Origin of the sequence: Consotaella aegiceratis, assembly GCF_036541425.1 — a bacterium.
Lineage (GTDB): Bacteria > Pseudomonadota > Alphaproteobacteria > Rhizobiales > Rhizobiaceae > Consotaella > Consotaella aegiceratis.
Map to the genome: position 1 here is coordinate 1 of NZ_JAZHFT010000022.1, position 55,646 is coordinate 55,646.

Annotated in this window: 60 protein-coding genes (1 of these 60 running past the window's edge); 29 read left to right on the forward strand and 31 right to left on the reverse strand. The window is 65.7% G+C overall.

Annotation, left to right across the window (positions count from 1 at the left end):
* Positions 1–408 precede the first annotated feature (408 nt).
* Entirely contained in the window at positions 409–936 is a 528-nt protein-coding gene (gene rcdA / locus SMD10_RS14995) for a protease adaptor protein RcdA (protein WP_331686523.1), read from the reverse strand.
* 361 nt (positions 937–1,297) lie between these two features.
* Here rcdA and SMD10_RS15000 point away from each other — a divergent pair, with 361 nt between their 5' ends.
* Both SMD10_RS15000 and SMD10_RS15005 read left to right on the forward strand, forming a co-directional pair.
* A complete protein-coding gene (locus tag SMD10_RS15000) occupies positions 1,298–2,302 on the forward strand; it encodes an NAD(P)H-quinone oxidoreductase (protein WP_331686524.1) in 1,005 nt (334 codons plus the stop codon).
* Between the two features lie 161 nt (positions 2,303–2,463).
* Positions 2,464–3,147: a DUF1013 domain-containing protein gene (locus SMD10_RS15005; protein ID WP_331686525.1), complete on the forward strand. Its 684-nt coding sequence runs from the start codon at positions 2,464–2,466 to the stop codon at positions 3,145–3,147.
* A gap of 86 nt (positions 3,148–3,233) precedes the next feature.
* Here the strand turns inward: SMD10_RS15005 and SMD10_RS15010 are convergent, their stop codons facing one another.
* From SMD10_RS15010 to SMD10_RS15055, 10 genes are all read right to left on the reverse strand, one after another.
* Positions 3,234–4,388, reverse strand: coding sequence for a DegT/DnrJ/EryC1/StrS family aminotransferase (locus SMD10_RS15010; RefSeq protein ID WP_331686526.1), 1,155 nt, complete (start codon positions 4,386–4,388; stop codon positions 3,234–3,236).
* A 193-nt stretch (positions 4,389–4,581) separates the two neighbouring features.
* Positions 4,582–4,836, reverse strand: a complete 255-nt coding sequence (locus SMD10_RS15015; RefSeq protein ID WP_331686527.1) for a hypothetical protein — start codon at positions 4,834–4,836, stop codon at positions 4,582–4,584.
* 170 nt (positions 4,837–5,006) lie between these two features.
* Positions 5,007–6,035: a peptidoglycan -binding protein gene (locus SMD10_RS15020; RefSeq protein WP_331686528.1), complete on the reverse strand. Its 1,029-nt coding sequence runs from the start codon at positions 6,033–6,035 to the stop codon at positions 5,007–5,009.
* 3 nt (positions 6,036–6,038) lie between these two features.
* Entirely contained in the window at positions 6,039–7,076 is a 1,038-nt protein-coding gene (locus SMD10_RS15025) for a flagellar motor protein MotA (protein WP_331686529.1), read from the reverse strand.
* 167 nt (positions 7,077–7,243) lie between these two features.
* Positions 7,244–8,059 (reverse strand): inositol monophosphatase family protein, encoded by an 816-nt coding sequence (locus SMD10_RS15030; RefSeq protein ID WP_331686530.1) that lies wholly within the window; start codon positions 8,057–8,059, stop codon positions 7,244–7,246.
* A gap of 113 nt (positions 8,060–8,172) precedes the next feature.
* Positions 8,173–8,736, reverse strand: a complete 564-nt coding sequence (gene efp / locus SMD10_RS15035) for an elongation factor P (protein ID WP_331686531.1) — start codon at positions 8,734–8,736, stop codon at positions 8,173–8,175.
* Between the two features lie 172 nt (positions 8,737–8,908).
* On the reverse strand, positions 8,909–10,756 hold the full coding sequence (locus SMD10_RS15040) for a response regulator (protein ID WP_331686532.1): 1,848 nt from the start codon (positions 10,754–10,756) through the stop codon (positions 8,909–8,911).
* 6 nt (positions 10,757–10,762) lie between these two features.
* Positions 10,763–12,346, reverse strand: coding sequence for a circadian clock protein KaiC (gene kaiC, locus SMD10_RS15045; RefSeq protein ID WP_331686533.1), 1,584 nt, complete (start codon positions 12,344–12,346; stop codon positions 10,763–10,765).
* A 13-nt stretch (positions 12,347–12,359) separates the two neighbouring features.
* Entirely contained in the window at positions 12,360–12,641 is a 282-nt protein-coding gene (gene kaiB, locus SMD10_RS15050) for a circadian clock protein KaiB (RefSeq protein WP_331686534.1), read from the reverse strand.
* An 11-nt stretch (positions 12,642–12,652) separates the two neighbouring features.
* A complete protein-coding gene (locus SMD10_RS15055) occupies positions 12,653–13,513 on the reverse strand; it encodes a response regulator (RefSeq protein WP_331686535.1) in 861 nt (286 codons plus the stop codon).
* A 335-nt stretch (positions 13,514–13,848) separates the two neighbouring features.
* Between SMD10_RS15055 and SMD10_RS15060 the strand changes: the two genes are divergently transcribed.
* Positions 13,849–14,301, forward strand: a complete 453-nt coding sequence (locus SMD10_RS15060; protein ID WP_331686536.1) for a response regulator — start codon at positions 13,849–13,851, stop codon at positions 14,299–14,301.
* A gap of 81 nt (positions 14,302–14,382) precedes the next feature.
* Here SMD10_RS15060 and SMD10_RS15065 read toward each other — a convergent pair whose 3' ends face one another.
* From SMD10_RS15065 to SMD10_RS15095, 7 genes are all read right to left on the reverse strand, one after another.
* Complete coding sequence (locus tag SMD10_RS15065; protein ID WP_331686537.1) at positions 14,383–14,817, reverse strand: response regulator; 435 nt, start codon at positions 14,815–14,817, stop codon at positions 14,383–14,385.
* Positions 14,814–17,150: a sensor histidine kinase gene (locus SMD10_RS15070; RefSeq protein ID WP_331686538.1), complete on the reverse strand. Its 2,337-nt coding sequence runs from the start codon at positions 17,148–17,150 to the stop codon at positions 14,814–14,816. Before SMD10_RS15070 ends, SMD10_RS15065 begins: the two co-directional genes overlap by 4 nt.
* Before the next feature lie 102 nt (positions 17,151–17,252).
* On the reverse strand, positions 17,253–17,660 hold the full coding sequence (locus tag SMD10_RS15075; RefSeq protein ID WP_331686539.1) for a response regulator: 408 nt from the start codon (positions 17,658–17,660) through the stop codon (positions 17,253–17,255).
* Between the two features lie 323 nt (positions 17,661–17,983).
* Positions 17,984–19,057 carry a tetratricopeptide repeat protein gene (locus SMD10_RS15080; protein WP_331686540.1) on the reverse strand — a complete coding sequence of 358 codons (1,074 nt, stop codon included), beginning with the start codon at positions 19,055–19,057 and terminating at the stop codon, positions 17,984–17,986.
* A complete protein-coding gene (locus SMD10_RS15085; RefSeq protein WP_331686541.1) occupies positions 19,054–19,707 on the reverse strand; it encodes a thiamine phosphate synthase in 654 nt (217 codons plus the stop codon). Before SMD10_RS15085 ends, SMD10_RS15080 begins: the two co-directional genes overlap by 4 nt.
* 128 nt (positions 19,708–19,835) lie before the next feature.
* Entirely contained in the window at positions 19,836–20,366 is a 531-nt protein-coding gene (locus SMD10_RS15090) for a GNAT family N-acetyltransferase (protein ID WP_331686542.1), read from the reverse strand.
* Between the two features lie 354 nt (positions 20,367–20,720).
* Positions 20,721–22,400, reverse strand: coding sequence for a CHASE domain-containing protein (locus SMD10_RS15095; protein ID WP_331686543.1), 1,680 nt, complete (start codon positions 22,398–22,400; stop codon positions 20,721–20,723).
* 224 nt (positions 22,401–22,624) lie between these two features.
* On the opposite strand from SMD10_RS15095, the gene SMD10_RS15100 reads away from it, so the two are divergent.
* Entirely contained in the window at positions 22,625–23,389 is a 765-nt protein-coding gene (locus SMD10_RS15100; protein WP_331686545.1) for a sulfite exporter TauE/SafE family protein, read from the forward strand.
* 64 nt (positions 23,390–23,453) lie between these two features.
* On the opposite strand, the gene SMD10_RS15105 is transcribed toward SMD10_RS15100, so the two are convergent.
* Positions 23,454–23,627: a YdcH family protein gene (locus SMD10_RS15105; protein WP_331686546.1), complete on the reverse strand. Its 174-nt coding sequence runs from the start codon at positions 23,625–23,627 to the stop codon at positions 23,454–23,456.
* A gap of 204 nt (positions 23,628–23,831) precedes the next feature.
* On the opposite strand from SMD10_RS15105, the gene SMD10_RS15110 reads away from it, so the two are divergent.
* The 3 genes from SMD10_RS15110 to SMD10_RS15120 are packed head-to-tail and all read left to right on the forward strand — an operon-like array spanning position 23,832 to position 25,617.
* Positions 23,832–24,035 carry a YdcH family protein gene (locus SMD10_RS15110; RefSeq protein WP_331686547.1) on the forward strand — a complete coding sequence of 68 codons (204 nt, stop codon included), beginning with the start codon at positions 23,832–23,834 and terminating at the stop codon, positions 24,033–24,035.
* Positions 24,032–24,535, forward strand: a complete 504-nt coding sequence (gene purE, locus SMD10_RS15115) for a 5-(carboxyamino)imidazole ribonucleotide mutase (protein ID WP_331686548.1) — start codon at positions 24,032–24,034, stop codon at positions 24,533–24,535. Before SMD10_RS15110 ends, purE begins: the two co-directional genes overlap by 4 nt.
* On the forward strand, positions 24,532–25,617 hold the full coding sequence (locus SMD10_RS15120) for a 5-(carboxyamino)imidazole ribonucleotide synthase (RefSeq protein ID WP_331686549.1): 1,086 nt from the start codon (positions 24,532–24,534) through the stop codon (positions 25,615–25,617). The genes purE and SMD10_RS15120 overlap by 4 nt, the downstream gene beginning before the upstream one ends.
* Before the next feature lie 36 nt (positions 25,618–25,653).
* On the opposite strand, the gene SMD10_RS15125 is transcribed toward SMD10_RS15120, so the two are convergent.
* Positions 25,654–25,887 carry a GNAT family N-acetyltransferase gene (locus tag SMD10_RS15125; protein WP_331686550.1) on the reverse strand — a complete coding sequence of 78 codons (234 nt, stop codon included), beginning with the start codon at positions 25,885–25,887 and terminating at the stop codon, positions 25,654–25,656.
* Between the two features lie 141 nt (positions 25,888–26,028).
* Between SMD10_RS15125 and ykgO the strand changes: the two genes are divergently transcribed.
* From ykgO to SMD10_RS15150, 5 genes are all read left to right on the forward strand, one after another.
* Complete coding sequence (gene ykgO, locus SMD10_RS15130; protein ID WP_331686551.1) at positions 26,029–26,154, forward strand: type B 50S ribosomal protein L36; 126 nt, start codon at positions 26,029–26,031, stop codon at positions 26,152–26,154.
* A 162-nt stretch (positions 26,155–26,316) separates the two neighbouring features.
* Positions 26,317–26,967 (forward strand): tetratricopeptide repeat protein, encoded by a 651-nt coding sequence (locus SMD10_RS15135; protein WP_331686552.1) that lies wholly within the window; start codon positions 26,317–26,319, stop codon positions 26,965–26,967.
* A gap of 216 nt (positions 26,968–27,183) precedes the next feature.
* A complete protein-coding gene (locus SMD10_RS15140; RefSeq protein WP_331686553.1) occupies positions 27,184–27,720 on the forward strand; it encodes a MarR family winged helix-turn-helix transcriptional regulator in 537 nt (178 codons plus the stop codon).
* 448 nt (positions 27,721–28,168) lie between these two features.
* Entirely contained in the window at positions 28,169–28,846 is a 678-nt protein-coding gene (locus SMD10_RS15145) for a response regulator transcription factor (RefSeq protein ID WP_331686554.1), read from the forward strand.
* A complete protein-coding gene (locus SMD10_RS15150; protein WP_331686555.1) occupies positions 28,843–30,216 on the forward strand; it encodes a sensor histidine kinase in 1,374 nt (457 codons plus the stop codon). The genes SMD10_RS15145 and SMD10_RS15150 overlap by 4 nt, the downstream gene beginning before the upstream one ends.
* Here SMD10_RS15150 and SMD10_RS15155 read toward each other — a convergent pair.
* Both SMD10_RS15155 and SMD10_RS15160 read right to left on the reverse strand, forming a co-directional pair.
* Entirely contained in the window at positions 30,204–31,076 is an 873-nt protein-coding gene (locus tag SMD10_RS15155; protein ID WP_331686556.1) for a LysR family transcriptional regulator, read from the reverse strand. The genes SMD10_RS15150 and SMD10_RS15155 overlap by 13 nt on opposite strands.
* A 298-nt stretch (positions 31,077–31,374) precedes the next feature.
* The gene (locus SMD10_RS15160) at positions 31,375–31,818 is read right to left on the reverse strand and encodes a methyltransferase family protein (RefSeq protein ID WP_331686557.1); all 444 of its coding nucleotides are present in this window, start codon (positions 31,816–31,818) and stop codon (positions 31,375–31,377) included.
* Positions 31,819–31,993: 175 nt separating this feature from the next.
* On the opposite strand from SMD10_RS15160, the gene SMD10_RS15165 reads away from it, so the two are divergent.
* The 3 genes from SMD10_RS15165 (at position 31,994) to pdeM (ending at position 33,672) form a co-directional block, all read left to right on the forward strand.
* Complete coding sequence (locus SMD10_RS15165) at positions 31,994–32,206, forward strand: TOBE domain-containing protein (protein ID WP_331686558.1); 213 nt, start codon at positions 31,994–31,996, stop codon at positions 32,204–32,206.
* Positions 32,206–32,700 carry a tRNA (N6-threonylcarbamoyladenosine(37)-N6)-methyltransferase TrmO gene (gene tsaA, locus SMD10_RS15170; protein WP_331686559.1) on the forward strand — a complete coding sequence of 165 codons (495 nt, stop codon included), beginning with the start codon at positions 32,206–32,208 and terminating at the stop codon, positions 32,698–32,700. The genes SMD10_RS15165 and tsaA overlap by 1 nt, the downstream gene beginning before the upstream one ends.
* Positions 32,701–32,958: 258 nt before the next feature.
* The gene (gene pdeM, locus SMD10_RS15175; protein ID WP_432757253.1) at positions 32,959–33,672 is read left to right on the forward strand and encodes a ligase-associated DNA damage response endonuclease PdeM; all 714 of its coding nucleotides are present in this window, start codon (positions 32,959–32,961) and stop codon (positions 33,670–33,672) included.
* Positions 33,673–33,788: 116 nt separating this feature from the next.
* Here the strand turns inward: pdeM and SMD10_RS15180 are convergent, their stop codons facing one another.
* The 4 genes from SMD10_RS15180 to SMD10_RS15195 all read right to left on the reverse strand — a co-directional run bounded on the left by SMD10_RS15180 (position 33,789) and on the right by SMD10_RS15195 (position 37,473).
* Complete coding sequence (locus tag SMD10_RS15180; protein ID WP_331686561.1) at positions 33,789–34,433, reverse strand: glutathione S-transferase family protein; 645 nt, start codon at positions 34,431–34,433, stop codon at positions 33,789–33,791.
* Positions 34,434–34,496: 63 nt separating this feature from the next.
* Positions 34,497–34,835, reverse strand: a complete 339-nt coding sequence (locus SMD10_RS15185; RefSeq protein WP_331686562.1) for a DUF1491 family protein — start codon at positions 34,833–34,835, stop codon at positions 34,497–34,499.
* Between the two features lie 12 nt (positions 34,836–34,847).
* Complete coding sequence (locus tag SMD10_RS15190; RefSeq protein ID WP_331686563.1) at positions 34,848–35,612, reverse strand: peptidoglycan-binding domain-containing protein; 765 nt, start codon at positions 35,610–35,612, stop codon at positions 34,848–34,850.
* Between the two features lie 13 nt (positions 35,613–35,625).
* Complete coding sequence (locus SMD10_RS15195) at positions 35,626–37,473, reverse strand: sensor histidine kinase (RefSeq protein WP_331686564.1); 1,848 nt, start codon at positions 37,471–37,473, stop codon at positions 35,626–35,628.
* A 401-nt stretch (positions 37,474–37,874) separates the two neighbouring features.
* Here SMD10_RS15195 and SMD10_RS15200 point away from each other — a divergent pair, with 401 nt between their 5' ends.
* Both SMD10_RS15200 and SMD10_RS15205 read left to right on the forward strand, forming a co-directional pair.
* Positions 37,875–38,390, forward strand: a complete 516-nt coding sequence (locus SMD10_RS15200) for a DUF5330 domain-containing protein (protein WP_331686565.1) — start codon at positions 37,875–37,877, stop codon at positions 38,388–38,390.
* A 61-nt stretch (positions 38,391–38,451) separates the two neighbouring features.
* Positions 38,452–38,880 (forward strand): SufE family protein, encoded by a 429-nt coding sequence (locus SMD10_RS15205; RefSeq protein WP_331686566.1) that lies wholly within the window; start codon positions 38,452–38,454, stop codon positions 38,878–38,880.
* Positions 38,881–38,892: 12 nt separating this feature from the next.
* On the opposite strand, the gene SMD10_RS15210 is transcribed toward SMD10_RS15205, so the two are convergent.
* Complete coding sequence (locus SMD10_RS15210) at positions 38,893–39,345, reverse strand: MarR family winged helix-turn-helix transcriptional regulator (RefSeq protein ID WP_331686567.1); 453 nt, start codon at positions 39,343–39,345, stop codon at positions 38,893–38,895.
* A 74-nt stretch (positions 39,346–39,419) separates the two neighbouring features.
* On the opposite strand from SMD10_RS15210, the gene SMD10_RS15215 reads away from it, so the two are divergent.
* The 4 genes from SMD10_RS15215 to SMD10_RS15230 are packed head-to-tail and all read left to right on the forward strand — an operon-like array spanning position 39,420 to position 41,822.
* Positions 39,420–40,091, forward strand: coding sequence for a glutathione S-transferase family protein (locus SMD10_RS15215; protein WP_331686568.1), 672 nt, complete (start codon positions 39,420–39,422; stop codon positions 40,089–40,091).
* 33 nt (positions 40,092–40,124) lie between these two features.
* Positions 40,125–40,898, forward strand: coding sequence for a VOC family protein (locus SMD10_RS15220; RefSeq protein ID WP_331686569.1), 774 nt, complete (start codon positions 40,125–40,127; stop codon positions 40,896–40,898).
* Between the two features lie 13 nt (positions 40,899–40,911).
* Entirely contained in the window at positions 40,912–41,385 is a 474-nt protein-coding gene (locus tag SMD10_RS15225) for a VOC family protein (protein ID WP_331686570.1), read from the forward strand.
* A gap of 26 nt (positions 41,386–41,411) precedes the next feature.
* A complete protein-coding gene (locus SMD10_RS15230) occupies positions 41,412–41,822 on the forward strand; it encodes a GFA family protein (RefSeq protein ID WP_432757254.1) in 411 nt (136 codons plus the stop codon).
* Here SMD10_RS15230 and rbsK read toward each other — a convergent pair.
* From rbsK to SMD10_RS15245, 3 genes are all read right to left on the reverse strand, one after another.
* Complete coding sequence (gene rbsK, locus SMD10_RS15235) at positions 41,819–42,748, reverse strand: ribokinase (protein WP_331686572.1); 930 nt, start codon at positions 42,746–42,748, stop codon at positions 41,819–41,821. The genes SMD10_RS15230 and rbsK overlap by 4 nt on opposite strands.
* A 139-nt stretch (positions 42,749–42,887) precedes the next feature.
* Entirely contained in the window at positions 42,888–43,523 is a 636-nt protein-coding gene (locus tag SMD10_RS15240) for a nucleoside triphosphate hydrolase (protein ID WP_331686573.1), read from the reverse strand.
* Between the two features lie 31 nt (positions 43,524–43,554).
* Entirely contained in the window at positions 43,555–44,256 is a 702-nt protein-coding gene (locus tag SMD10_RS15245) for a Crp/Fnr family transcriptional regulator (protein WP_331686575.1), read from the reverse strand.
* 144 nt (positions 44,257–44,400) lie between these two features.
* Here SMD10_RS15245 and SMD10_RS15250 point away from each other — a divergent pair, with 144 nt between their 5' ends.
* From SMD10_RS15250 to SMD10_RS15280, 7 genes are all read left to right on the forward strand, one after another.
* On the forward strand, positions 44,401–45,588 hold the full coding sequence (locus SMD10_RS15250) for an NnrS family protein (RefSeq protein ID WP_331686576.1): 1,188 nt from the start codon (positions 44,401–44,403) through the stop codon (positions 45,586–45,588).
* A gap of 253 nt (positions 45,589–45,841) precedes the next feature.
* Positions 45,842–47,533 (forward strand): methyl-accepting chemotaxis protein, encoded by a 1,692-nt coding sequence (locus SMD10_RS15255; RefSeq protein WP_331686577.1) that lies wholly within the window; start codon positions 45,842–45,844, stop codon positions 47,531–47,533.
* Between the two features lie 461 nt (positions 47,534–47,994).
* On the forward strand, positions 47,995–49,026 hold the full coding sequence (locus SMD10_RS15260; protein WP_331686578.1) for a BMP family protein: 1,032 nt from the start codon (positions 47,995–47,997) through the stop codon (positions 49,024–49,026).
* A 117-nt stretch (positions 49,027–49,143) separates the two neighbouring features.
* The gene (locus SMD10_RS15265; RefSeq protein WP_331686579.1) at positions 49,144–50,679 is read left to right on the forward strand and encodes an ABC transporter ATP-binding protein; all 1,536 of its coding nucleotides are present in this window, start codon (positions 49,144–49,146) and stop codon (positions 50,677–50,679) included.
* Positions 50,676–51,755, forward strand: a complete 1,080-nt coding sequence (locus tag SMD10_RS15270) for an ABC transporter permease (protein WP_331686580.1) — start codon at positions 50,676–50,678, stop codon at positions 51,753–51,755. Before SMD10_RS15265 ends, SMD10_RS15270 begins: the two co-directional genes overlap by 4 nt.
* A complete protein-coding gene (locus tag SMD10_RS15275) occupies positions 51,752–52,696 on the forward strand; it encodes an ABC transporter permease (RefSeq protein WP_432757255.1) in 945 nt (314 codons plus the stop codon). The genes SMD10_RS15270 and SMD10_RS15275 overlap by 4 nt, the downstream gene beginning before the upstream one ends.
* The gene (locus tag SMD10_RS15280; protein ID WP_331686582.1) at positions 52,696–54,012 is read left to right on the forward strand and encodes an amidohydrolase family protein; all 1,317 of its coding nucleotides are present in this window, start codon (positions 52,696–52,698) and stop codon (positions 54,010–54,012) included. Before SMD10_RS15275 ends, SMD10_RS15280 begins: the two co-directional genes overlap by 1 nt.
* Before the next feature lie 3 nt (positions 54,013–54,015).
* Here SMD10_RS15280 and SMD10_RS15285 read toward each other — a convergent pair whose 3' ends face one another.
* A complete protein-coding gene (locus tag SMD10_RS15285) occupies positions 54,016–55,131 on the reverse strand; it encodes an aldo/keto reductase (RefSeq protein WP_331686583.1) in 1,116 nt (371 codons plus the stop codon).
* Positions 55,132–55,247: 116 nt separating this feature from the next.
* Between SMD10_RS15285 and SMD10_RS15290 the strand changes: the two genes are divergently transcribed.
* Positions 55,248–55,646, forward strand: partial view of a LysR family transcriptional regulator gene (locus tag SMD10_RS15290; protein ID WP_331686584.1) — the 5' end (the start) only. It continues 492 nt past the right edge of the window; the window shows 399 of its 891 coding nt (coding positions 1–399); its start codon is at positions 55,248–55,250; the stop codon falls past the right edge of the window.

Here is a 55,646-nt window from a genome sequence, read left to right on the forward strand (position 1 = left end):
CTTCGATCCGTGACGGCAGAAGCGATACCTGCTCCCGATCCTCGCCGACGATATATCCCATGAAAATGGCCGCCCTGTTCCCAAGGCGGCCATCCTATCTGATTTGCCCGGCTTTCCACACAGCCTGGTTTCGGCGGGGCTTGTTTTTGCGCGTCCGCCACGGGCCGCCGGTGGAGACGCATGAAGGCCGTCCGGCGATTCAATCATCCCGCCGAACGGTGCGACCATCGATTTCGCTTGTGAGGGACCGACACGGGGGGATGCATGATGCGCATCGCCCGCGAAGCACCGACTTATAGGTTTATCTGTCTGTAGGGTTGAAGCCTGTCGCGCTTCAGGAATACCAAAACAGAAACCGCCAATGGCGGTCCCGGGTCATCCATCCGCGGATCGTCCCGGATCGCGCGTCTAGAGATTGAAAGCGGTCTTGAGCAGGTCGATCTGCTCGCCCACCGGGTTGCGGGTGACTTCGGGGTCCTGAAAGCCGCTGCCGTAGATCTCGCGGTCCAGCATGACGATCCGTCGCTCGAGCTTGAGCACACGCTCGACGAGGGACCGGAAGATCTCCGGAAGCTCGGCGAACTGGGGCGAATCCTTGCCAGTGCCCACCCCTTCCAGCCGGATCTTGACCTTTTCCGCCTCGACCTGCGCCCGCGACATGTCGCCCTGATTGGCCGCACGCTGGAGCAGAAGCCAGGAGGCGATCTGCATCAGCCGGGTGGTAAGCCGCATCGATTCGGCCGCATAGAGCGTGGCGGCCGGCTTCGACAGCCGTTTGGCCTCGACCCGTCCGTCGCCGTCCAGATAGGCCGCCGTCTCGTCCACCAGGGTCATGCCCTCGTTGAACAACGCCTGGAACGACCGGGAAAAGGCAAGATGTTCGGCAAGCCGGACGGTTCTGTCGTCGTCCAGTTGATCGTGGCTCGGGGTCGTCATTGCGTCAGCGGCCTTCATGTGGTGAGCAGCGAACGCTTCCGGCGCGCCGACTGCCCGTCAAAACTGTCTCCACCTCGGTCTCAAGGCAAGGGCAGCCGTTAAATTTGGTTAATGTCAACAGCCAAATTATAACACGAAGAAGGCGAGGAGGTTCGCAGGCCCCCTAAAAAAAAGAGCCGCAGGGCGGCTCTCAGAAGTTTCAACAGGGAGGCGTCAACGGCACCCACCGCTGGGTCGGCGCCGCTCATCCGGAAAAATCCGGAGAACTGATTTATGCTCCATAAAGCTTGATTAAGTCTTACTGCGGCGCCGAATCGGCTTTCGATCGGTGCCCAACATCGCTTTTCGTTAAGGAGACAAGATGGCACCGACATCCACAATGACGGTCATCGCGATCACCGAACCGGGTGGTCCGGAGGTCCTTGCAGAGGCCACGCGACCGATCCCTACGCCGGGACCGAGGGACCTGCTCATCGAAGTGCATGCGGCCGGGGTCAATCGGCCGGATGCGTTGCAGCGCCTGGGCGCCTACCCTCCCCCGCCCGGGGCTCCCGACTGGCCGGGGCTCGAGGTGGCCGGGATCGTCACCGCCTGCGGCGCCGAGACCTCGCGCTTCACGCCGGGCGATCGGGTGATGGCGCTGCTGCCCGGCGGGGGCTATGGCGAGGCCTGCGTCGTGGCCGAAGGCAATGCCCTGCCGATCCCGCAAGGCCTGTCGATGGTGGAAGCCGCCGCGGTCCCGGAGACGTTCTTCACCGTGTGGCATAATGTCTTCGAGCGCGGCCGGCTGGAACGCGGGGAGACCTTTCTGGTGCATGGCGGCGCGTCCGGCATCGGCACGACCGCCATCCAGCTCGGCCGGGTATTCGGCGCCACGGTCCTGGCCACCGTCGGCAGCGAGGAGAAATGCGAGGCGGTGCGCGCGCTCGGCGCGACGACGGCGATCAACTATCGCGACAGCGACTTCGTCGAAGCGGCACTCGCCGCCACCAAGGGACGCGGCGTCGACCTGATCCTCGACATGGTGGGCGGCGACTATCTCAACCGCAATCTGCAGGTCGCCGCCGAGGACGGCCGCATCGTGCAGATCGCCTTCCTCAAGGGTGCGCATTGCGAGATCGACGCCTCACTGCTGATGCGCAAGCGGCTGACGCTGACGGGATCGACCCTGCGTAACCGACCGGTCGAGGTCAAGGCGGCCCTGGCACGGGGGTTGGAGACCAATGTCTGGCCATTTCTGGCGAGCGGAGCTGCCCGGCCGGTCATCGAGGCGGTCTATCCGCTGGCGCAAGCGGCGGAGGCGCATCGCCATCTCGACCGCGATCACGTCGGCAAGATCGTCCTGACGATGCCCTGCGCCGAATGACATCGGGCCGGCGCAGGACCGGGTTCCCCAGCGCCGCGACGGCGCTCGGCGGGCTTCCTTGCGGAACGATGCGCGACTCCCTATAAAGGGGTCATTCCAGAACATGTGGTTTCGTCCACAGCCCGCCCCTACCCGGGCGAGCGAAGAGGAGGTCTTTATCTGTGGCCCAGCAACTCTTGATGCCAAAGGCGACGGCCGTCTGGCTCGTCGACAACACGTCGCTCTCGTTCGACCAGATCGCGGATTTCTGCACGCTCCATCCGCTGGAGGTGAAGGCGATCGCCGACGGCGAATCAGCGCAAGGCATCAAAGGGCTCGATCCGATCCTGACCGGCCAACTCAGTCGCGACGAGATCGAGAAGGGCGAGAAGGACACCAACCACCGCCTCAAGCTGGCGCCGCCGAAGGTCCGTGTCCCGGAGGCCAAGCGCAAGGGGCCGCGCTACACGCCGGTCTCCAAGCGTCAGGATCGCCCCAACGCGATCCTGTGGCTGGTGCGCAATCATCCGGAGCTCAAGGACGCGCAGATCTCGCGACTGGTCGGCACCACCAAGAACACGATCGAGCAGATTCGCGAGCGCACCCACTGGAACTCGGCCAATCTGCAGCCGATGGATCCGGTGACGCTCGGGCTCTGCTCGCAGATCGACCTGGACCTGGAAGTCGAGAAGGCCGCGCGCGACCTGCCGCAGCAGCCCAACGCCGAAGAGGAACGCCTTCTTTCGGCGGCGCAGACGCAATCCTATGGCCAGGACCGGTCCGAGGACGAAGAGCTGGATGCGGCCGCGGTGTTCGCCAAGCTCACCGCGATGCGCCGCGAAGAGAGTGAGGACGAAGAGGAATAGTCTGCTCCTCCCTCAGCTCCGATCTTTCCCGGCGAGGCAGCGATGGCTGCCTCGCCTTTTTTATGCGGTTCGCAGCCCGGCTCGGTTCAGGCCCTTTCGGCCGCGATTGCAGCCAGCGAGTCCTGCGCGGCGGCAATGATGCGATCCTGAGTCTCGGCATCGAGATAGGCGTGCATGGGCAGGCTGACGACGACCTCGGAAAGCCGATCGGTGACGGCCAGGCCATTGCCGGTGCAGGGGAAATCGCGATAGGCGGTCTGCCGATGCAGCGGCTTGCCGTAGTAGATCACCGTCGGCACGCCCCGCTCCTTCATCTCGGCCACGAAGCGGTCCCGGCCATGCTCGACCTTGATCGTGTACTGCGCCCAGGTCGACACAGCGCCTTCCATCACGTGCTGCGGCGTCGCAAGACCCGCAAACGCCGCGTCGTAGCGCTTGGCCGTGGCGGTGCGACGCTCGATCTCTTCGGGAAAAATCGCGAGCTTTTCCAAAAGGATGGCGGCCTGGATCGTATCCAGCCGACCATTGATGCCGATTCGCACATTGTCGTAGCGATCTTTGGCCGAGGCGCCATGCACGCGCAGCGACCTCATGATTTCGGCGAGTTCCGTGTCGTCGGTCTGCACTGCACCACCGTCGCCGTAACAGCCGAGCGGCTTGGCCGGATAGAAGCTCGTGGACACGACGTCAGCCCAGGCGCCAGCCATCTGCGCGTCCAGCGTCGAGCCGTAGCCTTGAGCGGCATCGGAAATCAGTTTCAGCCCATGCTTGTCGCAGATCGGCTTCAGCGTCGGGTAGTCGGCAATCAGACCGAACAGATCGACCGCAATGACCGCGCGCGGCGTCAGGACCCCGGCCCGCTTCACCTCGCCGATCGCCGCCTCCAGATTGGCCGGATCCATGTTGAACGTGTCCGGCAAGACATCGACGAAGACGGGCGTGGCACCGAGCAGCGCCACGACCTCGGCCGTCGCCGCAAACGTGAAGCTCGGCACGAACACCGCATCACCCGCCTTGATGTCCCAGGCCATGAGCGGCAGGATCAAGGCGTCCGTACCCGACGCGCAGCTCAGCGTCGCCGCCATGCCGCCGAACTCCGAGAGCCGTTCTTCCAATTCCCGGACCTCGGGTCCGAGGATGTAGGCGCCGCTGTCGAGAACCGATGCCAGCCGGGCATCGATGCGATCGCGGATCCGATCCCGTTGCGTGGCAAGATCGATGAATGGGATCGGCTTCTGCATGGTGGTCTTCCTCAGTATCCCCTGTTCGCCCTCCGGGGCCGCGAACGACACCCGACGGCACGCCGTCGATCGGCGCTCAGGCGACGGCTACTCCATTTGACCCGAGGGTCAAGGCGAGCCGCGCTCAATTTCCGAGGCGAACCGTGGAATTCCGTGAGCACCACGGACAATCGGAAGAGGCCTTGGGCCGCGCTCAATAAGCCGGCGGATCGCTGGCCGGAAACGACTCGTCTCCTGCCTCGTCCACCCGGTCAACGGGCTGCGCGGCGCGGCCCGCTTGTTTTGCCCGGTGTTCGGCGGCCAGCCGCTCCAGCCGATCGTTGGCCGTGTGCGGCGAAGGCCGCGAATGCACGCCGGCAAACGTCATCTCGTCGTCGCGCTGCTTCTTGAGCAGATACCAGGCGCCGCCAACGACGGCGGCCAGCAGAATGCGATTTCGGAACCTCATGACAGGGCGATCTCCTGTGACTCACAGTCCCAGAACGCGCAGGTGGCGAGCCGGTTTCTCCAATCGTTCGACGAAGCACGCGCCGCATCGGACGATCGGTCGCAGGACCGCGGACAGCGGGAGCCGGCGAGACAGACGCCAGCTGCCTCCGCCCCGCCGACAAACAAGCCTCAGCGTTCGGTCAGCTTCAATTCGATGCGGCGATTGCGGGCGCGCGCTTCCGGCGTGTCCTCGGGATCGAGCGGCTGATACTCGCCGAAGCCGGTCGCCGCGAGGCGCTCGGCCGGCACGCCCTGCTCGATCAGGAAGCGCACGACGGCCGCCGCGCGGTTGGTCGACAGGTCCCAATTGTCGCGGAATCGTCCGCCGCTGATCGGTACGTTGTCGGTGTGGCCGTCGACGCGAATGATCCAGTTGATATCGGAGGGGATCTCGTGCGCCAGTTCCTTGATCGCGTCGGCGAGCTTGACCATCTCGTCCTGACCGGCCGGCTGCAGCAGGTCGCTGCCGGAGGGGAACAGGACCTCCGACTGGAAGACGAAGCGGTCGCCGACGATGCGGATGTTCTCGCGGTCGGCGAGAATCTCACGCAGCCGACCGAAGAAGTCCGAGCGATAGCGTGCCAGCTCCTGAACACGCTGCGCCAAAGCGAGATTCAGCCGGCGACCGAGATCGGCGATCTTGGTCTGGCTTTCCTGGTCGCGGTTTTCGGAGATCTGCAGAGCATCCTCCAGCGCACCGATCTGCTGGCGCAGCGCGGCGAGCTGCTGGTTCAAGAGTTCGACCTGCGCCTGGGCGCGCTGCGACAATTGCCGCTGCTCGGACAGCTGGCCTTCGAGGGTGCCGATCTGTGTTTCCGCCTGGGCGGCCGTGCCGCTGCCGGAATCGAGCGCCAGCTGCAAGCGCGAGCGCTCCTGCTCGCTCGCCGACAGGGAGGCCTGCAGGCTGGAGATCTGCGTCTCGAAATCGTCGTTGGAGCTGCGCTCCAGCGCCAGGAGTTGCGTCAGCTCGTTGATCTGCTCGTTGAGGCGGTTCAGCGCCTCGTCCTGGCCGCTGATCTCTCGGCTCAGGAGAAACTGCGCGAGCACGAACACCGAGAGCAGAAACATGATCGCCAGGAGCAGCGTCGACAGCGCGTCGACGAAGCCGGGCCAGTAGTCGATCCCGCGCTCCGACCGGCGATTGCGTGCCAGCGCCACGGATCAGTCCTGCCGATTCTCGATCGAGCGCGACAGCCGGTCGAGCACGCCGCGCAGTTCGCGCTGCTCGCCCGCTTGCGCCTCGACGAAGTCGCGCAGCATCTGCTGCTCGGAGCGCATATGCTGGACCAGCCCCTGGATGCTTTCGGCGAGACTGGCCATGGCAGCGCTCTGGCGCGGCGAGACCGCCTGCTCCTGGACGATCCGGTTGATCTTGTCGGTCAGCGCCCGCAGTTCGTCATCCTCGCCCCGGTGGTGGCCGACGGGGCCCGGACCGAGCAACAGATCCTGCCCCACGTCGGTGATCGACGACAGCCAGTTCTCCAGCTCCGTATAGAAGCGGTTCTGGGCGCGGCCGAGCTGGAGATCCAGAAACCCCAGGATCAGCGAGCCCGACAGACCGAACAGCGAGGAGGAAAAGGCCGTGCCCATGCCCGACAGCGGCGCGACGAGGCCGGCCTTCAGCGCGTCGAGAATGCTTGCCGTGTCGCCGCCGGCCGGATCGAGTGCCTGGATGGTCGAGCCGATCGAGCCGATGGTCCGAAGAAGGCCCCAGAAGGTGCCGAGCAGACCGAGGAACACCAGGAGCCCGATCAGATAGCGTGAGATGTCGCGCGTCTCGTCCAGCCGTGTGGCGACGGAATCGAGGATCGAGCGCAGCGACATCGTCGACAGCGACAACTGGCGGCGCCGGCCGATCAGCCCGCGCATGGGCGCCAGCAGGACGGGCCCGCGCATCTCCTCGAATTCGGTGTCGCCGTCGCGGAAGGCATTGACCCAGCGCACCTCGCGCGAAAGCCGCACGACCTGGACCAGGGCGAGAAGGATGCCAACGCCGAGCACGCCGACGATCAGCCCGTTCAGGCCAGGATTGGTGACGAAGGCCGAGGACACCTGGCGCCACAGGATCGCGGCGACGAAGCCGGCGAGCGCCAGGAACACCAGCATCGACCACAGAAAGACGAGGGGACTCGACAGCCTGTGCGGATCGAAACCGCCGGATCGCGTGGTCTTGTCGTGCGGCGAACTGAAGACTTGCATCGCGCTTCTGAAATAGCCCTGTCTGCCCGATGGCAGCCAAACTAGCGGAGAATAAGGCGCATTGGAACGCCGCGGCGGCCTTTCCATAACGCGGATGGCCATCCACTCCAAGCTTCAGTCATGCGAAAGAGCCAATGAATGCCGGCGCAGCCCCGGCACGTGCGTTTTCAGGCGGTCGCGCTGCGCCGTGCCGCCGCGGCCATGGCCAGGCGTTCCAGCAGGGCCTTGTGCAGGGTCTCGTTACCGCAGGCTACGTCGCCGGCCATGTGGTCGAACGCCGAGCCGTCGGTGCGGCTGATGAACCCGCCCGCCTCGCGCAGGATGATCGCGCCGGCCGCCACGTCCCAGGGCAGAAGCCCCCGCTCCCAGAAGCCGTCTAGCCGCCCGGCGGCGACGGCGGCAAGGTCGAGCGCGGCCGCTCCCATGCGCCGGATGCCCGCGGTCTCGGACATGATCTGGCGCGCCTCGAACAGGAAGAGCGAATGATCGCCACGCCCCATGAAGGGAATTCCGGTGCCGAACAGGGCCTCGTTCATCTTCATGCGCGCCGAAACGCGGATGCGGCGGTCGTTGAGAAACGCCCCACCTCCCCGCTCGGCGGTATAGAGCTCGTCGGTCGCCGGATTGAAGATCACACCCGCGACGATCTGCCCCTCGCGCTCCAGCGCGATCGACACGGCGAACACCGGGATGCCGTGCAGAAAGTTGGTGGTGCCGTCGAGAGGGTCGACGATCCAGCGATGGGTCGCGTCGTTGCCCTCGATCGCGCCGCGCTCCTCCATCAGGAAGCCCCAGTCGGGCCGGGCGCGCTCCAGCTCGCGGAAGACGATCTCCTCGGCCTTGCGATCGGCATTGGAGACGAAATCCGCCGGTCCCTTCATCGAGACCTGAAGATTCTGGACCTCGCCGAAGTCGCGCGTCAGCGAGCGGCCGGCCTTGAGCGCGGCCTGCGTCATTACGGTCAGAAGAGCGGAGCGAGCCATGACACGTCTCTCATTGTCAGCGACGGTCCGAAAGCGCTGGCCGGCAGCGGCTCCATCGCTTCAAAGGTGGGCTGTCGGGGGCGCCGTCGGCGCGGCCGGTTGGAAATGGGCCGCTAGTCGGCCCGCCGCACATAGGTAATTTCGTTCGTGTCGACAACGATGCGCTCGCCGGCTTCGATGAAGGGCGGCACCATGACGCGGACGCCGTTTTCCATGATCGCCGGCTTGTAGGAGGAAGCCGCGGTCTGACCCTTGACCACCGGATCCGCCTCGGTGATCGTCAACGTCACCTGATCGGGCAGCGAGATGCCGATCGGCTTTTCCTCGTAGAGTTCGACCGTCACCGTCATGCCGTCCTGCAGGAAGGCCGAGCGGTCGCCGACGAAATCCTGCTGCAGTTCCAGCTGCTCGAAGGTCTCGGAGTCCATGAACACCAGCATCTCGCCTTCGGCATAGAGGAACTGAAAGTCCTTCTGCTCCAGCCGGACACGCTCGACCGTCTCGGACGCGCGGAAGCGCTCGTTGAGCTTGGTGCCGTCGATCAGGTTCTTCAGTTCGACCTGGTTGAAGGCACCGCCCTTGCCGGGCTTGACGTGGGCGGTCTTGACCGCGGCCCACAGGCCGCCATTGTGCTCGATGACGTTGCCGGGGCGGATTTCGTTGCCGTTGATCTTCATGCGCGCGCTCGATTGACTGGGAGGGGCCGTGCGGCCTTTGGCGGCTCCAAGATCATAAATCCCCTGCCGGTTCAAGTCTGGCGATCGAGCAGGTCGAGTCGCGGCGGCTTGCGGGCGGCAAGACCGGGATCTCGACGCCGGCGGCGACCAGCACCGTACGTCGGGTCGCCGATCACCCTGCGCCATCGCGGGCGCCATCGATCGAGCTTCGGACCAATTTCAGGAGCTCATGTGGCTTGAACGGCTTGAGGAGCGCCGGAAAGCCGTTGATCGTGCTTTCGCCGCTGGAATGGGCGATCGGATGGTCGCTGTATCCGGTCATGAAGACCACCGGCAGGCCATTGAAGCGACGGCGCAGATGCTCCGAGAGCGCCGGCCCCCCCTCCTTCGGCATGACGACGTCGCTCAGGACCAGGTCGACCGGCTCGGCGCGCTCCGCCAGGATATGGCGTGCCTCGATGCCGTTGCCGGCCAGAAGGACGGTATAGCCTTTGCTCTCCAGGATGCGGCAGGCCGCCCGGGCCACCGCCTGGTCGTCGTCGACGACGAGCACCGTTTCGCTGCCGCCCAGGCCCTCCAGCTCGGAAATCTCGCTGACGGCCTTCTCCGCGGGCTTCTCGGCACGCGGCAAAAGGATGGTGAACTGTGCCCCGTCTCCGGGCGCGCTCTGGCATGTGATCTCGCCATTCATCCGGGTGACGATGGCATAGCTCGTCGCCAGACCGAGCCCGGTGCCTTCGCCGCGCGCCTTGGTGGTGAAGAAGGGATCGAAGATGTGCGCGCGCACCTCGTCCGACATGCCCGTGCCGGTGTCGCTGATGGTCAGACACAGATAGTCGCCGGGCGGCACCGAGCGCTCGTGTCGGCGGATCGACACGTTCCGGAGCTCCAGAGAGAACCGACCGCCTTCGGACATCGCGTCGCGGGCGTTGACGGCGAGATTGATCAGCACCTGCTCGATCTGGCCGCGATCGCCGAGCACCGGCCACAGGCCTTCGGCAAAATCGCTGGTGATTTCGATATTGGACGGCAGCAGGCGCCGCAGCATGGAATGGAGACCGGTGACGAGGCCGTCGATGTTGATGATCGTCGTCTCGATCGGCTGGCGCCGCGAGAAGGTCATCAACTGCCGGGTGAGCGCCTGGGCGCGCATGACGGCCTGCAGGATCTCGCCCGCCTCCTCGCGCACGGCCGCGCCGGCCGGATCCTTGGCGATGATGTCGGCATAGAGCAGCATCACCAGAAGCAGATTGTTGAAGTCATGCGCGACGCCGCCCGCGAGCAGCCCCAGCGCCTCCATCTTCTGGGTCTGGCGCAACTGGTCGGCCAACCGCTTTTCCTCGGTGACGTCCCGCATCATCGCCACATAGGCCGGCCTGCGATTCCAGACGCATTCGCCGATGCGCAGCTCTGCGGCACGCCGCTTCCCATCAGCGAAGATCTCGAGGTCGGAGGATTCCCCCTCCTTCACCGAAAAGCCGATCTGCTCGCCGGCGAAATCCTCGACGGCGCGGCCGAAAAGCTCCTGCGCCGCGGGATTGAGAAACTGCACCACGCCGCTGCGGTCGGTGACGATGACGGCATCCGGCATGACGCTGACCAGGCTTTCGAACTGGTCGTGCTGGCGCTCCGCCTTGGCGCGACGCAGCATCGAGCGGACGCTGTGGGCCAACAGATTGAGGTGGGAGTCCTCCTTGACGATCACGTCCGAGACGCCGATGGCGTTGGCCGCCGCCTCAACGTCGCGATTTCCGACGCCGCCGGCATAGATGATGATCGGAATGTCGGAGGTGAAGGCCAGCAGGCGTTGCAATGTATCGATGCCGCGGGAGTCCGGCAGGTTGAGATCGAGAATGATGCCGTCGAAGGTCGACCGGCGCAGCGCCTCGAGGGCTCCCTTCAGGGAGGAGACGGCCTCGATCTCCAACACCAGGTCCACCAGGGCGGCGAGCCATTCGCGGGCCAGTTCGGCGTCGCCCGGATTGTCTTCGACGAGAAGAAGGCGGTGAGCCGTCGACATCGGCCGCTACCCCTCGCGGTCGGACGAGCCATCCTCAGATCCGCCCTCGGCCTTATTGCGCGATTTCGACGGATCGAGACTGAACATGTCGGACAGGTTTTCCCGCTCCCGCGCGAACATGTAGGTCGGCGTGCCGGTCAAAATGCCGTGGATGCCGCGGAACGGCGCTTGGACGTGCATGCCTTTGCTGTCGATCACGTATTCCCGAATGTTCTTTTCGTGCTGGGTGCCGCGCATTTTCAGGATTGTCAGGCCACGTCGCATTTCCCCGTAAAGCTCGACATAGCGCAGCAGGATGATGGTGTCGGTGATGGTGGAAATATGGGTTTCCGTGATGGTCGCCCCTCCCATCAACATCGGCGTGGTGTTGGTGATCATGCCGGTGATCTCGAGCTTTTTGATATAGCTGGTCAGCCCGAGAACGAACTCGCGAAACGCCCGGCGCGAGCCGGAGAGCTCGAAGGCGGACAGACTGTCGATGGCGATGCGCGACGGCCGGAACTCGTCGATCTCGCGGCGCATCAGCAGAAGATGGTCCTCGAGCCCCATGGTCTCCGGATAGCGGCAGGTGATGCGCAAAAGGCCGTCCCGTTCGGCCTTCTCGTAGTCGACTCCCCAGGAACTGGCATTGCGGGCGAGCTGATCGCGGCTTTCCTCGGAGCCGAACAGGAGGGCGCGCTCGCCGGCCTCGATCGCGGCCTTGATGTATTGGGTGACGGTCAGCGTCTTGCCCGTCCCCGTCGCTCCCGACACCAGAATGATCGAATCGCGGTACATGCCGCCGCCGCACATCTTGTCGATCGTGGGAACACCGGAGGACACGCGCTTGGCGGAGGACCCCTGCTTCAACTCGACGTCCGAGAGCGGAAGGATGGTGACGCCGCTCGTCGAGTCCACGGTGAAGGTGTACTCTCCCTTCTGATGGACGGCGCCGCGCAGCTTGAGGATCTCGATCGTGCGACGCCGTCTTTCCTGTTCGAGACGGTTGCGCAGGATGATGACGTTGTCGGCGACGAATTCCTCGACGCCGAAACGGCCGATCGTCGCGTCTTCGTTGACGCGCTCCATGGTCAGCAGCGTCGTGACCTCGAGCCTGCGCAGCCCGACGGCGATCCTGTGCAGTTCCCGTCGCACGATATTGGCGTCGGTGAATTGCGGGAACAAGGCGCCGACCGCGTCGAGGATCACACGCTTGGCCCCCACCTCCTTCACGGCTCGCTCGAGGCGCGCCATGAGGGCCGACAGATCGAACGAACCGATCTCGACGTTGACTTCGCCGGGCTCGGGCGTCGCATCGACCACGGCGACCTTCTTCCTGTCGATCAGATCCTGCATCTTCCAACCGAAGGAGCGAACGTTCTCGACCAGATCGTCCGGCGCCTCTTCGAAGGTGACGAAGACGCCGCTTTCATCGAACTCGCGGACGCCGGCCACCAGGAACTGCATCGCCATCACGGTCTTGCCGCTGCCGGCCGTCCCGGCGACCATGGTCGTGCGATTTTTCGGCAGTCCGCCACCGCACACCTGGTCGAAACCCGGAATGCCGGTCTCCAGCCTTTCGAGCGCCCATGCCGCTTCGTCTGTCGTCATCGATAGCCTCTGTTCAGCCGGCGATTTGCTTGGTCTCGGAGGAAAAGATGTCGAGACCCAGGAGGACCCGATCGCGATCGCTGAGATCGCCGATGATCTTGCGGACAGGCTCAGGCAATTTGCGCACCAGGGTTGGTGTCGCCAGAACCTTGTCGTCGTCGGCGATTTGCGGATTTTCGAGAACGTCGACGATTTCGACCTCGTATCGGCCGGTCAATTCGGTCTCGCAGATTTCCTTGAGGTTTTCGAGCGCGCGAACCGAATGGGGCGTGCGCCCCGTGATGAAGAGTCTCAACCGGTACTTCGTCATGTTGCAGACCCAGAAAAAAAGCGCCGCCGTCCGGTGCGATAAAAATCAACCAGCAACCCCATCATTTCCAAGGCGAGCAGCCGGCCTTCGATGACGAAGCTGCGCGCCCGCTCAACGCTGACGCCGTGGATCAACTCTTCCAGCGCGGCCACATGAAGGTCCAGAAGATCACGCGGCCCGGCCTGCAGATCCCCCAGGATAGTCGCGATCTCGTCCATCAACCTCGTCGGGCGCTGCTGCCGGTAGGCCAGTTGGTCGATGTATCGGGCAAACAAGTCCGAATAGGCATCGAGCAGCTTGGCATAGTCCTCTTCCCTGCGTTCCTTCAGCGCGCCGACACCGGCGATGCTCGCGGTGACTCCCGTCTTCACGCCGGAAGACGACAAGGTCCGGTACCCGGCCAGCATCGACTGCAGCTCACGGATCTGCGCTTCGCGCAGCCGCGCCATCGCGTATCCGATCGAGCGCCGCAGATTGGACGAGGCGATCTCGTCCTTGGACAGGTAATCCTGGGCACCGGCGTCGATGCATTTCAGCGCCAGGGTCTCGTCGTCCATGCCCGTCAGAACGATGATCGGCAGGTCCTTGGAAATCTCGAGAAGCGCCGCGACGCCCTCGGTTCCCGCAGCGTCCGGCAACCGCAAGTCCAAAAGCACGACATCGATCGAGCGTTCGACCAGCAATTTCTTCGCCTCGTCAAGCCGGGTCACGTTGAGGACCTGAAAGCTGTCCCCGTCCGGAGTCGCTTCGAGAAGGTCACGAATGACGTCGGCATCGGCCGGATTGTCCTCGACGAGGAGAAGAACCCGGTCCGCACTCAGCAACCTCTCTTGCGGGGCGACCGTCTCCGTTGCCACGCTCGACATCCACAGCAACCTCAACCCTTGGTTTTCCCGCAGTAGACCGTCAAACCAAAGATAAAACAAGAACAAAAATTAATATGTTCAGTGATTATTTTAATCAGCTTCGCTGTCGCCTGGATAATACGCAGCCCTTGGTTTTTAGGTAAAAATCCTTATTTTCTTTACTCTTGTTTGAGGTCCGCGTGAATGAACAGCGGACCAGGCAAATAGGCTTATCTAAGCCTTGATACGCAAGGATTTTCGGGCGTCGGCGTCCGTTCGGTGTTCCACATAGTCGGGTCTTACTAAAGAGATACTCGTCATCGACCTCGGCGAAGAGGACAGAAGACATGCCCACAATTCTAGTAATTGACGACCAGCTGGATGTGCTGCGTGCGCTCGGGGCCATTCTTCGAAGTCGGCTCTATGACGTCCGAGCCGCCAGCGGCGGCCGGGAGGGTCTGGCGCTGTTCGCACGCGGTGGTTGCTCGGCTGTGATCGTCGACATCTTCATGCCCGACCTCGACGGAATCGGCACGATCCGGCAGATGCATGAGATCAATCCGGAGGTCCCCATCATCGCGATGACCGGGCATCCCCTTGCCTCAAGCACGGACGACAAGCCGGATTTCCTGCAGATGGCAGTCGCCCTCGGCGCCTTCGCCGCTTTGCGAAAGCCCTTCATGCCGGACAAGCTGATGAGGACGCTCGAAGCGGCGATATACGAAGGTCAGCGGGAGAGCCGCTCGCCGGCGGCTTCGTCGACGGGCGCCGCCCTGTCGAACGCCGTTCGGTCGCTCTAGCAAGTACGCTGGAGCGTCCTCCCACGTGATGCTCGCGTAGCGTCCGAACTGGCGGCACGGCTCGCCGGAGGGCGCGGCGCGTCAGAGGCTGTCGCTGGGCAGCCTGGCGATCCTGAACCAGAAGCTTTCGACAGTACGCACGACGCCCTGGAACGCCTGCAGGTCGACCGGCTTGGCGACATAACAGTTGGCGCCGAGCTGGTAGCTGTTGTCGATGTCCCTCTGCGCTTCGGACGACGACAGAACGATCACCGGAATCGCCTTGAGCGTCGCGTCCTGTCGCAATTCCTTGAGAAAATTGCGTCCATCCTTCCGGGGCATGTTGAGGTCCAGCACGATGAGGTCCGGCCGTTCGTTCGCTTCGTAGGGCGGCCGATAGAGCGCCTTCATACCTTCGACCCCGTCGGCTGCGACAGAAATCTCGATCTCGATCTCGCTGAGAGACAGCATCTCCCGCGTCAGATCGACGTCGGCTGGGTTGTCCTCCAACAGGAGAAGATGAAAAACCTCGCTCATAACTCTTTCGCATCCGCCGGAACGGTGAAGAAGAAGGTCGAGCCCTTTCCAGGCTCGGACTGAAGGCCGATTCGGCCGCCGTGACGCTCCACGATTTTCTTGGCGACGGCGAGACCGATTCCGCTCCCTTCATATCGCCCGCGCTCGTGAAGGCTCTGGAACATCTGGAAAACGCGTTCGGCGTGTTGTGGTTCAATCCCGATGCCATTGTCCGACACAGAAAAGCGCCACATCGCCCCCTCCCGGCGAGCACCGATCGAGATGCGGGGTGCTTGGTCGGAGCGAAACTTGACCGCGTTGCCGACGAGGTTCTGGAAAACCTGCCCCAGCTGAATGTCGTCGCCCATCACGATCGGCATCGGCGAGCGTTCGATGACGGTATCGGTCTCTTCGATCAGGCGATGCATGCGCTGCTCGACTCCGTCGAGGATCATATCGACGCTCACCGGCTCCAACGGCTTGCCTTGCGCTCCGAGGCGCGAATAGACGAGCAGGTCCGAGATCAGGCTCTTCATGCGCTTGGCGCCCTCGACGGCGTAGTGGATGTATTTGTCCGCCCGCTCGTCAAGTTGGCCTTCGTAACGCTGCGCCAAAAGCTCCGTGTAGCTCGCCACCATCCGCAACGGCTCCTGCAGATCGTGGGCGGCGACATAGGCGAACTCCTCCAGCTCGGCGTTCGACCGCCGCAACTCTTCGGTAGACGCAGCGATGGCCGCCTCGCTTTCCTTGCGCGCGGTGATGTCGCGCGCGATCTTGGAGGCGCCGATCGGGGTGCCATCGTCGGCCTCGACGGGCGAAATGCTGAGGGACACGTCGATCCTCCGGCCGTCCTTGGCCACCCGGATCGTCTCGAAATGATCGATCCGTTCGCCGTTTCGCACGCGGGCCAGGTTTTTGTACAATTCTTCGATGCGCTCGGGCGGAACGAGGAATTCGGTCGTGTTTCCGATCGCCTCCTCGGCGCTGTATCCATAGAGGGTTTCGGCGGCACGGTTCCAGGTCTGGATGCGGCCGTCGAGATCGTGGATCAGGATCGCATCGTCCGACCCTTCCAACGCCGCCGTAAAGAGCTTCAACCGACGCGACTGCTCGTGCAGTTGCGCGATGGTCTTCTCGTTTTCGGTGATCGCTCGAGACAGCGACGCAGCCTTGTCGCCCACTTCGCGAGCCATCCGGTCGAAGGCTCGGGCCAGGATGCCGATCTCGCCGGCCGCGTCCAACGGCAGGTCGATCGCTTCGCCCCTCTCCATCGCCTGGGCAGCCAGCGTAATGCGCTGGAGCGGCTTGATCTGGGAGCGCGCCAGCAACACCGCGAGAGCGATGGCGGCAGCCGCCGCCAAGGCGGCACCGATCATGATCGAACGCTCGGTCGTGCCGGCGACCGCCATGAACTCTCGATAGGGCACCACTTCTGCGATGGCCAAGGACCTCAGCCCGGCCAGGCTGAACGGAAGCAGGGTGATCGCGAACGTCTCTCCCTCACGGTCTTCGACGACACCTTGAAACGAACGATGCCGTTCGATGGGATCGGCCAAGGACGGAAAATCGTCCTGAAGCCGGGCCTGGCCGCCGAGCTCGAATGCGAACTCGCGCGAAGCGTCGGGCGCCAGAAGCAAATCGCCCCGGGCGTTGACGAGGTAGATGCGCCGGCTCGAACCGTTCTGTTCTCGAATCGCGTCGAGAAAATATTTCATGTCGATATTGACGACGAGGATGCCGAAAGTGCCGCCGCGCCCATCGGCGATCGGCATCGCCACCCGGACGACCGGAGAAAACGGCCGCTCGATGGCGCCGAATTCCTGGTTCAGGTCGAACGGAGAAACGAACAGCGCGCCAATCGGCAAGGTCATGGTCTGCCCGACATAGTCCCGATCGCCCTTGGTCTGCAGCTCGTCGTCGGAGACGATGCGAACCTCGCCCTCGGGCCCGGACCGATCGACCCGCACGATCTCGCGCGTGCCATGCGCCGCCTCGATGACCCTGAGCTGAAGATAGGCTCGCTTGGCCTCCAGCTCCGCCGCGAAGAGGTTCGAGAGCTGCCGCCGCCAGACCGCGTCGGTCCAGCCCGTTTCAGGATCGACACCGCCGTCTCGGCGCGCCCGCAGGATCCCCTGAAGCCCGCTCGCCTGCTGCAAGGCCCGAAGATCGGCGCCGGCTCCGTCCACCGCCTGCCGCATGTCGGCGCTCAGGACGAGCAGATGCAACTCCATCCGTTGCAAGGCTCGCGGTGTGACAAACGATTTGAGGGTCAGGGCGCTGATGAGGCCGATGGTGACCGCAGTGGCAATCACCACCGCGGCCATCGCCAGGGCAAGGCGGCTGAACAGGCTCAATGATCGGCCGAAGGGCCAAGACCGCGGCTTCGCCGACGGTGCCGCCCCAACTCCTCGGCGATCACGAAAAACGCCCGACATCCATCCGGTCCTGCCTCGCTCCTAAGACGCCGCCTTGCAGTGACGCACCACCATGTCGTTCAGCTCTTCGGAGGAAAACGGCTTCTGCAACGTCGCGCAGGCACCGAGTGCGACCGCCATGGAGAGAAAATCGGGCCGCTTGCCGTTGGTGCCGGCCGGCGGCCGGGGACCACTTGCCTGCATCGATCCCGACATCACGATCACCGGCAGATCGGGCTGCCGCTGGCGCAAGGTTCGAAGCGTCTCGATGCCCTCCATGTTCGGCATGAAGAGATCGACGATCGCCAGATCGATCGGCCAGCGCGCAGAAATCTCCAGTCCTTCCACCCCATCTCCGGCAAGGGCGACCGCGAAACCGTGGCGCTGCAAGGATGCTCGCACGGCGCCCTGGATCAGGGGATCGTCGTCGACCACGAGGATATTGGCCATTTGCCGTTCACTTCCGAACCGGTCGTCTTGGCCGTACCATCCCGGTGCGGGACGGCCCCGGCGCGGCGGCTGCTCATGTCGAAAGTACACGCGATACGCGATGCCGTCGATTGCCACACACGTGATAATCGGCCCTTACCCCGCCCGCTGCGGTCGGCGAACGCGCTCCAACCCGTTCAGCGGCAGGGCCTCACGGCATCAGTGGGCGTCGAAGACGCAGCCCTAAGGAAAAACAAAGACCTGGCGCCCCTTTGGTCCGGACGGGACATGACCGTCATTTTACCGCGCATCGCCGCGCGACCGTCTTCCAGCCCATTCGCGTGCTAGCCGGAGCGGAATCGGTTGGCGGCTTCCAGCGCCTGGCGCTGCAGGCCCTCGTCCAGCCCCCGGAAGAAATCGTCGAGCTCCGGGTCGGTGTTGGCGGCGCGCTTGGCAAGCACCGCCCATTTGGCGGCCTGCATCTTGTCCGGCGCCACCCCGATGCCGTCCTTGTAGAGATGCGCCACCCGGTTGAAGGCGATCGGATTGCCGCCCTCGGCCGCCCGCTTCAGCCAGAGAAAGCCTTCTTCGGGATCGGCGGGGCCGCCGCGTCCATTGATCAGCCAGATGCCGATCTCGACCTGGGCGGTATCGTATCCGCCGGCCGCGGCCGCTCGCAGCCAGCGTCGTGCGGCGCGTTCGTCGGTGCCCTCGATGCCCTTGCCGTTGGCCAGCATCTCGGCGAGCGCGTATTGGGCATCGGGCACGCCGGCCCGCGCCGCCGAACGAAAATACGGCATCGCGTCGGCGAAGCCGCCGGAGGGCGAGGCCTGGACGAGCATCTGTCCGTAGTTGAACTGCGCCAGCGGATCGCCCGCATCGGCCGCCTGCTTCATCAGCACGCGGGCCCGCTCCGGATCCTTGTCGACCGCCCGGCCATCGAGCAGCATGAGGGCGAAGCGAAACTGGGCCGCCGGATTGCCCCCCTCGGCTGCCGCCTCATACCAGCGCGCCGCCTCCTCCTCGTTCTGGCGCACGCCGAGACCGCGATCGTAAAGCTCCGCAAGCAGCGTCTGGGCCGCCGGATCACCCAGCTTGGCGATCGGTTCGGCGAGCTGTCGCGCCCGCAGATAGAAGCCGCGCTGGAAGGCGCCATAGGCCATATCGGCCTTGCTGGGACCCGCATTCGCGCTCGGCTCGGCGTCCTCGCCGCCGGCCGCCGGCTCCGTTTCGGCTCCCGTGGCTGCTCCCGGCTCCGACGGATCGGCAGCGCCCGCCTCGTCGCTCTGTGAAGCCGGGCTGTCCGGCCCGGCAGCCGCCGCCGGCGGCGTGTCCTGGGCGGATGCGTCGGGCACGGCCGGCAGCGATGCAGACAAGAGCAGCGCGATCGCCGCGAGATCGGCGAGCCGGCGTTTCACGCCGCACCGTCCGCAAGGCGGTCGAGAACGGCATTGGCCTTCGCCACCGCCTCGGCCGGGTCGATGCCGTCCGCGAACACGGCGGTCGCCAGCGCGATGAATTCGACACCTGTGGCGATGGCCATGTCGAGCGTCTCCAGGGCATTGCCGCCCAGAACGATGGCCGGAATCTCCACCAGCTCCGCCCACCAGGCGGCGAGTTCGAGGTTTTTCTTGTACGGCTCGCGATGCGTGTCGCCACCCAGGCGGCCGAACATGAGATAGTCCGGCATCCGTTCGCCGGCCTCGAGCGCGTCATGCCGCGTCGAAAAGCCCGAGGCCCCGACGATGAGCTTGGGAGCGAAGCGCTTCATGGCGTCGGCCAGTTCGTCGACGTCGCCCGACGTCAAATGCAACCCGTCGGCCTGCAACCGGCCGGCGCAGCGCGTGTCGTCAACGACGATGGCGGCGGCGCCGGCCGCCTGCGCCAGCGGCAAAAGCCGTTCGGCAAACAGCTGATAGGAAGCGGCATCCCGTCCCGCCGGATCGATCAGGACCGACGCGACATCGCCGCCGGACAAGGCCGCGCGCAGGGCCTCCTCGCCTGCCGGCCCGTCAGGCAGGGGCGTCGTGGCCAGCACCAGGCGAGGGCGAACGGCTTGATCGGACATGGGTCTTTCCGGTTGACCGCGAATTCGATCTGGTTCTCTAAGGGCTCGCCGGGCCAATCGCAAGCGGGACCACGACGCCCGCTCCTTCATCGCCGATCGGCAGCGGGCGCGTGGACGTGTGCTCGTTCTCAGCGACGCTGGAGCGGCTTTTCCAGAACGATGAAACCGAGATCCTCGCGCAGCGGCACGCCGACGCTGTCGTCGCCATACGGAAAGTTTTCGACGCCGACCCGGCGATAGCCACGCCGCTCGTACCACGCGATCAGCGATTCCCGCTGTCGCACGACAGTGATCTTGGCGATCCCGGCACCCATTTCAGCGGCGAACGCTTCGGCATCCGAGAGCGCCGCTCGGCCAAGGCCCTTGGCCTGCCCGTCCGGCGCGACGGCCAGCATCGAGATCGTGCAATGGCCCGCGCCGTCCATCTCGACGGCGACGCAACCGAGCGCCCGTGTGCGATCCTCCGGATCCCAACGCACGAGGACCGTCGTCGTTTCGCTCTCAATCAACGCCGCGATATCGTCGGGAGCGGCCCGACTGCCGGAGAGCAGTTCCGCCTCATGGGTCCAGCCGAGGCTGCCCCCGACGCCTCGATAGGCCGAATTCACGAGGTCCGCCAACCGTGCGGCATCCGTCGTCTCTGCTCTGTCGGATTGCATGAAAACCATTCCTTCGTCACGGGCAGGCAAAGCCTTTTGCCGCCTGCACCGTGCCCCAATCTGCGCGAACCATGAGGATTCGATGACAGTGACGAGATGGTGATCGCCGCACCAGTGCTTGTACCGGCTGCCGAGGACGACCCGGGAGGATGCGCTGCCTGGATATGACCGCACGAAGCGCCAGACCCTGCAGTCACGAAATGGCCAAAACGGCCGTGCCGACCAAGCGCCATCGCGGGGAATGACCGAATACGGACGTTCGGCGGCGCCCAATTCGTCGGAGCGTTCGAGGAGCGCGGCCCTGAGCGGTGCAGCCCGAAGGTTGTCCGCCTGGATTCGGCCGGCGGCCCTCCGTCACGCCTCCGCCTCGACGGCCGTCATGATCGCGTTTTCCGGATCGACCCTCGCCCGTCCGACAGGAAACCGGACACGGACCACCAAACCCATCGGTTCGAACGTCCGCTCGATCCGCCCGCCCAGCTCACGCTCGATGTTCATGTCGATCAGACGCGTGCCGAACCCCTTGCGGTTCGGATCATAGGCAATGGTGCGACGGGCGCTCCGCTCGATCCAGTCGAAGGCGATGTGGTCTCCCTCGCGTCTCCAATCGACCGTGAGCGTGCCGTCGTCCTCCAGCACCGCTCCATATTTCAGCGCGTTCGTCGCCAACTCGTGGAAGGTGAGGCCGAGCGGCTGGACCGCGGTTCGATGAACCTCGACATCAGGGCCGATCAGCGTGCAATTGCGCAGGTCCTCGCCGAAGACCTGGGCCAGTTCGGCATGCAGGAGATCGCGGATGGTCGCCTCCTGGCGCCCCGAACGCATCAGCATTTCCTGCGAGGTCGCCATCGCCCGCAGGCGCGCGGTGTACGATGTCATGAACTCGTCGAGATCGGCGGAATTCCGGCCCGTCTGTCGCGCGATCGCAAGAACGCGGGTGATCGAGTTCTTGATCCGATGGTTCATCTCGCGCAGCAGCAGATCCTTCTGCGCCAAACTTTGCGTGCTGGCTTCGGCCAGCGCTGCGACCGCTTCGGCACGCCGTGCCTGGAGGAACGCCAGAACCGCGAGAAGCATCGACAGCGCCAGGCCGAGCACGGCCAGCAGGACCGCCGGCATATCGGATGCCGTCTGCCGGAAGCCGCCACTGGGCGCGATTTCGACCAGCCAGGTCTGGCCCGCGACATCGATGCTGCGTTGCGTCGCAAACTCCGGGGCTCCGGCTTCAGCCGACGACAATCCGGCGGCGGCCGTGTCGACCATCAGCATCTCGGGCGTGACCCGGCCGTCGTAGATCTTGAGGGTCAACGGCAAGGACGGACCGGAGGACAAGGCCGCGGCGATGAGATCGCCTACCCGGAACGGCGCATAGACGAAGCCGCCCGCCTCTAGGATCGCCTGCGTTTCATCCTGCGGCCTTTCACCGACGTTCCACGGCAGATAGATGAGAAAGCCGGTCTGACGGTTCTCGTCGATCTCCTGCACCAGTTCGACGGGGGCGGTTGCAGACGGCGCACCGCTCACCACCGAGCGCACCATGGCCTCGCGCCGGATCGCGTTGGCGAACATGTCGTAGCCGATCGCCGCCTGGTTGCGCCGGTCCTGCGGCTCCAGAAGCACGATCGGCGTACGCGCCGGCTGATCGGTGTCCGGCGGCCAGACGCCCTGAGCCAGGCCGTAGGTGTCGCGAAGAAATTCGCTGACCTCAGCCGTGTCGTCGGACAGGACGGCTTCGGCATATCCGATGCCCTGGATGCCGCCGTAACGATGCGCGAGATCAAGCCCGGCAACGTAGGCCCGGAAGCCGTCGCGGTCGTGCAGGCCATTGGTGACGAGGAGATAGGCGCGCGTCGCCTCGAGCAACGAGACATGCAGATCGAGGCGGTTTTCGATCCGGCTCACCGCATCGTCCGCGAAGCCTTCGAAGCGCAGCCGGTCACCCTCCGCGCTCGAACGCCAGACCAGCGCCGCGAGGGCAAGCGCAAAAGCGCTGGAGACGACCAGGATGGTCGCCGGGACGAGATATTTCCGCAAAGCGCGCGAGTCCCGTTGATGAAGACTTTCGAATTCCCGTCGAAAGGGCAAGCCGCCATGGAAATCAAGCGAAAACTCTGCGTGCCGCCGACCAATCCGCACGAACTCAATGGACAGTCGCCTTCGCCATGGTCGATTTCCTGTCCGGAAACGCCCGGCGCCCGCCCTTGCCTCCGACGATGCGAGCGCCTATCGATGACGGCTCTCCCGCCGTTCAGGCTGCCATGATTATCACCGATCCGTACTTCTATCTCTGCGCCATTCCGGCCGTGATCCTGGTGGGTCTCGCCAAGGGCGGTTTTGGCGGTTCGATGGGCATCGTCGGCGTGCCGCTGATGGCGCTCGCCATTTCGCCGGTGACGGCAGCCGGCATCCTGCTGCCGATTCTGGTCTTCATGGATTGGATCGGGCTGTTCGCCTGGCGCGGCACGTTCGATCGCAGGGTGCTCGTGACCATGCTGCCGGCCGCGCTGGTCGGCGTCGCCGTCGGCTACACCACCGCCGCCTTGATCCCGGAGACGGGCGTGGAGCTGGTGATCGGCCTGCTGGCCGTCTGGTTCGTTCTGGAGTGGTTCTTCGTGCTGCGCCACCGCACCGAGGAAAAGCCGCAATCGACACCGCGCGGGATGTTCTGGGGCGCGATCACCGGCTTCACCAGCTTCGTCGGCCACGCCGGGGGGCCGCCGTTCCAGGTCTACGTCCTGCCGTTGCGCCTGGCCCCGACGCTGTTCGTCGGCACGTCGGTGATCCTTTTCACGACCATCAACGCGTCCAAGCTCCTGCCCTATTACCTGCTGGGCCAGCTTTCGACGGAAAACCTCCTGACGTCGGCGGTGCTTCTGCCGCTCGCACTGGTGGCCACCCTGGCCGGCGTCTGGCTGGTGAAGCGGATCGATCCGAAGCGCTTCTATGCCTTAACCTACAGCTTGCTCATCCTCGTCGGTCTCAAGCTCGCCTATGACGGCGCGGCAGGCCTCGGCCTATGGTGATCCGGCCTTCTTGAAAAGGCCGGGCTGGACGCGACACGCGCCGCATCCAGCCTCGCTTCCAGGCTTATTGATACTTGGTACGCAGCTTTTCGATCTCGTCCTTCAGCTGAAGCTTGCGCCTCTTCATGTCGTTGATCTCGGCATCGCTCATGGCTGGCTTTGCTTGCGCCGCCATGATCTCCTGATCAAGGGCAGCGTGCCGCTGTTCCAGCGTCGCAAGACGGACATCCAAGGACATGGTACCTCCTTCTGATCGTTCTCCCGTTGCGCCGCGCATCGGGAGGCTGCATGAGCACCTTTAAGGTGTCATAAGAGGGTCACACTGTCGAACGGCTTTTTTGCGACTGTTTCATGATTCCTTTCCGGCTGGTATGGCGTGCGAACCGTCGTTAATCCTTACCGGAAGGCCGATTGGACGGCGGCATAAACAGAGGAAACACGGATGTCGGATCAGGAGCAGGCAGTCCTTCGATTGCAGCTCGCGCGGCTGCGCCAGGAGCACGCCGATTACGACGCTGCGATCAGCGCCATGGTCAGGGTCGGCAGCGACCCGCTGCAGGTCCAACGCATGAAGAAGAAGAAGCTGGCGATCCGCGACAGGCTGAGGGAAATCGAGGACCAGATCATCCCGGACATCACCGCATGAATCTGTCCACCGGGCCGGCCGATGTCGCGGTCATCATGGGCAGCCAGTCGGACTGGTCGACCATGCGCCATGCCGCCGATACGCTGGATGAGCTGAAGGTCAGCTTCGCGGCGCGGATCGTCTCGGCCCATCGCACGCCCGAGCGCATGTACGAATTTGCCCGCAGCGCCCGGGAGCAGGGTTTCAAGGTGATCGTTGCCGGCGCCGGTGGCGCGGCCCACCTGCCGGGCATGACGGCTTCGCTGACGCCGCTGCCGGTGCTCGGCGTGCCCGTCGAGAGCCGTGCCCTGTCCGGCGAGGACAGCCTGCTGTCGATCGTCCAGATGCCCGCCGGCGTGCCCGTCGGCACGCTTGCCATCGGTCGGGCCGGCGCCGTCAACGCGGCGTTGCTGGCGGCCCGCATCCTGGCGCTGTCCGACCCTGAACTCGCGGAGCGGCTGGATCGCTGGCAGCGCGCCCGCGCGGCCGCCGTCGCCGAAGTGCCGGATCCAACCGAATGAGCCTTTCCGTGCTCGGGCCCGGCGCGACGATCGGCATCGTCGGAGGAGGACAGCTCGGCCGGATGCTGGCGATGGCCGCCGCGCGCCTCGGCTTTCGAACCATCGTGCTCGACCCCGATCGGCATTGCCCGGCGGCGCAGACCGCCGGTGAGACGATCGCCGCCGCCTTCGACGATCCGGTGGCGCTGATCAAGTTGGCACGCCGCGCCGACGTCGTCACCTATGAATTCGAGAACGTGCCGGTGGCACCGATGCGTCGCGCGGGGCAGGACGTTCCCGTCTATCCGCCCGTCGACGCGCTGGAGATCGCCCAGGACCGGGTCACCGAAAAGGCCTTCCTCAACGGCATCGGCCTGACGACGGCGCCCTGGCGGGCGATCGACGATCCGCAGGAGCTCGACCACGCGCTCCAGGACCTCGACGGCCCCTGCATCCTGAAGGCGCGCCGGTTCGGCTACGACGGCAAGGGCCAGGTGGCGATCGACCGCAGCGGCGATCATGGCAACGCCTTCGCCCAGCTCGGCGGCGTGCCCAGCATCCTGGAAAAGCGCATCGCCTTCGTGCGCGAGCTGTCGGTGGTCGCCGCACGCAGCCCCACCGGCGAGATCGCCAGCTTCGATCCGGCGGAGAACGTGCACCGCGGCGGTATCCTGCGCACGTCCACGGTGCCCGGCTCGATTTCGCCGACCACGGCAGCGGCGGCCCGCAAGATCGCCGCGACGATCCTCGAACGGCTCTCCTATGTGGGCGTGATCGGGGTCGAACTCTTCGAGACGGCGGACGGCCATCTCCTGGTCAATGAAATCGCGCCGCGGGTCCACAATTCCGGCCACTGGACCGAGGCCGCCTGTACGGTCTCCCAGTTCGAGCAACACATCCGCGCGATCGCCGGACTGCCGCTCGGCTCGACGGCGCGTCACTCCGACTGCGTGATGGAGAACCTGATCGGCGACGAAGCCACGACGGCCTTCGCCTTTCTCGCCGAGTCGCATCTGATGCTCCACCTCTACGGCAAGGGCGATGTCCGGCCAGGGCGCAAGATGGGCCATCTCACCCGATTGACGGGACCGGCGGGCACCTGAGGCGACCGACCTCGGGTCACCCGTCGCCTCTGCGGGTCAGGCGCTCCGCAGCGGCTTGCTCATGATCACGCTTCGATAGGTCTTTCCGCGCCATTGGACGGTTTCGGCCAAGGCGAAACCCTTTCGGCCGTACCAGTCGATGAGATGATGGGCGCCTTCCGAGGTGTCGAGGGCCAGTTCGCTCGCACCACCGTCCACGGCCCGCCGCTCGGCCTCGTACAGCAGGCGATTGCCGACGCCCCTGCCCTGCTGGTCCGGACGGACGACCAAGACGAAGCACCCAGCGTTGACATTTCCCTGTCACAGGGTTATCTCGCCGCAATCTCAAGGCGCGCCCTGGCGGCGCGCTTTTCGTTGTGGCGGTCGGGGGTATCCCGTCGTCGACGGATGATTTGCCAGACGGTCAGCACCATGAAGATCAAGAACTCGCTGAAAGCGTTGAAGTCCCGTCATCGGGCAAACCGGTTGGTCCGGCGCAAGGGCCGTATCTTCATCATCAACAAGCAGGCGCCGCGCTACAAGGCTCGCCAGGGCTGAGACGACTCGCGGGGCGGCTGAACAAGGCGTCTCGTCGGCTCGTCGGGCCTGACATTCCTCGCCGGAACGCCGGCGGGGGCGATGGCGGCTATCGGCGCGATCCGAGCCGATTCACGGCGTTGTCACTTTGACGGCGCGCATCGGCGGACTACTCTTGTCCGCATGCGCGCTTTTATCATCGGCTCCGCGATTCTCTTGGCCCTGTCGACCGCACCGGCTTCGGCGCAGGACATGCCTGCGGCGGGGCTGGACGAGACGTTGGGTTTGGCACCGCCCAGCCAGGACAAGTCGGATGACGAGGGCGTGGCGCTGGGCCAGCCCACCGAAACGCGGCAGCAAAAGCTGGACGCGCTGTTCGCCGAACTGAAACGCGAGCCCGCGGCACCGAAGGCGGCGCGCATCGCCTCGCGAATCCAGTCGTTGTGGAATACGAGCGGCAGCGCCACCATCGACCTTCTGATGCAGTGGTCGGCCGAGGCCATGGCTCAGGACGAATCGGCTGCCGCGCTTGACCTCCTCGACCAGGCGGTGGCTTTGCAGCCCGATTACGCCGAAGCCTGGAATCGCCGCGCCACGCTCCATTACACCCTGGAAAATCTAGGCAAGTCGCTGGACGACATCCGCCAGACGCTGTCCCGCGAGCCCCGCCATTTCGGCGCGCTGATGGGCCTCGCCGCGATCCTCGAACAGCTCGGCAAGGATCAACAGGCGCTCGACGTCTACATGCGGGTGCTGGAGGTCTATCCGGCCAACAAGGGCGCGCAAGAGGCCGTCGGCCGACTGTCCGAGGACATGGCGGGCCAAGCCACCTGACCCTCTCCGGGCCGGTCCGTCCGCCGGCGAAGGCGAAGGCGAAGGCGCCGAGCGACGCGCCGCCAGTCGCCCGCTTCGAGATCATCCCTGACGCCTGACAATATCCCGCCCCATTCGATCGGGCCTCGGGCCATCGGGTCTTATGCCGATCAGCCCTCCATTCATTCTGCCTAATGTGACAGGAATCTGACAGGTTCGCCGTGGCACTCCCAACTCGTGGCCGACGCCACGGGCAAAAAAAGAAAATCTCAGGAGTGTGAGGCGGATATGTTTGATACCACGGACCAGGACTTCGAAACCGGTTTCGCTTTCCTGTTGACGGACATCGCCCGGATGTTCCGCAACGCTCTGGACAAGGAAATCGTCGTGAGCGGCATCGGGCTGACGCCCGGCCAGATTCGTACCCTCGCGCATATCGACCGAAATGGCGGTATCCGCCAGACCGCGCTGGCCGACATCATGGGCGTCGAGCCGATGACGGTATCGGCCTTCATCGACCGCCTGGAAGCCCAGGGGCTGGTGGTACGCGAGACCGACCCGTCCGACCGCCGCGCCAAGCTCGTCAGCGTGACGGAGAAGGCGGAAGCCGTTTTCGAACAGGTTCGCCCGGTCGTGTCGCAGGTCTTCGAGCACATGATGCAGGACATCGACGTCGATGGACGCACGGCTCTCGCACTCTGCCTCGGCCATATGCGCGAGCGGCTGTCCAGCACCCCGGCGCCCGTGATCCCGCTGTCCAGGGCGGCCGCCTGAAAGGCTGTCGACTAGCGATCGCCGGCAAGGCCCCCGCGACCTCGCATCGAGAAGCGACGTCCACCTCCCAAGCACGCCGGCTCCGGTGCGCAGGATCGCGCGCCGGAGCTTACGACCGATCAGGATGCGGTTCCATCGACGGTTTACGACGATGATCTTTCCAATGACACAGCAACAGCTTGCCGCCCCCAACAGAACCTTTCGGCTGCGTCGGTATCCGGCCGCCGGCCGTGGCGGCATTCTCGACGAATTGTCCCGGCGGTTCGCCTCGGCGCCACCCGATCTCAGACGATCTCCCGATGTCAGACCGTTGCGAGTGAAACCGTCTTGCGAGGCTCGCCTGTTGACAGAGCGGCCGACCGGCGATGGCGGCAGACGATGGGGTTGGACTGCGCGTCAGAATCTGGTCTAGTGGAGCTGTAACGTGAACGAGGCCCGTGACGAGGGAATGCGCCTCCTTCTGGTGGAAGACAGCGCCAGACTGATGGAACTGCTGACGGAGACGGTGCGTCAGACCGGCTGGCGGATCGACGGCGTCAGTAACCTGGCAGATGCACGCGCCGCGCTGGCGGGCGATGAGCACAATATCCTGGCGCTCGATCTTGGCTTGCCCGACGGCAGCGGGCTCGATTTGCTGCGCGAATTGCGCAGTGCCGGCAATACGATCCCGATCCTGATCATCACTGCGGCCGATGCCGTGGACGCCCGCATCGCCGGTCTCGACGCGGGTGCCGACGATTATCTGACAAAGCCGTTCCACCATCGCGAATTCCTGGCGCGCTGCCGGGCCATCGCGCGACGCGGTTCGTCCGGCGCCTCGCCGGTGCTTACGGCGGGCAACCTGCGCTATGACCCGGCCACGGCGGTCCTGTCATGCAGGGGCGAACCGATCGCGCTGGCCCCGCGCGAACGCCAACTCGCCGAACTTCTGATGCGCGAGGCGGATCGTGTGGTGCCCAAACGCAAGCTGGAGCATGCGCTGTCGGAGTATGGCGACATCCTGAGCACCAATGCGCTGGAGCTCGCGATGTCGCGACTGCGCAAGAAGATCGAGCAGGTGCCGGCCGGAGTGGCGATCGAAACGGTGCGCGGCATCGGCTATCTGCTGCGTACCCTCGACGAATGAAGGAGCGCCACCCCTCTCTCATCCGTATCGTCACGACGCGCGTGCTGCTGTTCGCCCTCGTGGCGATGATCATGCAGACGGGCATCGTCGTCCTGCAGCAGTGGTCCGAGGACACGGAGCTCGCCAGCACCCTGATCGAGGAGGAAAGCGAGGAGATCGGCCGCGCCTATCTGCGGAGCCCCGAGACCTTTCCGAGCCGGGAGGTGGTCGAGCACTATGGCCTCGATCAGCCGCTGAAGGACGGCAAAGGCTACCGCGTCCGCATCCTCCTTCCGGACGGCTCGGTCGCCTACAGCAACTGCCACAGCGACTGTCCCTTTTTCATGCGGCACGGAAACATGCCGGACGAGTTCTGGAGCCGCGTCCTGGCTCCCGGCAAGCCGCTGACCGTCGCCGGCGCCCAGACGATTCGCTCCGATCCTGACGCTCCCTTCATCGTCCAGTTCGCCAGTCTCGGCGATCCGGACTGGCTGATCGGCGAGTTGATCCTGCACGAAGTGATCGAGGACATGGTGATCCCGATGAGCGTCATGCTGCTCTTGCTCTCGGTCGCGATGATCTTCTCGATCCGCAACGCGCTGCGCCCCGTGGTCAAGGCCGTCAAGGCGGCGGATGCCCTCGATCCGGCCAGCTCGATGAACCCGTTGCCCACCGAAGGCATGCCGCGTGAAGTTCTGCACCTCACCCTTGCGGTCAACCGGGCGCTTCAGCGGGTGGCCGAGGTGGTCCGCGCCCAGAAGATCTTCTCCGCTTCGATCGCGCATGAAATCCGCACGCCGGTGGCGGTGGTCAAGCTCGAACTCGGCAACATCGCCGGCCCGCGGGCGCGCAAGGCCGAGGCGGATCTGGAAAAGCTCACGCACACGCTGGAGCAGCTGACCGCGCTGGCTCGCCTCGACGTGATCCAGCCGGACGCGTTCACGCCGCTCCCGCTGGGCGATCTGGTCGAGGATGCGGTCGAACACCTCGCCCCTTACGTCTTTGCCAACGGCCGTTCGGTCGAGTTGGAGAAGGAGGCCAACCCGACGGTCCGGGCCGTGCCGGCACTTCTCCTGACCCTTGTCCGCAATCTCGTGGAGAACGCCACGAAGCATACTCCGCCCGGAACCACCATCACGGTGTCGGTCGCTGCGCCGGCCCGCGTGCTGGTCAGCGACAATGGTCTCGGCCTGGCGACGGAAGAGAAGTCCACCGAAGCGGGTATCGGCGTGGTGAAGACCAGCGGCTCGCTGGGCGTCGGACTGAAGATTGTCCGGCGCATCGCAGCTCTCCACGGCGCGGAACTGGCGATCGATTCCGTTGCCGGACGCGGCACGCAGGTCGCCCTCCGGTTTCCGCCGGACGAACTCGAGGCGTCTCAGACCTCCTGATCGCCCCGGCCGCCGAACAGCTCGCGCCTATTCGTGCAGAGCGCCACCAGCCGGTCGATCACCGTGCGGACCTCCGGCCGGTGCCGTTCCTCATCGTGCATCACGATCCAACTGGTGTGTCCGAGATCCTCGATGATCGCGCCGGCGCGAACGAGCCCGGGATCGTCGTCGCCAACGAAGCACGGCAGCACGCCGCGGCCCGCGCCGCTGCGGATGAGGTCGTAGACGAGCCCCGGCGCGTTGGCCCACACGGTGATCCACAGTTCGGGTTGCGCCAGCACCCAGCGTTCGGACGGCACGATGGAAACGTCGCTGCCGAGAGCCACCCAGTTCGGATTCGTCTTGAGGTCGAAGCTTCGGGCACAGTAGGGCGCGAAGGCGACATCGACGAGGCGGCGGCCGGCCAGATTGGCTTGATGCGGGCGGGCGGTGCGGATGCCGATCTGGGTTTCGCGGTGCGCCAGATCGACCGGTATGCTCCCGGATTTGAAGCAGAGGCGAAAACCGTCGCACGGCGTCCACAGGTCGGAGAGGTTGGTCGCCAGGAACCGGGCCATCCAATGGTCTGCCGAGATCGAGACGATCGGCATCTCGTACGGGCCGCCCTTCCATTCGAGTACGGACTGGGCCGCCATCTGCATACCCTTCACCCGGTCGAGCAGCACGCGGCCGTCGGGCGCCAGTTCGTAGCCGGTCTGCCGGCGCAGAAACAAAGTGCGGCCGAGCGTTCGCTCCAGCGCCTGCATGCGCCGCCCCAAGGTCGCCGGGCTCAGCCCGCATTTCTGCGCCGCCGGCGTCAGTCCGCCTTCGGTCGCCACCAGAAAGAACAGGCGGAAATCCTCCCAGCTCTCGTCTTTCACCGGTGAAAAACCCCTTGCGTCGGTGGCCGTAGAGTTCGGTGGTCGCGCCGCCTAGCTTGATGGCGAGACACGATTTCCTCTTTCACCAAGGACAAGCGACGATGCACAACTGGGTTGTCATCGCGAGCGACCTCGCGCGCCTGAAACAGAGACAGCGGCTCGGGCTGGCCGAGCCTGGAGAGGAGCCCCAGCCCTCGACGGACTGCCGACCGGCGACTGGTTTTCGCGCACGACTCAGGCGCTGGCTGTCGCGCCTGCGGTTCCATAAGCCACTCGCGTCCTGGAGTATCGATCCCGCTCAGATCCAGCGCCGCACACGGCATCGGTAGTCGTCATAGGCTTGGCCGAACGCCGCTGCCGCGGCCTTTTCCTCGACCCGGACGTACCAGCGATCGGTGATGACGAACACCACCGCGACGATCGCCAGGCAGCCGAAATCGTTGAACAGGAGTGCGAAGCCCAGGAGCATGACGAGGAAACCGAGATACATCGGATTGCGCGACCATGCGTAGAGCCCGGCCGCCAGCAGCGCGTCCGGCTTGTTGAACGGGATCAGGTTGAGCCGGCGGCGCTTGAAGGGCACCCATGCCGCCAGCAGCAGCGTCAGGCCGGCGGCGGCAGGCAGGACGCCGACGAGTTGATGAGGCCAGGCGAACAGACGTCCCAGCGGCCAGACGGTCGACTGGATGGCCATCAGGACAGTCGCCAGAAAGGCCAGGTGCGGAGGCAGGAATCGTCTCACGGAGAAATTCCCTACGGCGAGCCGGCACGATCAGGCGGACCAATGGCAGGAAATGGCAACGGGACCTTTCGTCGCAATGCAATACATGCAGACCGGCCAGTCATTCCGAGCTCTTTGCCGTCGCTATATAGATGAGCTATACATCGTTTTGTTTTTCCGATTCAGGAGTTGGCTCATGCGCATCAGTGCCCGCAACCAGTTCAAAGGGACCGTCACCGCCATCGTGAAGGGTGCCACCACATCGCATGTGCGGATCGACATCGGCGGTGCGACCGTGACGGCCGCGATCACCAACGAGGCGGTCGACGATCTGAAGCTGCGCGAGGGAGAGCCGGCCTACGCGGTGATCAAGGCCTCCGACGTCATGGTCGCGGTCGACCACGACTGATGGTGCGCCGCGACGAGGTGCGGCCGGGGGAGCGCACGGTGGCCGCGCCGCCGCCGACGGATGCCGGCCTGGTCTTCATCGGGCGTATCCGCACGCCCTGGCAGGACCGCATGGACTGCCCGCGGCGTGGCCGCGACGACGGCCCGATCTGCCGCGTCGAGGTGTTCGATCTCTGGCGGGACGCGCTCAAGGACGTCGCCGGCTATGGGCGTCTCGAAGTGCTCTATTGGCTGCATCAATCGCGCCGCGATCTGGTGTGGCAGTCGCCGCGCAACGACGGCGAAACCCGGGGTACGTTCGCGTTGCGCTCGCCGGTCCGGCCGAACCCGATCGGCACGTCCGTGGTGCATCTGGAGCGGATCGAGGGGACGACGCTCTTCGTGCGTGGGCTGGACTGTCTGGACGGCACGCCGCTGATCGACCTGAAGCCGGCGCGCGAGGAGTTCGTGCCGATCGCTCCGCCGACGAGCGGCGACGCCCTGACGGAGACTTGAGGCTGGTCGCTTCGGAGTGCGCCCTCTCTCGCGCCGAGCGTGAAGGCGTTCGGCCGGGCGGACGTCGGGCGCGACCGCGCGCAGGACGACAGGGCGAAACGCCCGTCGGGTGAGCTGCCTTTTACCCGCCAGATCGGCCGCTCCGAACAACCGAGGCGAATCGCTCGGTGCTCTCGCACGGTGGCCCCTTGCCCCGGACATGGAAATGGATTCGACTGGTCTCGAACGAATCAACGGCAGTCACCACCTCCCATGACCATGATGTTGCGCCGGCTGCGGCGCCTCGACAGCGACGGCCTCCGAACCCGGGTCAATGGGACCGAGGTGGTGTGCGATCCCGCCGGCGTGCTCTTTCTTCCCGACACCCGGACGCTGATCGTCGCCGACCTGCATCTGGAGAAGGGCGCGGCGTTCGCGCGGCGCGGCATGCTGCTGCCGCCATACGACACCGGCATGACGCTCGCCCTGCTCAAGGCGGTCATCGACCGGTTCGCACCAAAGACGGTGGTCTGCCTCGGCGACAGCTTCCATGACCGGCGCGGCGCCGAGATGATGCCGCCGCTCTTCCGCCAAAGCCTGACGGAGATGATGGCCGGGCGCGAGTGGATCTGGATCAGCGGCAACCACGATCCCGAGCCGCCGGTCTCGCTCGGCGGCGACCATGCGGCGGTCTGGCGGGCCGGCACCCTCACCTTCCGCCACGAGCCGAGCGCAGCCTATCAGGCCGGCGAGGTGGCGGGCCATCTTCACCCCGTCGCGCGGGTGGCCGGGCGCGGCCGTTCGGTACGAGGCGCCTGCTTCGCCTCGGATGGCGCCCGGATGATCCTGCCGTCCTTCGGCGTCACCACCGGCGGCCTCAACGTTCTCGATCGCGCCTTTTCCGGGCTGCTGCGGCTGGAGCAAGCGATGGCCTACGTGATCGGCACCACCCGCGTCTTCCCGATCGCCTTCAATGCGCTGGTGCGCGGCTGAGACCCGTCGGGCGAGCTAGAGCGGGATCAGATGAGCTTCGCTCATTACCCGGCTCTATCTTCTTGTGTGCGCATGATCTTTTCCGAAAACCGGTTCCCACTTTTCGGGATCATGCTCTAGCCTTTGCGGCCGCGCAATTCCTCGAACGACACCATCACGGACTCGCGATAGGCGGGGCGCTCGGTGAGACGCCGGTACCATGCCTCGACATTCGGTAAAGACGGGCGCTCGATGTCGAGTTCGAAATAGCGGTAGAGCAAGCTTCCCGCCGGGATGTCGGCCAGCGACAGAGCATCGCCCAGCACGAACGGCTGCTTGGCCAAGATGCCGTCGAGAATCCCGAGATGGCACTCGCAGGTCGCCAGCGCCCGATGGATCGCCGGCCAGTCGCGATCGGCTTCCGGCGTGCGGAAGTAGCCCCAGAAGACACCGTCGATGAAGGCCGGCTGCCAGCTCGCCTGCGACCAGTCCATCCATTGGTCGGCCGCTGCCCGCCGTCCGGGATCGGCGCTCCAGAATGCATCGCTGCCGAAACGGGCTGCCAGATAGCGCAGGATCGCATGCGATTCCCACACCGGAACGCCGTCGTCCTCGATGACCGGAATGCGGCCATGCGGGTTGAGCGCGCGAAACTCGGGCTCGTCGAGCCGCCCGAACGAGCCGCCGGCCGGCACATGCTCATAGGCAAGACCGAGCTCGCCGGCGAGCCACAGCACCTTCTGGACGTTGATGGAACTCTTGCGCCCCCAGATCTTCAGCATGCCTCACGCTCCTTCCGGCAATCGATCAGCATGACATAGGACCGAGGTCGCCCGGTTTCGACGTTATTCTTCGGCCAGGGCGAGATAGCGCTCGGGCTCGTCGGTTTCGATCTCGACCAGCCAGAAATCCGGATCGAAGCGCGCCTCCCTCTCGAAGCGGCCGGCCAGCGCCGGCTCGTCGGCGACGTCCTCCTTCATGAAGCGCCGCTCGCCGTCGTCGGAAGCCAGCATCTGGATCGCCGGAGAGAACAGCGCGATCTCGCGCCCCCGGCCGCGCACGACGACGAAGATGGCGCCGGCCGCCGCCGCGCCCCTGCGTTCCACCGCGGCGAAACCGCCGTCGGCAAAGATGCGGCGCACCAGTTGCGCCACGAACAGCTCGCTGGTTATGCGCGCCGGCATCGGCCTAGCGCCTCACTGGACCGCGCCGATCTCGACCAGCCGTTCGAGGATCTGCGGGCGCGGCTTTCCGGTCACGTCCAACCCTTCCAGCGCCTCGAAGGTGGCGATGGCGGCGCGCGTCCGGCTGCCGGCGATGCCGTCGGCGTCGAGCGAAGCGACCTGGGCGGCCGACAGCCCCTCCTGGATGCGCTTGACCAGCTCCGTCTCCGGCAGCCCCTCGAAATCGGAAGAATTGGAGGCCGCCGGCGGGGCAGCCGGCAGCGGCGGGGTGATCGATCCGGTCTCGGTCGCGGCGGTCTGCAGCACGCGACCGGAGCGTCCGTCAGACGTCGGCCGCGGCTCCGGGCTGGGGGCCATCTCCAGCGAAGCGACCTGGCGCACCTGCGACAGCAGCACCGGAGTCGGCTCGCCGTCGACGCGCAGTCCGTGGTCGCTCTGGAACGCCTTGATCGCGGTCTCGGTCGCCGGTCCGGGCCGACCGTCGACCGCGATCGTATAGTAGCCGGCCTGCGCCAGCGCCGCCTGCACCTCGCGCACCATGGGCACCGGCTGGAGGCCGGGGTCGTTGCTTGCGACGGTCTGCGCCCCGGCGCCCCCCGCCGGCTCGGCTCGCGTCACCAGCATGGGATGCGGGTGGCGACCGGCCTGGCCATAGAAGGCGTTGGCGGCGACGAAGGCGAACAGGACGGCGAAGCCCACGACGATGCCTGTCGGCTTCGGGTGCGCCGCGATCATCGATCCGGCGGGCCGAACCGTGCGACCCAGGGCGCGCGCCATCCGCCACATGGCGTTAGGCCGTCGCCCGGTGCGGCTTGCTGTCCTGCGGGCGGGAGTTGGTCTTCTTGCGGGCATCTGTCAGCGTTACGATCTTGTCTTGGATTTCGGTCGACGTTTCGTCGGTCGCGGTGCAGTCGAGCGGCAGGCGCACGGTCACTGCCGTGCCGACGCCCATCTGGCTGGCGATCGACATCCTACCATGATGCAGATCGCAGAACCCCTTGACCAGCGAAAGTCCCAGGCCGGTGCCGGGATATTGCCGCGACAGGCCGGTGGAGAGCTGCGTGAACGGCTTGCCGATGCGATCCAGCTCGCATTCGGCGATGCCGATCCCGGTATCGGAGATCACCATGGCGACGCCGTCCGGATCGAGCCGGCTTTCCAGCGTGATCATACCCTTGTCGGTGAACTTGATGGCGTTGGCGAGCAGATTGATCAGGATCTGCTGGCAGGCGCGCTTGTCGGCCGTCACGGTGACGTCGTCGTCCGCGAGCCGCAGGTCGAGCGACAGGCCTTTCTTGTCGGCTTCGGCGCGCATCATGTCCACGGTTGCGGTGACGACCTCCGACAGGGCGAACGGCTCGGGGCAGAGTTCGTAGCGCCCGGCCTCGATCTTGGACATGTCGAGCAGGCTGTTGACCACCGACAGCAGGTGATGGCCGGACTGGCGGATCAGGCCGACATATTCCCGCTGCTGGTCGTTCTGCAGCCGGCCGTAATACTCCATCTGCAGGATGTCGGAAAAACCGATGATGGCGTTGAGCGGCGTGCGCAGCTCGTGGCTGACGGCGGCGAGAAAGTGGCTTTTGGCCTCGGACGCCTGCCGCGTTTCCTCAAGCGCGCGGCGCAGCGTCTCGCGGTCCTCGCCGGCAGCCTCCGTCTCGCTGAGGAATGCCAGGATCTCGCCCAGGCGGCCGTCTTCGGCACGCAGAGCGAAGAAACGCACCGCGAACGTCGTCAGGCCGCGGTCCGACTCCGCGCCGGTGCGCATCCTGATTGCGATCTCGGTGGTGTCCCGGCCGGCCGCCATGGCGCCGATCGCCTGGAGGTAGCTGACGCGGTCGGTCAGGTGGATGCGTTCCAGCAGCGCCTCGGCGGCCATTTCGAGCGCCGGCGCTCCCAGGCGCGCGGCAACGGCGCGGGATGCCGAGATCAGTCGGCCGTTCTCGTCGAAGCGCAGCAGCATCTCGGCGCCTTCGCGATCGGCGATCCGCCGTTCGGCGCTGTCCAAGGCTTCGGTGGCGACTGCGGTCGCGGCGGGCGTCAGGCGCCGTGCGGCCAGCGACAGCGCATAGAGCGCCGCACAGCCCGCCGCGACGCCGCCGGCTCGCGGCCAATCGACGATCGGCGCATCGAGACCTGCCGCGCGCATCACGCTCAGCACGGCCAGAACCGCGACGGATCCCGTCGCGGCGACCACCTGCAGCGAACGGCGCTGCTGGGCGACGGCCTCGATCGGCGCCAGCGCCAGCAGCCACAGAAGCGGTGACGCCGCTCCCCCGTCGACGGAGGCACCCAGGCCGACGCCCGCGATCCAAAGCAGAAACAGCGAGCCGGTCACCAAATCGTACCGCCCGGAGAAGGCGAGGAAGGACGCCGCGGACAGAAGAAGGACGGAGGCGAACAGCGGCGTGACCACGAAGGCGACGTTCCAGCCGGCCACCACTCCCAGCGGCGAAGCGAGGGCTGCGGCCAATCCGGCCAGGATCAGGCCGCGAATGGCCCGGGCCTGCAGCTCGCGTTCGGCCGGGTCGCTCACGGCCGGGCAGACAAGAGCGGCAAACCGGTTTCTCGCCAGCTCCAGGAAGCCGCGGGCGTCGAATCCCGGCCGTGCTGCTGGTTGCGCGTCTGTTTGCTTCATACCTGTCCTGCAACGCTTCGGATGCCACCGATCCGCCCGCGTCAGGCCTGCGGGCAGTTCGGTTGCGATCGCCTAAACGATGCCCTTAACCTTTTAAGGAAGGCATAAGCCGATCGAAGCTTCCAGTCCGCAAAGCCCGGAGTCCCCGGCTTTCCGGAAGGCCGCAAAAAAGCATTACGAATATGGTTAACGCCCGGTTTTCCATCCGTTTCGGGGCCCTTCGACACGGCGCCGAATCGACGCGGCCCTCGACGCCGAGGCGAATCGCTACAACTTGAATCGAAAGCAATTTCAAATTTCAACGCCGCTTTTTCGCGTCGGCCTTATGGTGCATCTCGTCCGGAAAAAAGCGGCGCCGTCGACAAGCGGCGAAGACCGTGATGCCGGCGACAGGAGAAGCGATGCGATTCATCTTGAAGTCGGCATTCTGGCTCGGCTTGGCGGCGTTTCTGATTCCGTCCGGCGGCACAGATGAAGAGACCGGCCCCTCCCTTTCCGTCGGCCACGCGCTGGTCGGAGTGCAGCAGGCGCTGCAGGACCTGACCGGGTTCTGCGACCGGGCGCCGGACGCCTGCACCGCCGGCCGGGACATGGCCGCCTTCGCCGGCGAGCGGATCGGCGACGGCATGTCGCTCGCTTATCAACTCGTTCAGGATCGCATGGCGATCGAGACGCCGGCCGAACCGGGGTCAGCGCCGGTCGATCCGGTGGTCACCGCCGGCCTGTCGTCGGCCGGCAAGCCGGATGCGGACACCATCGCACGGATTCTGGCGGCCGCCGGAGCGCACCCCGCGACGCAGCCCCTGCCCGCCGGAGTGGCGGTCGAACGGCCTGCCCGCGTGCTGGTCGCCTCGCCGGCGCCGACTCCGGCGACCGACTCCTTGGTGCCGATCCCCACTCGCGCGCCGCGGGCCTGACAATCCCGCTCCATCCGCTTATATCCGAAGCACGACTTCGTGGTTTATAAGCGGAAGCGACATGCAGTCCATCGACGACATCACCGCCGACTTCGAATTTCTCGACGATTGGGAAGATCGCTACCGTTATCTGATCGAGCTCGGCCGCCAGTTGCCGCCGATGCCGGATGGCACGGTCAACGACGCCAATAAGGTGCCAGGCTGCGTCAGCCAGGTCTGGCTGATCAGCGAGGCGGACGACGCCGCCCCCCCGCACATCACCTATCTGGGCGAATCCGACGCCCATATCGTGCGTGGTCTGGTGGCAGTCGCCTTGGCGCTGTTTTCGGGGCGTAGCGCGCCTGAAATTCTCGACATCGACGCCGAAGCCGCCTTCGCCAAGCTGGGGCTGCAGGAGCACCTGACGCCCCAGCGCTCCAACGGACTGCGCTCCATGGTCGGCCGCATCAAGCAGGACGCCCAGCGCGCCCTGGCGGCACAGGGCGCCTGACCGGGCCGCGGCTCACACGAGAGCGTCGAGACCGGCGCGCAGCGCATCGGCGTCCGGCAGCCGCTCCTCGACCCGCCGATGCGCCTCCTCCCAGATCGGCACTGCCTTCGCTAGCAGCGCCTGCCCCGCTTTCGTCAGGGTCAGCCGGCGCGCTCGCTTGTCCTCCGGATCGGGCGTGACGGTTACCAGGCCGCGCCGTTCCAGCGGCTTCAGGTTCGCCGTCAGCGTCGTGCGATCCATGGCGAGCAGTTGCGCCACGGATCCCAAGGTCGGCGGCTCGGGCCGGTTCAGCGACATCATCAGGGAAAACTGACCGCTTTTCAGGTCCAGCGGCCGCAAGGCGTCGTCGAAGCGCCGCGCTAGCCGGCGCGCGGCGCGCTGCACATGGAGACACAGGCAATGGTCGCGCACGTAGATCGTCGTCTCGTACGGAACCCGGCCCTCTTCTCGAATCATGTTTGACATGGATCAATTATGTTGATATCAACTCAATAGTCAATCGCTAGTCTTCCATACTGGGCGTGACGCGGGAGAGCAAAATGTCGCAAGCAACGATCGTCACCGCCTTCGATTGGGTGCCGTCCTTCGCACAAGGCCATGTGCGCGACCTTCGCGTGCGCTGGGCCCTTGAAGAGGCGGGCTTTCCGTATGAGGAAGACCTTCTTGCGATGGGCACCCAGACCTCGCCCGGACACATCGCCCGCCAGCCTTTCGGCCAAGTGCCGGTGATCGAGATCGACGGCCACACGATGTTCGAGTCGGGCGCCATCGTCCTGAAGATCGCGGAGGCGAGCGACGTGCTGATGCCGCGCGATCCCTGCCAGCGCGACCGCGTCGTCACCTGGATCTTCGCCAGCCTCAATACGGTCGAGCCACCGCTGGGCGCGCTTGCCGATGTCGACATCTTCGTCGAGGACGTCGAGGTCAAGGCGCGCTATCGGCCCAAGCTTCTCGAAGCCGTCACCAGACGCCTCGACCAGCTTCAGGCGGCGCTCGGCGAGTCCGACTACCTCATCGGCCCGTTCTCGGCCGCCGACATCATGATGGCGCCCGTGCTGCGCATGACCGATCACACCGACATTCTCGACGGCTATCCCGGCCTGTCCGGCTATTTGGCCCGCTGCACGGCACGGCCCGCCTTCGAACGGGCGCTCGCCGCCCAATTGCGGCCGTTCGCGATCCACGCATCGCACTACGAACACGCCTTCTAGCCTGCGCCTGACGCCACCCGGAGGAGACGACGCATGAGCAATATCCCAGGAACACCGATCTGGTACGAGTTGATCACCGACGATCCGGACGCCGCCGAAGCGTTCTACGGCAAGGTGCTCGGCTGGAGCTTCCAGCGCTTCGCCGGCAATTTCGAACATGACTATCGCATCGCCAGCGCCAACGGGACCGGCGTCGGCGGCGTGATGCAGCGGCCGGAGGGCATGCCGATGCCGCCCTCCTGGCTGTTCTATGTCGGCGTCGAGGATGTCGATGCCATGGCGGAGAAAGTGGCTTCGCTCGGCGGTTCGGTCCACATGCCCGGCACCGACATTCCCGAGGTCGGCCGTTTCGCCTTCGTCGCCGATCCGCAAGGCAACCCCTTCTATCTGATGCGCGGCGCGAGCGACCGGGCCAGCGAAGCGTTCCTGCCAACGGAAACGGCGCGGCCGGGCCATGCGGTCTGGAACGAACTCCGCACGCCCGATCCCGAGGCGGCGCTCGGCTTCTATGGCGAGCTTTTCGGCTGGAGCCAGCAGGGCGCGATGCCGATGGGCGATCGCGGCGACTACCGCTTTCTCGGCGCCGGCTCGACCATGATCGGCGCGCTGATGCCCGCCGATCCGGACGGCAGCAGCGGCTGGCGCTTCTATTTCCTGGTGGATGACGTCGACGCCGCCGTCGATCGCCTGAACGACGCCGGCGGCACCGTTCTCTTCGGCCCGGCCGAGGTACCGGGCGGCCTTCATACCGTTATCGCCGAAGATACGGGCCGGGCGCGGTTCGGGTTTGTGGGACGGAAACTTTAAGGACAATCAGTCGATGGAAAAACTCACCATCTGCCTCTGGTTCGACGGCAACGGCGAGGAGGCCGCGCGCTTCTATGTCGACCTTTTCGCCGAGTCCTCGATCGACAGCATCACGCGCTCGCCCGCCGACTACCCCGCCGGTAAGGAGGGCGACGTGCTCACGGTCAACTTCACGCTCGCCGACCGCAGCTTCCTGGCCCTGAACGGTGGCCCCTTCACCGCCTTCAACGAAGCGATCTCGCTGTCGATCGACTGCGAGGACCAGGCGGAAGTCGACCGCTACTGGGCCGCCCTCTCGCATCATCCCGAGAAGGAGCAATGCGGCTGGGTGAAGGACAAGTTCGGCTTGTCATGGCAGATCGTGCCGCGCCGTCTGCCCGAACTCCTTTCCGGTCCGGACGCGGCCAAGGCGAAGCGCGTCATGGAGGCGATGATGTCGATGAAAAAGATCGACGTCGCCGAGCTGGAGCAGGCTGCGGCGGGTTGAGCGCGTTGCCGGACAAAGAGCAAGTCATCGTTGGCCGACTGGCTGGCCAATGCCAGTGCGGAGCCGTCGGCTACGACGTGTCTGACCGGTTCGAATACGCGGCGAACTGTCATTGCTCCCAGTGCCGCCGCGCCACTGGCTCCGCCTTCAAGGCTTTTGCAGGGGTCAGGATCGAAGAACTCCGCCTCGTCGACGGTCACGACCGCATCACGACCTATGGCGACAGGGACGGAGCGCACGATGTCCACTGCGCCACGTGCGGTTCGCTTCTCTATTCCGTCGTTCGCGACGGTGCTTACGCGCACGTGGCGATGGGCACGCTGGTCGACACGCCGTCGATCCGGCCCTCGATGCATATCTTCGTCGGCTCGAAGGCGAATTGGTTCGCCATCACCGACGACCTGCCCCAGTTCGAGAAGTTCCCGCCGGACGGTTAGTGTTCCGGATTGGCTTCCAACAGCGCACTCACTTCGTCGAGCGTCGGCGCGGCATCCGAGGCGCCGCGCTTGGTGGTCGCCAGAGCGCCACAGGCCGAGGCGAAGCGCACGGCGTCCTCCAGGCGGTCGCCGCGCGCCAGCGCGACGGCAAGGCCGCCATTGAAGCAGTCGCCCGCCGCCACCGTATCGATCGGCGTTACCGGGAAGGTGGGAACGTGGCCCTCGCCGTCGGCCGAGCGCCAATAGACGCCGCCGGCGCCCATCTTGACGACCGCCATGGCAAGGCCGCGCTCGATCATGGCGGCAGCGGCGCGCGCCGCCGACGGTGGGTCGACCGGCCGGATGCCGACCAGGGCTTCGGTCTCGGATTCGTTCGGCGTCATGGCATGGACGGTGCGCCATACGTCGTCGGGAAAGGTCGCCTCCGGTGCCGGGGCCGGGTCGAGGACCACGATGCCCCCCGCGGCGCGCACCCGTTCGGCCGCCTGCAAGGCCGGCGCCAGCGGGACCTCCAGTTGCAGAAGCAGGACCTGGGCACCGGCAAGCACGGTGTCCAGCCGCTTCACGTCGGTCTCGTCGACCGCCATGTTGGCGCCGCCGACCACGGTGATGCAGTTCTCGGCCTTGGCGTCGACACCGATCGCCGCGATCCCCGTCGGATTGGCGGGATCAGCCATCAGGTGGTCCAGCCCTACGACGAAGGCCGTCAGGCGTTCGCGCGCCAGCGTGCCGAAGGTATCGACGCCGGTGCGGCCGGCGAGAGCCACCTCGGCGCCGAGCCGAGCGACCGCCACGGCCTGATTGGCACCCTTGCCGCCCAGGCTGACCGCGTAGCTGTCGCCATGCACCGTTTCGCCCGGGCGCGGCAGGCGCGGCGCATAGGCTGTGATGTCGACATTGATGCTGCCGAAGACGACGATGGTCACGGGCTCCCCCTCATGGCTGGTCGAAATCCGGTGCTTCTCGCCGGCACGAACCGCCTGTCTCTATGCGCAAGTGCCGCAGAAACGTCCAGACGGAACGGGCCGAAAGCCGATGGCCCCGACCGATGGCCGCACACTGCGGCTACCGCTCGCCCACGGTATAGTCCGCCGGAACGCTGTGGCCCTGCACCAGGCGAACATTGGGCATGTCGTTGCCTTCCATCTTGTCGCGCAGGGCGTCCGGGCCATAGCCGAAGCCGAGCCAGCGCTGCGTCAGCCGCGCCTCGAGCACGGGTTCCGGCACGTCGAGCATCACGGTCATGGCGAAAAAGCGCCGCAGCGGCGCCCAGGCGGGATCGTCCAGCAACAGATAGTTGCCCTCGACGACGACGATGCGCACGCCGGCCCGAATGATCCGTGCGCCGGCCCGCGCGATTTCGATCTCGCGATCGAACACCGGCACGGCCACGTCGCGGCCGTCGTTGCGATGCAGGCGCTCGAGCGTCGCCGCCAGCCCGTCCACGTCGAAGGTGTGGGGCGCGCCCTTGCGCGCCCGTTCACCCGCCGCCTCCAGCACCCGGTCGTCGTAGTGGAAACCGTCCATCGCCAGGATCTCGGCGAGCTGCGCCCGGCGTTCGTTGAGACGATCGCGCAGCCATTCGGCGAGCGTGCTCTTGCCGCTGCCCGGCGGCCCGGCGATGGCCACCAGTAGGCGCTGGGCGGTGCCGGCCCTGCGGTCCAGTTCGTCGACCAGTTCGTGGCGATCCAGCGCTGTCATGCCTCTTCCCCACCGGCTGCCGCCGGGCGCTTCATTCCGCGGCGTCCGCCAGGGCGACGAGCCCGTTCGGATCGCAGACGACGATCTTTTTGCGGCCGCTCGATACCAGCCCCCTCGCCTCCCATGCAGTCAGGATCCGGCTGACGGTGTGCAGCGTCGTGCCCGTCATCTCGGCGACGTCCTGGCGGGTGATCGGAAAATCGATGAGGACGCCGTCGTCCGTCGGCTTGCCCGCCTGCTTGACGAGACGCAGAAGCGCATGGGCGACACGGCGCTCCACCTCCTCGGTCGAAAGCTCGCGAATGCGCGCATGGGCGTCCTGCAAGCGCTGGCCGACCGTGGCCAGCGTATTGACGGCGAGTGCCGGACAGCGGGCGACGAGGAAATCCCACTGGTTCATCGGCCATGCCAAGGTCAGGCTCTCGGCCACCGCCGTCGCCGTGCCGGGATATTCGGTCTGCCCGATCGCCCGCGCGATCCCATAGATTTCTCCCGGATTCACGTGGCGGACCACCACCTGCTGGCCGTCCGGCGTGGTCTGGACGACCTTCAGATGGCCGTTGAGCAGCGCGAAGAATTCGGCCGCGCGGTCGCCCTGGTTGAACACCGTTGTGCCGGACGGCAGACGCCGCACCGATGCAAGCGCCAGGATGGCGTCGAGATTCTCGTCCGGCAGCGAGTGAAAGACGGCGAGATCCTTGACGAGAGAGCGATCCAGCTTGCCGGGCTTCATGTCATCTCCACGCTTGGCGGGGTCGGACGAAGGCCGATCCGCCGGGCGAGCGATCGCGGCGAAACGGCCATCCATTCTGGAGTGGTTCATCGCACTTTGTCGCCGAACAAAGAAGCCCTTTGGCCGTCGCATCAGCATCGCGCGATGACCAAGACCACGCCCCCCGCCCGCTTCGATTGGCCTTTCTGGCTTTCCTACGGCTTTCGTCCGTTCTTCCTTCTCGGCGCCCTGGCGATGGCCTTGCCGGTGCTGATCTGGCTTTTCGTCATCACCGGCCTGGAGCTGCCGACCGCGTTCGTCCCGCGCGACTGGCACGTCCATACGATGCTGTTCGGTGCGCTTCCGGCGATCGCCGCCGGTTTCACGCTGACGGCGGTGAGCAACTGGACCGGGCGCAGGCCCGTCTCGGGCGGCCTGCTTCTGACCCTGGTTCTGATCTGGCTGGCGGGTCGGATCGCGACCTCGGTATCGGCCTGGATCGGACTTGGTCCGGCGGCGGTGGTCGACCTGCTTTTCCTGCCGGCGCTGGCCCTGGTTCTTGGACGCGAGGTCGTGGCCGCCGGCAATTTTCGAAACTTGCGCGTCGTCGCCCTGATCGGCCTGATCGCGCTCGCCGATCTCGGCTTTCACCTGGAAGTCGCAGCGACCGGCGTCGCCGATGTCAGCATCCGGGCCGGCATCGCTCTCATCCTCGTGCTGGTCATGCTGATCGGCGGACGAATCATCCCGGCTTTCACGCGCAACTGGCTGAAGGCGCGCGGAGCCACGCACTTTCCGGCACCGTTTTCGACCGTCGATGCCGCAAGCATGATCGTCTCCATCCTGGCCCTGGCTCTCTGGACCGCCCCGCCAGGCTCGGCGATCAGCGCCGCCGTCCTGCTCGCCGCCGGCGTATCGAACGCCGCACGCTTGGCGCGCTGGCGCGGTTGGGCGACCCGGGCCGAACCACTGCTCATGGTGCTTCACGGCGCCTATGCCACCGTTCCGCTCGGTTTCGTCGCCGTCGGCGCCGCGATCCTTGCTCCCGCGATCGTCGAACCCGCGGCAGCGCTGCATCTTTGGACGGCCGGCACCTTCGGTCTGATGACGCTCGCCGTCATGGCACGGGCGAGCCGCGGCCATTCCGGCCGGCCGCTGACGGCCGGCGCCTTCGAGGTGGTGCTGTTCGTCCTGGTGCTGGTGGCGACCGTCGCCCGGGTCGCTGCGCCTTACGCCGGCGGCCTCTATCTCCACGTCATCGATATCGCGGGTCTCGCCTGGACCGCCGCCTTTCTGGGATTTGCCGGGGGCTATGCGAAGCTGCTGCTCCGCCCGTCCCGAAATCCGCGATGAATGGCGCCCGTCGTCGGGCTCTTTGCCAACATGTCCAGCTGAAAAATTGTAACCCTTACTTATTAACACGCATAAGAACAATACTTAATAAGTACTGATATCCAATTGGCCCGGATTAAATGTAGTTTTACGACTTGGCGTTTAAGCAGGAGGAGGTTTGGTGGAAACACCTTCTCAAGTTGATATTTAATCCGGAATTCAACTTGCAGTCAGATCAGCCGGATGTCGTGCCCGTTCCAGAGTGAGGACACCCATGTCGCTCGGCTTCCTGAAAAGCAATCACACGTCGCATAAGCTTCATGCGCTGTGCGCCCTGCGTACCAACGTGATGATTGCCGACCACGATCTGCGCATCATCTATCTCAACCCGACGCTGCAGACCTTGCTCAAGGACGCCGAGCACGAGCTGAAAAAAGAGCTTCCCAACTTCAGCGTCGCGACGCTGGTCGGCAGCAATATCGACGTCTTTCACAAGAACCCGAGCCATCAGCGCGGCATGCTGGCCGCGCTGCAAACGCCTCACAACGCGACGATCAAGGTCGGCAGTTGGACCTTCGATCTGGTGGTCACGCCGTTGCGGGAGGGGTCACGCACTCTCGGCTTCGTGGTGGAATGGGCCGATGCGAAGGAACGCCTGCTCAATCAGGACTACACCGGCCAGATCGAGGCGGTGGGCCGTTCCCAGGCCGTGATCGAATTCAAGATCGACGGCACGATCGTCCATGCCAACGAAAATTTCCTCAAGACCCTGGGCTATCAACTTTCCGAGATCGTCGGAAAGCATCACAGCATGTTCGTCGAGCCAGCGCACCGGGACAGCGCCGACTACAGGACATTCTGGGAGGAGCTCAGGGCCGGCCGCTACCAGTCCAGCGAATACAAGCGCATCGGCAAGGGCGGCCGCGAAGTCTGGATCCAGGGCTCCTACAACCCGATCCTCGACAGCCATGGCACGGTAATGAAGGTGGTGAAATACGCGACCGACGTCACCGAGCGCGTGGCCGCCGTCACGGAAGTGGGTGAGGCCCTGAGCGATCTGGCTCAAGGGCACCTGGAACGCCGCATCGGCCACAGCCTGCCGCCCGAGCTCGATCAGTTGCGCGTCGATTTCAACAAGGCACTCGACACGTTGGAAGACGCCATGCGGCAGGTGAAGCACGCCTCCGGCACCATCGGCGAAGGCATGAACGAGATCGGCACGGCTGCATCGGACCTGTCCGAGCGGACCGAGCAGCAGGCCGCCAATCTGGAACAGACCGTTGCCGCCCTGTCCGAAGTCTCGCGCGGCATCAACGGCACGGCGGCGGAAGCGACCAAGGCCAAAAACACGGCGACGACAGCGCTCCAGAACGCCGAGAAGGGCGGTGCCATCGTCTCCGAGGCGACCATCGCGATGAACAGGATCGAGGACTCGTCGCACAAGATCGGCACGATCATCGGCGTGATCGACGAAATCGCCTTCCAGACCAATCTCCTCGCCCTGAACGCCGGCGTCGAGGCGGCCCGCGCCGGCGAAGCCGGCAAGGGTTTTGCCGTCGTCGCGCAGGAAGTGCGCGCGCTGGCCCAGCGCTCGGCCGAAGCCGCCAAGGAGATCAAGGCATTGATCTCGACCTCGAACGAGGAGGTCGGACACGGCGTCGAACTGGTGGCGGCGTCGGGCAAGAGCCTGGAGGAGATCGTCGAGCAGGTCCGCGCCATGAGCCGCGTGGTCAGCGAGATCGCCCAGAATGCCAGCGAACAGGCGACCACGCTGAAGGAGGTCTCGACAGCCGCCGATCAGATGGACAAGGTCACCCAGCAGAACGCGGCGATGGTCGAGGAAACGACGGCGGCGGCACAGAACCTGATGTCGGAAACTCGCCAACTGGCGGACCTGATGCGGCGGTTCAGCACCAGCGGCGGTGCCGCACCCGCGCCTCGTGTCGTCGCCAGGAAATCAGCGTAAGCGCTGTCTGGCGCGATCCGACGGCTCGCCCCGCCTCCCCCAGACGCAGACGGCCGACGAAAACGCCTTACGTTTTGGGCGCCTTCGTCGGCCTTTTTCCTGTCGGATCGAGATCTCCACATCTGATCGGACCGGCCCGATCGCGCATCGGTTGTCCGTTCCGTCGTCGACCGGCCGCCTCGAACGCCCGGCAACCGCCTGCCTCCAGCGGCCGACGCCTCCGGCCATGTCCCGATGAACTTCGGACTTTCAGACGGTTGGCGAGAATAGCCTGGAACCAGGATGAACGAGGTGGCCGCATTCGGCCGCTTTGCCGGCTGCGCTCTCATCTGCATCATTCGGTTGCGTGCGTCATAAATAGACACGGCCTGCCCTCCTCCGCATATGGACAAAGTCTCGCGGCTCCTCCTAAGCTTCACCGGCAATCCCATTCCGCTGGGGAAATCGACAAGGAGAGGCGTATGGCATCGGGGATCGAGAAGCTGGAGGCCCGCCGGGCCGGCACCTTTGGACGGCGCACTGTTCTGCAGCTGGCGGCTGCTGCGGTGTTTGCCGTTTCCGCGGCCTCGGGCGCCGTGGCGCAGGAGAAGATGAAGGTTGCGGCGATCTTCTCGACCCCGATCGAGGAACCCTGGGTCAACCAGATCCATGAGGCGATGCTGAAGGCGCAGGACGATCTCGACGTCGACTACAAGTGGGCGGAAAGCGTCTCCTCCTCCGATTATCCGCGCGTGATGCGCGAGTTCGCCCGCGACGGCTACCAGTTCATCACCGGCGACGCCTTCGCCGCCGAGGACATCGCCCGGCGCGTGGCGCGCGAGTTTCCCGACGTCGCCTTCGTCATGGGCTCAGGACAGGGCCCGGCCGACCCGAACTTCTCGGTCTTCGACAACTGGATCCACGAGCCGGCCTACCTGTCGGGCATGATCGCCGGCAAGATGACCAAGTCGAACATGATCGGCACGGTCGCGGCGATGGATATTCCCGAGGTCGCCCGCCTCACCAACGCCTTCTGCTCCGGCGCCAAGGAAGTGAACGCCGAGGTCAAATGCAAGGTCACCTTCATCGGCTCGTTCTTCGATCCGCCGAAGGCCAAGGAAGCCGCTCTGGCGCAGATCGATGCGGGCGTCGACGTGGTCTATGCCGAGCGCTTCGGCGTCATCGAGGCGGCGAAGGAGAAGGGCGTCTACGCCATCTCCAACATGTCGGACCAGTCTGAGCTCGCGCCCGACACGGTGATCACCGGCCCGGTCTGGGACATGACGCCGACCATCGAGACGGCGATCAAGCAGGTGAAGGCCGACGTCTACACCGCGCAGGACTACGGAACCTTCTCCTTCATGGCCAAGGGCGGCGCCACGCTCGCGCCCTTCCATGGCTGGGAAGAGAAGCTGCCGGCCGACGCCATGCAGATGGTGAAGGACAAGGAGGCGGCGATCATGGCCGGCGACTTCCGCGTGCCGGTCGACGAATCGACGCCGGTTTCGGAGTAGGCCGGCAATCTCCAAGCTCACCCTTCGCAGCGGCCCCAGTGTCCGACCCGTTCTGCGAGGCCGCCTCACGGAACGGGTTTGGTCGTGCCTCGGCAAGGGCGACAGTCCCATGACGCCATGACATCATCCGCCCCATCCTCCACCGCGCCGCTCGTTTCGATGCGCGGCATCTCCAAGCGCTTCGGCCCCGTCCAGGCCGTCGCCGATGTCGATCTGACGCTCCGCGCCGGCGGCATCCTCGGGCTGCTGGGAGAGAACGGAGCGGGCAAGACCACCTTGATGAACATCCTCTTCGGCACCTACGCGGCCGATGCGGGAACGATCGAGGTGGAAGGGCGACCGGTCGCCATCCGCAATTCGGCCGACGCGCTGAACTACGGCATCGGCATGGTGCACCAGCACTTTCAGCTGGTGCCCCGCCACACCGTCCTGGAGAACCTGATCGTCGGAAAATCCGGCCCCGACGGCCGGCTGTCGCGGGCCGTGGCCACCGAGCGCCTGAAGCAGATCGGTGCCGACTATCATTTGACGCTCGACCCGAACCGGCTGGTCGGCGACCTTTCGGTCGGCGAACAGCAGCGCGTCGAGATCGCCAAGTCGCTGGTGCGCGGCGCGCGCATCCTGGTGCTCGACGAGCCGACGGCGACGCTGACGCCGCGCGAGACGGACGGGCTGTTCCGTGCGCTGCGCTCGATGACGGCGCGCGGCATCGGCGTCATCTTCATCTCGCACAAGCTCGGCGAGGTCCTTGAAATCACCTCCGACATTCTCGTCATGCGCCACGGCAGGGTCGTGGCGGAGCGACCGAACGACGGCGGCCTGTCGAAGCCCGAACTGGCGCGGCTGATGTGCGGGCGCGACTTGGCGCCGCCGGCAAAACCGGCCATCGCCCTCGGCGCGCCGCTGCTCTCGCTCGACCGTGTTTCGACCTCCGGCGAGGGCCATCTGGCGCTCCGCGATGTCTCGCTGACGCTTCGTGCCGGCGAGATCGTCGGCATCGCCGGCGTCTCGGGCAACGGCCAGCGCGAACTGGCCGACGTAGTGGCCGGCGTACTCGCGCCGACAAGCGGCACGGTCTCGGTCGACGGCGCGGTCGTGGAGCATCCTTCGCCCAAGCGGATGCAGGCCTCGAAGATCGGCCGAGTGCCGGAGGATCGGCTAACCACCGGCATGATCGGGGCGATGCCGCTCGCCGAGTCGATGGCGCTGCCCTGGATCGACGCGGCGCCGTTCAGCCGGCGCGGCCTGCTCGACCGCGCCGCGATCCGCGATTTCGCCCGGCGACAGATCGACCGTTTCGATATCCGCACCTCCGGCCCGGAGGCGCGGACCGGCAACCTCTCCGGCGGCAATCTGCAGAAGGCGTTGCTCGCTCGCGAGATCGCCAACGACCCGCGCATCCTTCTGGCGGCTCAGCCGACGCGCGGCATCGATGTCGGCGCCACCGAATTCATTCACGGCCAGTTTCTCGATCTGCGCGCGCGAGGCGGCGGCGTGCTGCTGATCAGCGAGGACCTGGAGGAGCTGTTCGCCCTCTCCGACCGCATCGCGGTCATGTATGATGGGCGCATCCTGGCCGAGATGCCCATGGCCGAGGCGAGCGTCGAGCGCATCGGCCTGCTGATGGCGGGCGTCGAGGAGCAGGCCGCATGATCCGCTTCCGGCTCGAACGGCGGCAGGAGACGCCGCTAGCTCTGCAGATCGCCATCCCGATCGGCGCGGTGATCGTCACGCTGATCCTGTGCTCGGGCCTGGTGGCGCTCTCCGGCGCCAACGTGATCGAGGCCTATCGGCTGCTGCTCTTCTCGACCTTCCGTTCCGGCTACGACGTCCAGGATACGCTGGTGAAGGCGGCGCCCCTGCTCTTCACCGGGCTCGCCGTCGCCGTCGCCTTCCGCGCCAAGTTCTGGAACATCGGTGCCGAGGGCCAGCTCATGGCCGGCGCGGTCGCCGCCTGCTACATCGGCGAGCGCGCTTGGCTGCCGGCCTTCAGCCTGGTGCCCCTGATGGTGATGGGTGCCGCGGTCTTCGGTGCGCTCTGGGCGCTGTTGCCAGCGCTCCTCAAGGTGAAGCTCAAGGTCGACGACGTCGTCACCACGCTCCTTCTCAACTTCATCATGCTTTATGGCGTGACTGCGCTGCTGGAAGGCCCCTGGCGCGACGGGAGTGGCTATCCCAACGCCCCGTCGATTCGCATGGAAGCGGAGTTTCCCTTCCTGCCCTTCGTTCACGTCCATCTCGGCGTGCTTTTGGCGCTTCTCGCCGCACTTGCCGCCACCTGGATGGTCGCCCGCACCACGCTCGGCTTCAAGATTCGCGCCGTCGGACACAATCCGGCCGCCTCCGCCTATGCCGGCATCAAAGTCGAGCGCGTGATCCTGGTGGCGGCGCTGATCTCCGGCGCCCTGGCGGGGCTGGCCGGGGCCGGCGAAGTGGGCGGCGTGCGCTTTCAGGTGACAGCCGACATCACCTCCGGCTACGGCTATGCCGGCATCGTCGTGGCGACGCTGGCAGAGCTTAATCCGCTCGGCGCCATTCCCGCCGCCCTGTTCTTCGCCGTCATCTTCAACGGCGCCGGCACCATGGCGCGTTCGACCGGCGTGCCGATCTATCTGGCCGACGTGATCCAGGGCGTGGCGCTGGTCACCATGGTCGCCGGGCGGCTCTTCGCCGTCTACCGGCTGCGCATCGCGCGGCCCGCTTCGACCTCCACAGTGGAGGCCGGCTGATGGACCTTCTCGCCAGCCTGTTCGATGCCGGCTTCTTCGCCGCGCTGATCCGCATCTCGACGCCACTGCTCTTGGCGACGCTCGGCGAACTCTATTGCGAGCGCTCGGGCGTCCTCAATCTCGGCATCGAGGGCACCATGCTGCTCGGCGCCATGGCCGGCTTCACCGGCGCCTATTTCACCGGCAGCCTCTGGCTCGGCGTTGCCGCAGCGTTGGCCGTCGGCATGGTCGCCGGCCTGCTGATGACATTCCTGGCGGTCGTGCTCGGCGTCAGCCAGCACGTCTCGGGCATCGGCACGACGCTGCTCACCACCGGCCTCGCCTTCTATCTCTACCGGCTGATCTTCGGCCAGCCGGCCTCGCCGCCCAACGTCGTGCCGTTCCAGCCGCTAGCGATCCCCGGCCTGTCGGACATGCCGGTCGTGGGCCCGATCCTCTTTGCGCAATCGCCGCTGACCTATCTCGCGCTTCTGGCGGTGCCGGCGACGGCCTGGCTGCTCTATCGCACGCCCTGGGGCCTCGACCTTCGCACCGTCGGCGAGAATCCCCGCGCGGCCGATGCAGCCGGCGTCAGCGTCTGGGGCATGCGCACGCAGGCTCTGATCATCGGCAGCGGGCTGATGGGGATCGCCGGCGCGTTTCTGTCGATCTCGCAGTTCAACGCCTTCACCTTCGGCGTCGTCTCCGGGCGCGGCTGGGTGGCGATCGCGCTCGTCGTCTTCGGCCTGTGGAGCCCCTGGCGCTGCGCCGCCGGCGCGCTGCTCTTCGCGGCGCTCGAAGCCTTGCAGTTGCGGCTCCAGGCGAACAACGTGCTGCACCTGCCCTATCAGGTCTTTTTGATGCTGCCCTTCGTCATGACCATCGTCGCCATGGCGCTCGTCTCGCGCAACGCCCGCGCGCCCGCCGCCCTGCTCGTGCCGTTCCGCAAGGAGGAACGCTGATGTCCTTCGACCTCCTCGTCAAGAACGCGACCCTCCCCGATGGCCGCACCGGCATCGACATCGCCTGCGCGGGCGGCAAGATCGTCGCGGTCGAGACGAACATTCAGGGCGAGGCCGGCCGGGTGATCGACGCGACGGGGCGGCTGGTCTCACCGCCCTTCGTCGACTGCCACTTCCACATGGATGCGACGCTGTCGCTCGGCCAGCCACGCATGAACGTCTCCGGCACCCTGCTCGAAGGCATCGCGCTCTGGGGCGAGTTGAAGCCGCTGCTCACGCCCGAAGCGGTGATCGAGCGGGCGCTGCGCTATTGCGATCTCGCGGTGTCGAAAGGGCTGCTCGCGGTGCGCAGCCATGTCGACATCTGCGACGACCGGCTGACCGCTGTCGACGCGCTGCTGGAGGTGAAGCGACAAGTCACGCCCTATCTCGACCTGCAGCTCGTCGCCTTCCCGCAGGACGGCTATTTCCGTTCGCCGACGGCAGCGGAAAACCTGAAGCGAGCGCTCGACAAGGGCGTCGACATCGTCGGCGGCATTCCGCATTTCGAGCGCAGCATGGCCGACGGCGCGGCGAGCGTCACGGCGCTGTGCGAAATCGCCGCCGGGCGTGGCCTGATGGTCGACATGCATTGCGACGAGAGCGACGATCCGCTGTCGCGCCACATCGAAACGCTGGCCTACGAGACCCAGCGCTTGGGCCTCCAGGGCCGCGTCGCCGGTTCGCACCTGACCTCCATGCACTCCATGGACAATTACTACGTCTCCAAGCTCCTGCCGCTGATCGCCGAAGCGCAGGTCCACGCGATCCCCAATCCGCTGATCAACATCGTGCTCCAGGGCCGCCACGACACCTATCCGAAGCGCCGGGGCATGACCCGCGTGCCGGAGATGCTGAGCCTCGGCATCAACGTCGCCTTCGGCCAGGATTGCTGCATGGATCCCTGGTACTCGCTGGGCGGCGCCGACATGCTGGACGTCGCGCACATGGCGCTGCACGTCGGCCAGATGACCAGCCGCGAGGCGATGGCGCACTGCTTCGACGCCGTGACCACTGGCCCCGCCAAGGTCATGCATCTGGAAGGATACGGCCTTGAGGTCGGCTGCAATGCCGACCTGGTGATGCTCCAGGCGCACGATCCGGTCGAGGCGATCCGGCTGCGTGCCCGCCGCCTCTTTGTCATCCGGCGCGGCCAGGTCATCGCCGAGACGCCGGCGGAGGAAACAAGCCTGGGCCTCGCCGGGCGTCCCTCCTCGCTCGATGCCTCGGACTATTATCCACGAATCGCGACGCCGACCGGCGTGGCGACGCGCTGATCGCTACGCCGCGCGTCCCTCCCAGGGCTCGACCGAAGGCACCCCAAACCGCATTTCGGGCGGTAGCTGGAAGATGAAATACGGATTGATCGTCGGCAATGCGCTGGCGATCTCCAGTCGCTCGCGCTGATCGGGGCTGAATTCGATATCGAGCGAGGAGACATTCTGCTTCATCTGCTCCGGCCGACTTGCGCCGATCAGGACCGAAGAGACCCCTGGACGGGTGCCGACCCAGGCCAGCGCGACTTCGGCCAGAGAGCGACCGACCTCCTCCGCCACGACGCGCAGGACATCCACGATGTCGAAGTTGCGCGGCGTAAAGAGCATGCCTCCAAAAGGATTGTCGCCGTTCAGGCGTCCGTCGCTCTGGCCGCCTTCGAGATCCGTCGATGCGCCCTCGTTCGGCACCCTTGCCGCACGGCCGGCCTGGGTCAGCATGTCGCGCCCATATTTGCCGGTGAGCAATCCCCCTCCCAGCGGGCTCCAGGGCACGAGACCGAGACCGAATTCCCGGCCCGCCGGCAGAATCTCGAATTCGACGCCCCGGTCGACCAGCGAATACTGATACTGAAGCCCGATCGGCACCGGCAGGCCGTGAGCCTTGGCGAGAGTCGCGATCTTGGCGACGTACCAGGCCGGCGCGTTGGAGAAACCGTAATGCAGGATCTTGCCGGCTCTCACGGCATCGGCGAGCGTCTGAAGCACCTCCTCGGCCGGCGTGACCCGGTCCCAGACATGGACCCAGTACATGTCGACATAGTCGGTCCGCAGGCGCCTCAGGGAGGATTCGAGCCCGAGGCGAAGGTTCTTGGCGCCGTTGCCGCCGGCTTGCGGATTTCCTGGCTGTCGCGGGAATCCGGCTTTCGTCGCAATGACGAGTCTGTCGCGCAGGCCGGCGTCCGTAACGAAAGCGCCGAGCATCTCCTCGCTACGCCCGGACGAATAGATGTCGGCGGTATCCACGAAGTTGCCGCCGGCCTCCACATAGGCATCGAACACGGCCCGCGAGCTCTTTGCATCGGTGCCCCAACGTCCGGCTCCGAAGGTCATCGTCCCGAGCGCCAGCGGGCTGACGAGCAGTCCCGATCGGCCGAGGGTGCGATAGTGGGTGAGGTCCATCCGTCGTCTCCATGCAACTCTGCCGCCAGGATGCGGCAACCGTCTGAGACCTAACCGCTCCAAACCTCGAACATTAGCCATTGAACTTCGCATGGGCTTATGAGCAGCATGCAGCAATGCAAAGAGGAGAGCTCAACAATCTCTTGGCGTTCGCGGCGATCGCCCGCGAACGCAGCTTCACCCGAGCGGCGGCGCAGCTTTCCATGTCGCCATCGGCGCTCAGCCATGCGATACGCGGCCTGGAACAACGGCTCGGCGTCCGTCTCCTGGCCCGCACCACACGCAGCGTCGCGCCCACCGACGCCGGCGAACGCCTGCTTCGGTCACTGGCGCCGGCACTGGCCGAGATCGAGGACGGCCTCGCCGCCCTGGCCGATTGGCGCGAGGCGCCGTCGGGGACGGTGCGGATCACCACCTTCGCCTACGCCGCGCAGACAATTCTGGAGCCCAAACTTCCTGGCTTTCTCCTGGCCAACCCGGGCGTGAACGTCGAGGTCGACGTCGACGACAACCTG

Coding starts and splice junctions, on each gene's coding strand:
- rcdA (WP_331686523.1), bottom strand. CDS start 936: ATGACGACCCCGAGCCACGATCAACTGGACGACGACAGAACCGTCCGG.
- SMD10_RS15000 (WP_331686524.1), top strand. CDS start 1,298: ATGGCACCGACATCCACAATGACGGTCATCGCGATCACCGAACCGGGT.
- SMD10_RS15010 (WP_331686526.1), bottom strand. CDS start 4,388: ATGCAGAAGCCGATCCCATTCATCGATCTTGCCACGCAACGGGATCGG.
- SMD10_RS15015 (WP_331686527.1), bottom strand. CDS start 4,836: ATGAGGTTCCGAAATCGCATTCTGCTGGCCGCCGTCGTTGGCGGCGCC.
- SMD10_RS15025 (WP_331686529.1), bottom strand. CDS start 7,076: ATGCAAGTCTTCAGTTCGCCGCACGACAAGACCACGCGATCCGGCGGT.
- SMD10_RS15030 (WP_331686530.1), bottom strand. CDS start 8,059: ATGGCTCGCTCCGCTCTTCTGACCGTAATGACGCAGGCCGCGCTCAAG.
- efp (WP_331686531.1), bottom strand. CDS start 8,736: ATGAAGATCAACGGCAACGAAATCCGCCCCGGCAACGTCATCGAGCAC.
- SMD10_RS15040 (WP_331686532.1), bottom strand. CDS start 10,756: ATGTCGACGGCTCACCGCCTTCTTCTCGTCGAAGACAATCCGGGCGAC.
- kaiC (WP_331686533.1), bottom strand. CDS start 12,346: ATGACGACAGACGAAGCGGCATGGGCGCTCGAAAGGCTGGAGACCGGC.
- SMD10_RS15060 (WP_331686536.1), top strand. CDS start 13,849: ATGCCCACAATTCTAGTAATTGACGACCAGCTGGATGTGCTGCGTGCG.
- SMD10_RS15065 (WP_331686537.1), bottom strand. CDS start 14,817: ATGAGCGAGGTTTTTCATCTTCTCCTGTTGGAGGACAACCCAGCCGAC.
- SMD10_RS15075 (WP_331686539.1), bottom strand. CDS start 17,660: ATGGCCAATATCCTCGTGGTCGACGACGATCCCCTGATCCAGGGCGCC.
- SMD10_RS15085 (WP_331686541.1), bottom strand. CDS start 19,707: ATGTCCGATCAAGCCGTTCGCCCTCGCCTGGTGCTGGCCACGACGCCC.
- SMD10_RS15090 (WP_331686542.1), bottom strand. CDS start 20,366: ATGCAATCCGACAGAGCAGAGACGACGGATGCCGCACGGTTGGCGGAC.
- SMD10_RS15100 (WP_331686545.1), top strand. CDS start 22,625: ATGATTATCACCGATCCGTACTTCTATCTCTGCGCCATTCCGGCCGTG.
- SMD10_RS15105 (WP_331686546.1), bottom strand. CDS start 23,627: ATGTCCTTGGATGTCCGTCTTGCGACGCTGGAACAGCGGCACGCTGCC.
- SMD10_RS15110 (WP_331686547.1), top strand. CDS start 23,832: ATGTCGGATCAGGAGCAGGCAGTCCTTCGATTGCAGCTCGCGCGGCTG.
- purE (WP_331686548.1), top strand. CDS start 24,032: ATGAATCTGTCCACCGGGCCGGCCGATGTCGCGGTCATCATGGGCAGC.
- SMD10_RS15120 (WP_331686549.1), top strand. CDS start 24,532: ATGAGCCTTTCCGTGCTCGGGCCCGGCGCGACGATCGGCATCGTCGGA.
- ykgO (WP_331686551.1), top strand. CDS start 26,029: ATGAAGATCAAGAACTCGCTGAAAGCGTTGAAGTCCCGTCATCGGGCA.
- SMD10_RS15135 (WP_331686552.1), top strand. CDS start 26,317: ATGCGCGCTTTTATCATCGGCTCCGCGATTCTCTTGGCCCTGTCGACC.
- SMD10_RS15145 (WP_331686554.1), top strand. CDS start 28,169: ATGCGCCTCCTTCTGGTGGAAGACAGCGCCAGACTGATGGAACTGCTG.
- SMD10_RS15150 (WP_331686555.1), top strand. CDS start 28,843: ATGAAGGAGCGCCACCCCTCTCTCATCCGTATCGTCACGACGCGCGTG.
- SMD10_RS15165 (WP_331686558.1), top strand. CDS start 31,994: ATGCGCATCAGTGCCCGCAACCAGTTCAAAGGGACCGTCACCGCCATC.
- tsaA (WP_331686559.1), top strand. CDS start 32,206: ATGGTGCGCCGCGACGAGGTGCGGCCGGGGGAGCGCACGGTGGCCGCG.
- pdeM (WP_432757253.1), top strand. CDS start 32,959: ATGATGTTGCGCCGGCTGCGGCGCCTCGACAGCGACGGCCTCCGAACC.
- SMD10_RS15180 (WP_331686561.1), bottom strand. CDS start 34,433: ATGCTGAAGATCTGGGGGCGCAAGAGTTCCATCAACGTCCAGAAGGTG.
- SMD10_RS15185 (WP_331686562.1), bottom strand. CDS start 34,835: ATGCCGGCGCGCATAACCAGCGAGCTGTTCGTGGCGCAACTGGTGCGC.
- SMD10_RS15190 (WP_331686563.1), bottom strand. CDS start 35,612: ATGGCGCGCGCCCTGGGTCGCACGGTTCGGCCCGCCGGATCGATGATC.
- SMD10_RS15195 (WP_331686564.1), bottom strand. CDS start 37,473: ATGAAGCAAACAGACGCGCAACCAGCAGCACGGCCGGGATTCGACGCC.
- SMD10_RS15200 (WP_331686565.1), top strand. CDS start 37,875: ATGCGATTCATCTTGAAGTCGGCATTCTGGCTCGGCTTGGCGGCGTTT.
- SMD10_RS15205 (WP_331686566.1), top strand. CDS start 38,452: ATGCAGTCCATCGACGACATCACCGCCGACTTCGAATTTCTCGACGAT.
- SMD10_RS15210 (WP_331686567.1), bottom strand. CDS start 39,345: ATGTCAAACATGATTCGAGAAGAGGGCCGGGTTCCGTACGAGACGACG.
- SMD10_RS15215 (WP_331686568.1), top strand. CDS start 39,420: ATGTCGCAAGCAACGATCGTCACCGCCTTCGATTGGGTGCCGTCCTTC.
- SMD10_RS15220 (WP_331686569.1), top strand. CDS start 40,125: ATGAGCAATATCCCAGGAACACCGATCTGGTACGAGTTGATCACCGAC.
- SMD10_RS15225 (WP_331686570.1), top strand. CDS start 40,912: ATGGAAAAACTCACCATCTGCCTCTGGTTCGACGGCAACGGCGAGGAG.
- SMD10_RS15240 (WP_331686573.1), bottom strand. CDS start 43,523: ATGACAGCGCTGGATCGCCACGAACTGGTCGACGAACTGGACCGCAGG.
- SMD10_RS15245 (WP_331686575.1), bottom strand. CDS start 44,256: ATGAAGCCCGGCAAGCTGGATCGCTCTCTCGTCAAGGATCTCGCCGTC.
- SMD10_RS15250 (WP_331686576.1), top strand. CDS start 44,401: ATGACCAAGACCACGCCCCCCGCCCGCTTCGATTGGCCTTTCTGGCTT.
- SMD10_RS15255 (WP_331686577.1), top strand. CDS start 45,842: ATGTCGCTCGGCTTCCTGAAAAGCAATCACACGTCGCATAAGCTTCAT.
- SMD10_RS15260 (WP_331686578.1), top strand. CDS start 47,995: ATGGCATCGGGGATCGAGAAGCTGGAGGCCCGCCGGGCCGGCACCTTT.
- SMD10_RS15265 (WP_331686579.1), top strand. CDS start 49,144: ATGACATCATCCGCCCCATCCTCCACCGCGCCGCTCGTTTCGATGCGC.
- SMD10_RS15270 (WP_331686580.1), top strand. CDS start 50,676: ATGATCCGCTTCCGGCTCGAACGGCGGCAGGAGACGCCGCTAGCTCTG.
- SMD10_RS15280 (WP_331686582.1), top strand. CDS start 52,696: ATGTCCTTCGACCTCCTCGTCAAGAACGCGACCCTCCCCGATGGCCGC.
- SMD10_RS15285 (WP_331686583.1), bottom strand. CDS start 55,131: ATGGACCTCACCCACTATCGCACCCTCGGCCGATCGGGACTGCTCGTC.